Consider the following 47,733-nt stretch of genomic DNA (forward strand, 5'->3'; position numbering starts at 1 on the left):
GCACCCACCTGGCGGGCCAGCTCCTGGTAGACCATGGCAATCTGACTTTCCGGCTCGGCAATCGCCGTCGGCTTGCCGCTGTCGGCCTGTTCGCGGATCAACATCGACAATGGCAACGACGCCAGCAGGTCAACGCCATACTGGCTGGCCAGTTTCTCACCGCCGCCTTCGCCGAACAGATGCTCGGCATGGCCGCAATTCGAACAGATGTGCACGGCCATGTTCTCGACCACGCCCAGCACCGGGATGTTGACCTTGCGGAACATCTCCACACCCTTCTTGGCATCCAGCAACGCCAGGTCCTGCGGCGTGGTGACGATCACCGAGCCCGCCACCGGCACTTTCTGCGCCAAGGTCAGCTGAATGTCGCCGGTACCCGGCGGCATGTCGATGACCAGGTAATCCAGGTCATTCCAGGCGGTCTGGGTGACCAGTTGCAGCAGCGCACCGGAAACCATCGGGCCGCGCCAGACCATCGGTGTGTTGTCGTCGGTGAGGAAGGCCATGGACATGACCTCCACGCCATGGGCCTTGATCGGCACAAACCACTTCTGCTCGCGAATCTGCGGGCGGGTGCCTTCGGCAATACCGAACATCACCCCTTGGCTAGGGCCGTAGATATCGGCATCGAGAATACCCACCCGTGCGCCTTCGCGGGCCAGCGCCAGCGCCAGGTTGGCCGCAGTGGTCGACTTGCCCACACCGCCCTTGCCCGAGGCCACGGCGATGATGTTCTTGACGTTGGCCATGGCCGGCACCTGGGCCTGGGCCTTGTGAGCGGCGACCACGCAGTCGATCGATACCTGGGCGCTGCTGACGCCCTCAAGGTTGCCGATGGCCGTCTGCAATACCTGGGCCCAACCATTCTTGAACAAAGCGGCGGCATAGCCCAGCTGCAATTGCACGCTGACCTGCCCGCCCTGGATGTCGATGGCGCGCACGCAACCGGCGCTGACCGGATCCTGGTTCAGGTAGGGGTCGGTGTACTGGCGAAGCACGCCTTCGACGGCGGCACGGGTGACGGCACTCATGGAGACTCCCATTGGCAAACTGAATGTGAAACAGGCGCCTATCCTAACCCGTCAATCGTCAGTAGATGCGCATGCGGGGTGAAATATCTTCGCCAGCCCTTTATAGTGGCCGATCACCCTTAATTTTTACCCCGTAGCCAGATAAGTAGCCGAGCCACCATGTCCGAGCCACGTCAGATTCTCGTCACCAGCGCCCTGCCCTATGCCAATGGATCCATCCATCTAGGCCATATGCTCGAGTACATCCAGACAGACATGTGGGTCCGCTTCCAGAAAATGCGTGGCAACCAGTGCATCTATGTCTGCGCCGACGACGCCCACGGCTCGGCCATCATGCTGCGCGCCGAGAAGGAAGGCATCACCCCGGAGCAACTGATCGCCAACGTCCAGGCCGAGCACAGTAGCGACTTCGCCGATTTCCTGGTGGATTTCGACAACTTCCACTCTACCCACAGCGAAGAGAACCGCGAGCTGTCGGGCCTGATCTACACGCGCCTGCGTGAAGCCGGGCACATCGCCACCCGTTCGGTAACCCAGTACTTCGACCCGGAAAAGGGCATGTTCCTGGCCGACCGTTTCATCAAGGGCACCTGCCCCAAGTGCGCGGCGGAAGACCAGTACGGCGACAACTGCGAAAAATGCGGTGCCACCTACGCGCCTACCGAGCTGAAGAACCCCAAATCGGCGATCTCCGGGGCCACCCCGGTGCTGCGTGACTCCCAGCACTTCTTCTTCAAACTGCCAGACTTCCAGGCCATGCTGCAGCAGTGGACCCGCAGCGGCACCCTGCAGGACGCGGTAGCCAACAAACTGGCCGAATGGCTGGACTCCGGCTTGCAAGAGTGGGACATCTCCCGCGATGCGCCGTACTTCGGCTTCGAAATCCCCGGTGAACCGGGTAAATACTTCTACGTGTGGCTGGACGCGCCAATCGGCTACATGGCCAGCTTCAAGAACCTTTGTGCACGCCGCCCGGAACTCGACTTCGATGCGTTCTGGAACGAAGGCTCCAAGGCCGAGCTGTACCACTTCATCGGCAAGGACATCGTCAACTTCCACGCCCTGTTCTGGCCAGCCATGCTCGAAGGTGCCGGTTTCCGCAAGCCGACTGCCGTCAATGTGCATGGCTACCTGACCGTCAACGGCGCGAAGATGTCGAAATCGCGCGGCACCTTCATCAAGGCCCGTACCTACCTCGATCACCTGCAGCCGGAATACCTGCGTTACTACTACGCAGCCAAGCTGGGGCGTGGCGTCGACGATCTGGACCTGAACCTGGAAGACTTCGTGCAGAAGGTCAACTCCGACCTGGTGGGCAAGGTCGTGAACATTGCCAGCCGCTGCGCCGGCTTCATCCACAAAGGCAACGAAGGCGTGATGGTAAGCGGTGATGCCGCGCCTGAGCTGACCGAAGCCTTCCTGGCTGCCGCTCCGTCCATCGCCGAAGCCTATGAAGGCCGTGACTTTGGCCGCGCCATGCGTGAAATCATGGCACTGGCCGACCGCGCCAACGCCTGGATCGCCGACAAGGCACCGTGGTCGCTGGCCAAGCAGGAAGGCAAACAGGATGAAGTGCAGGCCATTTGTGCCCAGGGCATCAACCTGTTCCGCCAGCTGGTGATCTTCCTCAAGCCGGTACTGCCGGTGCTGGCAGCAGACGCCGAGGCGTTCCTCAACGTTGCCCCGCTGGCCTGGAGCGACCACCTGTCGCGCCTGGAAAACCATAAACTGAACCCGTTCAAGGCCTTGATGAGCCGCATCGAACCGGCCAAGGTCGAAGCCATGGTCGCCGCCAGCAAGGAAGACCTGCTGGCTGCCGAAGCCAAGGCCCCGGCCGGCAACGGCGAGCTGACCAAGGACCCGCTGTCGGCAGAAATCGAGTTCGACACCTTCGCTGCCGTCGACCTGCGCGTGGCGCTGATCGTCAAAGCCGAAGCCGTGCCGGGCGCCGACAAACTGCTGCAACTCACCCTGGACATCGGTGACGAGCGCCGCAACGTGTTCTCCGGCATCAAGTCGGCCTACCCCGACCCGTCCAAACTGGAAGGCCGCCTGACCATGATGGTCGCCAACCTCAAGCCCCGGAAAATGCGTTTTGGCGTATCCGAGGGCATGGTCATGGCTGCCGGCCCTGGCGGTGAAGAAATCTACCTGCTGAGCCCGGACAGCGGCGCCAAGCCAGGCCAGCGCATCAAGTGACACCCCCTGCCCCGGCCCTCGTGCCGGGGCAGTTTCTTCTGCGCCTTGATTACCGGACAATCACCCGCATTCCCGGCTATCGTCATCTCATGAGCGATTACCTTCTGGTCCTGATCGGCGCCGCGCTGGTCAATCACCTGTGCCTGTTGCAGCAGCCAATCCCCCGGCTGAACCTGCATGTGCATGGCCTGGCCTGCGCTCTTTGCATTGCCTTGGGCACGATCGGCGCACACTTGCTGATGCGGGGGGTACTTGCCCCGCTGCACATCCCCGACCTTGCCCTGTTCCTGTTATTGCACTGGCTGGCACTGCTCGCCTGGGGCTTGCCGTGGCTGCTGGGCAAGTGGCGCCCGGCCTGGCCCGTAGTCGGGTTGCCAGCGCTGCTGTCGAGCAATGCCGCAGTGCTGGGGCTCGCCCTGCAGCAGGCAGGCGATGACAGCGCCTGGCCCTCGACGCTGCTGCAAGGTTTACTGGCGGGCGGCGGCTTCTGGCTGGCACTGGTGTTGTTCGCCGACTTGCGCCAGCGCAGTGCCCATGCCGATATCCCCGGCGCACTGCGCGGCCTGCCGCTCGAGTTGATCGGCGCCGGGGTGATGGCCATGGCATTTTCTGGCTTTAACGGTATGTTCGGACAATGATCAGCCAGCCCGATCCGCGACTGCGCACGAGTATGGGCCTGGTCCTGCTGGCCTGTTTGCCTGGCCTGCTGGCGTTGTTGTGGTTGCATGGCTGGGGCATGCTGCTGAACCTGTTGCTAAGTGCCACCGCCGCATTGCTGTGCGAAGCTGTGCTGCTGGCGTTGCGCGGCCAACCGCTGAGCACGGCGCTAGGCGACGGCAGCGCACTGGTAACCGCCGTGCTGCTGGCGGCCGCCCTGCCCACCCTGGCCCCGTGGTGGTTGCCGGTGGTCGCGGCAAGCGTTGCCATCGGTTTCGGCAAACAGGCCTTTGGCGGCGTCGGACGCAATCCGTTCAACCCGGCCATGGTCGGTTATGCCTTCGTGCTGCTGAGCTTCCCCTTGCAGATGAACCATTGGCCGGGGCAACCCCCAGGCCTGTTCGACAGTTTGCAGCAGGTATTCACCGCAGGCGAACAGATCGACGCCTGGGCCCGGCCGACGTTGCTCGACGGCCTGCGCCACAACCGCAGCCTGACCATCGAGGAGCTGTTCGCCAGCCATCCAGGCTTCGGCAACATCGGCGGGCGCGGCAGCGAATGGGTCAACCTGGCATTCCTGCTCGGCGGCCTGTTCCTGTTGCAGCGCAAGGTGATCAGCTGGCATGCACCACTGGGCCTGCTGACAGGGCTGTTCGTGTTCAGCCTGCTGGGCTGGAACGGCTCTGGGTCGGACTCCAACGGCTCACCCTTGCTGCACCTGTTCTCCGGCTCGACCATGCTGGCAGCCTTTTTCATTGCCACCGAGCCGGTGTCGGGGCCCAGGAACGAACGGGCCAGGCTGTACTTCGGCCTGGGTGCCGGGCTACTCATCTACCTGATTCGCACCTGGGGCAGCTACCCGGATGGCACCGCGTTCGCCGTCCTGCTGATGAACCTCATGGCACCAACGCTTGAACGCCTTGCGGCAAAGCCCCAACAGGCCGCCCGATGAAACGCCTGACGCATGATGTGAGCCTGCTGGTGCTGATTGGGGTATTGGCAGTGTCCGCCACGCTGGCATGGCGGCACTTGACCGGCCCAGCCATCACCGGTGCCGAGAAGCAACTGCAAAGCCGTCAACGGCTGGCCGTGCTGCCCGAGGGCAGTTATGACAACCAACCGTTGGACAGCTCGCTCGCGAAGCCCGAGGCGCAGCGGCCCAACAGCCGCATCCTGGCGGCTTACCGTGCCACGATGGCAGGCAAACCAAGCGCGATCGTCCTGGTCACTCAAACCCAAGGTTATGCCGGACCCATCGTACTGAGCGTAGCCATCGCCACAGATGGCCGCCTGATCGGCAGCCAGGTCATGGAGCAACAGGAAAGCCCCGGCCTGGGCGCACGCCTGGGCGACCCGCAGTTGCACTGGCTGGGGCAGTTCGACAACCGCCATCAGGGCGACCATTGGGCGCTGAAGCGGGACCAGGGTGACTTTGACCAACTGGCCGGCGCGACCGTGACTTCACGGGCGGTGATCACCGCGCTGCAAGAGGCGCTGAGCTATTTCGATGAGCAGCGCAGCGCACTGCTGGAGGGTGCGGCACATGAATAGGTTTTGCCTGCTGGCCGTAAGCCTGACACCCCTGCTGGGTGCGACCCGAACGCTGCATGAGGGCATCGCCATTGGCCTGTGCGCAGTCGTGATGGGCAGCCTGCATCAGCTTTTGCTGACACCGCTGCGCCAGCGCCTGGCCAGCTGGGCCTATGTGCCAGCCAGCCTGCTGATGCTGGCAGCCTTGGCCAGTTGCCTGCAAATGGCCTTGCGCGCAGGGTCGCTGCCTTTGGCACTTGCCCTGGGCCATTATCCTGCCCTGCTGTGCCTGCAGTGCCTGGCCTGCGATCATCTGCTGCCCGATCAAGGCCGCTGGCGCATGCTCGCCGGGTATTTCTGTGCGGTATTTGCCCTCTGCCTGGTGCTCGGCGCCAGCCGCCAATGGCTGGCCAACGTTGCCAACCTGCACGTGGCCAGCCTGGCCCCGGGCGCCCTGCTACTGCTCGGACTGCTGCTGGCCTTGTACAATCGCTTGCGTCCGGGCCCTGCCCACCCACGTCGTCAAGGAAAGCTTTGATTTCATGAATGCCGCCAAACGCCTGGAGATTTTTCGCAGGCTGCACGAAGACAACCCAGACCCGAAGACAGAACTGGCCTACACCACCCCGTTCGAGCTGCTGGTCGCCGTGACACTGTCCGCGCAATCCACCGACGTCGGCGTCAACAAGGCCACTGCCCGCCTGTTCCCCGTCGCCAATACGCCCGAGGCCATCTATGCCTTGGGCGTTGAAGGCCTTAGCGAGTACATCAAGACCATCGGGCTATACAACAGCAAGGCCAAGAATGTCATAGAGGCCTGCCGGCTGCTGATCGAACGCCACGGCAGCCAGGTGCCACAAACCCGCGAAGCCTTGGAGGCGTTGCCCGGTGTGGGCCGCAAGACCGCCAACGTGGTGCTCAACACAGCGTTCCGCCAACCGACCATGGCGGTGGACACCCACATCTTCCGGGTGAGTAACCGCACGGGTATTGCGCCTGGCAAAACGGTGCTGGAAGTGGAAAAGAAACTGGTCAAGTTCGTGCCAAAAGATTACCTGCTCGATGCCCACCACTGGCTGATCCTGCACGGGCGCTACGTATGCCAGGCGCGCAAGCCAAGGTGCGGCAGTTGCAGGATCGAAGATTTGTGCGAGTACAAGCACAAAACCTCCGACGATTGAGGCAATAGCTGGAAACCCCTCACCACGATTGAAAAAATCTTTTTTACCGGCGTCTGCTTTCTGGTTATAAGGACGGCCAATGGCCCCTTGGCTTGGAGCGACTCATGAGTACCGATAAAGACGACCTGTCGATCGAAGATGATTTTGTTGCCGCAGACGACGACGCGGAGCCTCAGGTGGAAACAGCAAAGACCAACCTGAGCAAACGCCGCACCATCGATAACATGCTGGAAGAACGGCGCCTGCAAAAGCAGTTGGCCGATTTCGACTACGACCTGTAAAGCCAGACCTGTAGCCTTGGCAAAGCCTCCTGACTGGAGGCTTCAAGGCTTGGCAGTCAGTTCAGTCCTTGCCGCTGCGCCAACTCGATCAGGTCGACCAGCGACCGTGCATTGAGCTTGAGCAGCAGCCGCGACTTGTAGGTACTGACCGTCTTGTTGCTGAGGTACATGCTGTCGGCAATCTCCTTGTTCGAACGCCCTCGCGCCAGTTGTTGCAGCACCGTCATTTCACGCGCGGAGAGGCGATTGACCATGTCCACCTCGCTTCCCGCCCCCCTGCCACGTGACGCATGCAAGGCCTGGTTGGGGAAGTAGCTGTAACCCGACAACACTGCCTTGATGGCGCTTAACAACTCGGTAAGTTCCTGCTGCTTGCACACGTATCCCGCAGCGCCCGCCTGCATGCAACGCATCGAGAAGTTGCCCGGGGCCTGCGATGTCAGCACCAGGACCTTGCTAGCCGGGCTGAACGTCGTCATGCGGGCGATCACCTCCAGGCCATCCAGTTTCGGGATCCCGATATCCAGCACCACGATATCCGGCAGGTGTTGCCGAGTAAGCTGCAGCGCAGCCACCCCATTATCGGTCTCCGCCACGACGTCATACCCATGCCGCTCCATCAGCATGCGTACGGCCAGGCGTATGACCGGATGATCATCCACGATAAGCACTTTATTCATGCGATATCCATTCATTCATTGTTTTGCTTTGGCACGCCACGATAACCGACAGGACGCTTGCTGGCGCGGCGATTTACTGACGAAACTCATGGACAGACAAAACTTACAACACTTACAGAAATTTCCTACACTTCAAGACCAAGGTTGTAACAAACGCGTTCCTTAGTACCAAAACAACGGTATCACCCGCCTGCAAAAACGCACCAGTTGAAAACTGAACATCTGCTGGCGAAACGTCCAACTCAAACGCGCTGAAAAAACAAAGCCGAGTGGCTTTATGTCGATTATTCCTCACCGGGAAAACAATCCAGTCTTTAGTTGAGTATCGCAGTAAGGTAATGATGGGCAAAACCGCTGGAGATGGCCGACATGACCCAAGCACAACCTGTTGCCCCGCTGACGATCATTGCCATCTTTGCGGGGATTATCGAAGCCTCCGCCCTTGCCACACTGCCTTTTCTCAGCGAGTCCAGCCAAAAGCTTTACACCTGGTTCCTGGTAGGCTTTCCGTTCTTTCTGACGGCACTGTTTTTTCTCACGCTCAACTTCAATTACAAGTCGTTCTACAGCCCGCCACCAAATAAGATGGCACTCGACAAAACCCCAGCTCTGAGCAGTGTCATCAGTGATGCCCCTGAGGCGGCGCAAGGCGGGCCTGTCACGTTCATGTTTTCCGGCCCCGACGCCTATCGCATGATGGAACAACAACTCCTGCATGCACTTGCCCAACCGCCCGTGCCGCCCCGAATATGGCGCTTTTGCAACCTGGACAAACGTCAATGTGCGCAGCTGTCGATCAGTGCGCTCGAGGGCGATGTTGTGAGCCAACACAGTTCAATGCCCTGACTTTTCTGCACGCAAAAAAAACCCCGGCTTAAGCCGGGGTTTTCATTGCACGAGCGCGCAATCAGAGCATCGAACGGCCCTTGTTGGCGGCAATGCGCATGCGCAGTGCGTTCAACTTGATGAAGCCTGCGGCATCGGCCTGGTTGTAGGCGCCGCCATCTTCCTCGAAGGTCGCGATGTTGGCATCGAACAGCGAATCGTCCGACTTGCGGCCAACCACGGTAACGTTGCCCTTGTACAGCTTCAGGCGCACGACGCCGTTCACGTTGACCTGGGAAGCGTCGATCATCTGCTGCAGCATCAGACGCTCAGGGCTCCACCAGTAGCCGGTGTAGATCAGGCTGGCGTACTTCGGCATCAGCTCATCTTTCAGGTGAGCGACTTCGCGGTCCAGGGTGATCGACTCGATGGCACGGTGCGCCTTGAGCATGATGGTGCCGCCAGGGGTCTCGTAGCAGCCACGCGACTTCATGCCGACGTAACGGTTTTCCACGATGTCGAGGCGGCCGATGCCGTTGGCACCACCGATACGGTTCAGGTCGGCCAGGACGGTGGCCGGGGTTTTCTCGACGCCGTCAATGGCAACGATGTCGCCGTTGCGGTAGGTCAGCTCGATGTAGGTCGCCTGGTCCGGGGCGCTCTCAGGCGAGACGCTCCATTTCCACATGTCTTCTTCGTGCTCGGTCCAGGTATCTTCCAGGACACCGCCTTCGTAGGAGATGTGCAGCAGGTTGGCGTCCATCGAGTACGGCGACTTCTTCTTGCCGTGGCGCTCGATCGGGATGCCGTGCTTTTCGGCGTAGTCCATCAGCTTCTCGCGGGACAGCAGGTCCCACTCACGCCACGGGGCGATGACCTTGACGCCAGGCTTGAGGGCATAGGCACCCAGCTCGAAACGAACCTGATCGTTACCTTTGCCGGTGGCGCCGTGGGAAATGGCGTCAGCACCGGTTTCGTTGGCGATTTCGATCAGGCGCTTGGCGATCAGCGGACGGGCGATGGAAGTACCCAGCAGGTACTCGCCTTCGTAGACGGTGTTGGCGCGGAACATCGGGAACACGAAATCACGCACGAACTCTTCGCGCAGGTCGTCGATGTAGATCTCTTTAACGCCCATTGCCTGAGCCTTGGCACGGGCCGGCTCGACCTCTTCGCCCTGACCCAGGTCAGCGGTGAAGGTCACCACTTCGCAGTTGTAGGTATCCTGCAGCCACTTGAGAATCACCGAAGTATCAAGGCCGCCGGAATACGCCAGTACGACCTTTTTTACGTCCGCCATGCCATCACTCCACGGGGTTGTACGGAAAGGGATCGATTCTAACGGCCTTGCAGATAAAATTACAGTGGGGCGACAGCTTCTGACGACAAAGCGACAGGAACTGTCGGAAGGGCGACGGCGCCACTGAGCATGACGCCGAACCTGTGGGAGCGGGCTTGTCGGGGCGCCGAACCGCCGCGAACACCGGCGCAGCCGGTGCCATCTACTGCTTCGCGGGCTTGCCCGCTCCCACAGGGACTGCGCAGGCTCCCAACGTTTGAGGAGGCCGTAAGAAAAGAATGCGGTTTACTTAGCCGCTGGCGCAGGAGCCGTTGGCTCAGGGGCTTTTTCGGCGGGTTTCTCCACCGGCTTCTCAACCACCGCAACCCGGTCCAGTTCGATATTCACTCGCCGGTTGCGCGCCCGGTTGGCAGGGCTGTTGTTTTTCGCCACCGGGTACTGCTCACCATGGAAGCGCACGATGATCTGCTCTTCCTTCAAGCCATGGGCCTTGAAGTAATCAGCCACCGACAATGCCCGACGGCGCGACAGGTCGCGGTTGGTCAGGCGGTTGCCGCTATTGTCCGAATGGCCGTCGAGCTCGATGTGGTTAACCGTCGGGTCGGCTTTCAAGTAGTCAAGGATCAGGTCCAGACGCGCCTTGGCGGCTTCATCCAGTTCAATGCCGCCCCCCGGGAAGCCCACCTGAGTCTGACGCACCTGGTCGTAGTTCATCGCAAGCAGCTTGCCCGCGCAGGCCTGATAGTCGCTGTAAGCCTTGGCAAAGCTGACCGGCAACACCCGCACCTCCATCGGCCTGCCCGCCTCACCGGCATAGTTGCGCACCACCGTGCTGCGCCCGTCGAGCAGGCCATTGATCAGGCGGCTGGCCTGGCCTTGGGAGGAGCTGAACAGCACACCGGTACGGGCCATGCGCACACTGCCCAGGTTGATGTCGCCACGCCCGGGTTGCCATGGGGCCGCGGCCGCCAGCAGGCTGGCGGTGCCTGCACCCAGTACGTTGATGTCCGAGCGCAACTGGAACACCGGCTGCTCACCTGCACGGCGCACGAACTCACCACTGCCGAAACCTTCGATCGGCTGGATCAGGCGGCACTCGAACTGGTCACCCTCGACCTTCCAGGCGATGTTCTCCATGCGCGTCTGGAAAGTCAGTGCACCGGCCGGTAGGCAGGCGAACAGGGTCAACAGGGCTAGGTAACGCTGGCGCACGGGCGGCTCCACAAATTCTGACGGCTTACCTGCAAGCTATCGGACGCTGGCCGGAAAACTTGATAGCCGTGCTCGACCCAGGGTTTTCCGGTAGCATTGGGGCTTGAGTTCGACCCGCCTGGAATCCCCAATGTCCGATCGCCTGACCCTCCTGCGCCCCGACGACTGGCACATCCATCTGCGCGATGGTGCCGTCCTGCCCCACACCGTTGGCGACGTGGCGCGCACCTTCGCCCGTGCCATCATCATGCCAAACCTGGTTCCCCCGGTGCGCAATGCCGCCGAGGCTGGCGCCTACCGTGAGCGCATCCTTGCCGCGCGCCCGGCCGGTAGCCGCTTCGAGCCGCTGATGGTGCTGTACCTCACCGACCGTACCAGCCCCGAGGACGTCCGCGCGGCCAAGGCCAGCGGCATCGTGTACGCTGCCAAACTGTACCCGGCCGGCGCCACCACCAACTCCGACTCGGGCGTAACCAGCATCGACAACATCTTTCCGGCCATCGAGGCACTGGCGGAAGTTGGCATGCCCCTGCTGGTGCATGGCGAAGTGACCCGTAGCGAAATCGACGTGTTCGACCGCGAGAAGCGCTTCATCGACGAGCATATGCGCCGTCTGGTCGAGCGCTTCCCTACGTTGAAAGTGGTGTTCGAACACATCACCACCGGCGATGCCGCGCAGTTCGTCACCGAGGCCCCGGCCAACGTTGGCGCGACCATCACCGCCCAGCACCTGCTGTACAACCGCAACCACATGCTGGTTGGCGGCATTCGCCCGCACTTCTACTGCCTGCCGATCCTCAAGCGCAACACCCACCAGGTGGCGCTGCTGGATGCGGCCACCAGCGGCAACCCGAAGTTCTTCCTCGGCACAGATTCGGCACCTCACGCCCGCCACGCCAAGGAAGCCGCCTGCGGTTGCGCCGGTTGCTACACCGCCTATGCGGCCATCGAAATGTACGCCGAAGCGTTCGAACAACGGAACGCACTGGACAAGCTGGAAGGCTTTGCCAGCCTGCACGGTCCGGCTTTCTATGGCCTGCCTGCAAACACCGACACCATTACCCTGGTCCGCGAAGAGTGGACCGCCCCGGACAGCCTGCCGTTTGGCGAGCAGACGGTAATCCCGCTGCGCGCGGGTGAAAAACTGCGTTGGCGCCTGCTGGAGGACAACGCGTGAGCGAAGACCTCTACGAAGACGACCTGGACTCCCAGGGCAGCAGCGGTTCGCGCCACCCGATGGCCGAGCGCTTCCGTGGCTACCTGCCGGTCGTGGTGGATGTGGAAACCGGTGGTTTCAACAGCGCCACCGATGCCCTGCTGGAAATTGCCGCCGTCACCATCGGCATGGACGAGAAAGGCTTCCTGTTCCCCGAGCACACCTACTTCCACCGGGTGGAGCCGTTCGAGGGTGCCAATATCGAAGCCGCGGCGTTGGAGTTCACTGGTATCAAGCTGGACCACCCGCTGCGCATGGCCGTCAGCGAGGAAAGCGCGCTGACCGACATCTTCCGTGGCGTGCGCAAGGCGCTCAAGGCCAATGGCTGCAAGCGGGCGATCCTGGTCGGCCATAACAGCAGCTTCGACCTGGGCTTCCTCAATGCAGCGGTAGCGCGCAACGACCTGAAGCGTAACCCGTTCCACCCGTTCTCCAGCTTTGACACCGCTACCTTGGCGGGCCTGGCGTATGGGCAGACCGTGCTGGCGCGCGCCTGCCAAAGTGCGGACATCGACTTCGACGGGCGTGAAGCGCACTCGGCGCGATACGACACCGAGAAGACGGCAGAGCTGTTCTGCGGCATCGTCAACCGCTGGAAAGAAATGGGCGGCTGGCGCGACTTCAACGACTAAGCAGCTGCAAGCCACAAGCTTCAAGCAGCAAGAAAGGGCAGACAGCACGCGCTCGTTTTTTCTTGAAGCTTGCAGCTTAAAACTTGAAGCAAAAAAAACCGGCCACCAGGGCCGGTTTTTTCATGCACGCAGCAATTACAGCTTGCCGGCGTTCTCGCTCAGGTAGGCAGCAACGCCTTCTGGCGAAGCGTTCATGCCTTTGTCGCCTTTTTTCCAGTTGGCAGGGCAGACTTCGCCGTGCTCCTCGTGGAACTGCAGGGCGTCAACCAGGCGCAGCAGCTCGTCCATGTTACGGCCCAGTGGCAGGTCGTTGACGATCTGCGAACGGACAACTCCGTTGGTGTCGATCAGGAAGGCGCCACGGAAAGCCACGCCGCCTTCGGACTCGACGTCGTAGGCTTTGCAGATTTCGTGAGTCATGTCGGCAGCCAGGGTGTACTTCACCTGGCCGATGCCGCCGTTGTTGACCGGGGTGTTACGCCAGGCGTTGTGGGTGAAGTGCGAGTCGATCGACACGCCGATCACTTCTACGTTACGGGCCTGGAAGTCCGGGATGCGGTTGTCCAGGGCGATCAGCTCGGACGGGCAGACAAAGGTGAAGTCCAGCGGGTAGAAGAACACCAGGCCGTACTTGCCCTTGATGGCCGAAGCCAGGTTGAAGCTGTCGACGATCTCGCCATTGCCCAGCACGGCCGGAACGGTGAAATCGGGGGCTTTCTTACCAACGAGTACGCTCATTGTAATCTCCTGATGAGGGTGAAAAACCGTTTGCCGGGCCAGACGGGCTTGCCCGACATCCAACAAAGGCCGACCATCATACACGGCTTCTGATGACAGGCCGAATCCATCAGGCAGCCAACCGCCGGTCGCTCAAGCACGGCCCTTCCAGAAAGTCCTTTGACAAGCATTCTCATTAACATTAAGCTCCAACCCATCGACTCAACCCGCGATGGTCAGCCCTTATGTATGTGTGTCTTTGTGTCGGCGTTACCGACGGACAGATCCGCGATGCGATCTATGAAGGATGCTGCAGTTACAAGGAAGTGCGAGCCGCGACCAATGTCGCAAGCCAGTGTGGCAAATGCGCCTGCCTGGCCAAGCAGGTGGTCCGTGAGACCCTGGCAGAGCTTCAGGTGAGCCAGGCAGCCCTGCCCTACCCCGTAGAATTTACCGCAGCCTGAAACCCCAGAATTCAAAGAACCGGACCCTGTGTCCGGTTTTTTTATGCCTGCAATTCAATAAGTTAGCGCCGCAACGCGGTTCACAAACATTCTTATTCCTATTAATTTTCACTTATTATTCAATAACTTAGGTTTGACACTCCTAAGTATCGGGCTCAAACTTCACTGTATTGGCACACTTCTTCAGGGCAGGAACCCGCAATGAAAGGCGACGTAAGCGTCATCCAGCATCTCAACAAGATCCTCGGAAACGAGCTGGTCGCGATCAACCAGTACTTCCTGCACGCACGCATGTACGAAGATTGGGGCCTGAACAAACTCGGCAAGCTCGAGTACAAGGAATCCATCCACGCGATGAAAGACGCTGACAAACTGATCAAGCGTATTCTCTTCCTCGAAGGTATCCCGAACGTTCAGGACCTGGGCAAGCTGATGATCGGCGAGCACACCAAGGAAATGCTCGAGTGTGATCTGAAGCTCGAGAAGAAAGCCTTGGTAGACCTGAAGGCGGCCATTGCGCATTGCGAAACGGCTGGCGACTTCGGCTCGCGTGACATGCTTGAAGATATTCTCGAGTCCGAGGAAGAGCACATCGACTGGCTGGAAACCCAACTGGGTCTGATCGACAAGATCACTATCGAGAATTACCTGCAGTCGCAAATGGGCGAAGAGTAATTCTTCACCGCATAAAAAAACCCGCGATCCGCGGGTTTTTTTATGCTTGCCGGAAAATCAGGCTTCGGACGCCTTGGCCTTGGCAGCCGCTTCCTTGATCAGGGTCTGCAACTCACCCTTCTCGAACATTTCCAGCATGATGTCGCTGCCGCCAACCAGCTCACCGGCTACCCACAGCTGTGGGAAGGTCGGCCAGTTGGCGTACTTTGGCAGGTTGGCGCGGATTTCCGGGTTCTGCAGGATGTCGACGTAGGCGAACTTCTCGCCACAACCCATCACAGCCTGCGATGCCTTGGCCGAGAACCCGCACTGCGGGGCATTCGGCGAGCCTTTCATGTAAAGCAGAATGGTGTTGTTGGCAATCTGCTCTTTGATCGTATCGATGATATCCATCTAGCACCTCAGCTGAACTTTCCGACGCGGTCGTCGGCACGGTGACGCATTGTAACGGAAAGCCGAGCGGCGTGCTCGGCCTTACCATTGCTCATGCGGCCTCTACCTGCACGGGCACGCCATTGAGTGCAGCGTTGCCGGAAACCGCGTCCCGAAAGCGCTCGTCGGTAAGGTCATTGGCACTCACGCCGGGTTGTGCCTGGGCGATCTGCATGTGTACGCCCTGGCGGCCATGGCCGAAGCCATGGGGCAGGCTGACCACACCCGGCATCATGTCTTCGCAGGCCTGCACCTCGATTTCCAGATCACCCGTACGCGAACGGATACGCACCCGCTGGCCGTCCTGCAGGTGCCGCGCTTGCAGGTCTTGCGGGTGCATCAACAACTGATGGCGTGGCTTGCCTTTCACCAGGCGATGGAAGTTGTGCATCCATGAATTGTTGCTGCGCACATGGCGGCGGCCGATCAGCAGCAGTTCACCCGCTACAGGGGGCGCCAGTTGTACGAGGCGACTCAGGTCGTCCAGCAATACCTGAGGTGCAGCTTCAACAGCCTTGCTGACCGTCGCCAGGCGTGCCGCGAGGTTCCTGCGTAAAGGCCCTAGATCAAGGCCGTGCGGGTGCTCATCCAGTGTTGCCAGGGATAACCGCCACGGTGTTGCGTCGCCATAGCGCCCTTTGCGCAAGGCCAGGTCGATCATCTGCGCAGGCGCCACGGTTGGTTTCAATTCAAGCTCGGCGCGCCTGGCGAATGCCCGCGCCAGGCCGACGAAGATTTCCCAGTCGTGCAGCGCCCCTTCCGGCTTGGCCAGGATCGCCCGATTGAAGCGGGTGACGTTGCGCACGGCCAGCAGGTTGAAGGTGCTGTCGTAGTGGTCGTTTTCCAGCGCGCTGGTGGAAGGCAGGATCAGGTCGGCATGCCGGGTGGTTTCGTTGATGTAGAGGTCGAGGCTGAGCATGAACTCAAGCCCCTCCAGCGCTGCATCCAGCTGGCGGCCGTTAGGGGTGGATAGCACGGGGTTGCCGGCCACTGTCACCAGCGCGCGAACCTGCCCTTCGCCTGGTGTCAACATCTCTTCGGCCAGGGCCGCCACGGGCAACTCGCCACCGTACTCGGGCAAGCCCGATACCCGGCTTTGCCAGGCGTTGAAATGGCCACCCGAGGTGGTCGCCACCAGATCGACGGCAGGCTCCGTACACAACGCGCCACCTTCACGATCGAGGTTGCCGGTCACCAGGTTGATCAGTTGCACCAGCCAATGGCAGAGTGTACCGAAGGCTTGGGTAGAGACACCCATGCGCCCATAACACACGGCCTTGCCTGCAGCGGCGAAATCCCGTGCCAGCTGGCGGATGTCCGACGCGGCAATACCACAATGCACGCTCATGGCCTCGGCACTGAGCGGCGCGAGTGCTTCGCGCACTTGTTGCAGGCCGTTGACCGGCAAGTGCGAGCCCTGCGCCAGGCCCTCTTCGAACAGGGTGTTGAGCAAGCCGCACAAAAAGGCCGCATCGCCACCCGGGCGAATGAACAGATGGGTATCGGCCATGGCCGCCGTCTCGCTGCGCCGCGGGTCCACCACTACCAGACGCCCTCCCCGCGCGCGCAAGGCCTTCAGGCGCTTCTCTACATCGGGCACGGTCATGATGCTGCCGTTCGAGGCCAACGGATTGCCGCCGAGAATCAGCATGAAGCGGGTCTGGTCGATATCCGGGATCGGCAGCAGCAGACCATGGCCATACATCAGGTGGCTGACCAGATGATGTGGCAACTGGTCCACCGACGTGGCCGAGAAACGGTTGCGCGTCTTGAGCAAGCCAAGGAAGTAGTTGCTGTGGGTCATCAGGCCATAGTTGTGCACGCTCGGGTTACCCTGGTACACCGCCACGGCATTGCGCCCGTGCGCCTGCTGGATCACCCACAGCTTGTCGGCGGCCAGGGCAAAGGCCTCGTCCCAGCCAATGGCCTCCCAGCGCTGCCCCACCCGCTTGTGCGGCTGGCGCAGGCGGTCGGGGTCGGTCTGGATGTCTTGCAGAGCCACAGCCTTGGGGCAGACATGGCCACGGCTGAAAGGGTCTTCGGGGTCGCCTTTGATTGAGCTGATCAGCGCCCGCCCATCGTCTTCGTGGCTGACTTCGATGTTCAACCCGCAGATCGCTTCGCACAGGTGACAGGCACGGTGGTGCAGGGTCTTAGTCATGGCCGCCTCTGCCTTGTTGTTGTCGAACAGTGACTATGCGCCCGGCCCCTCCCCCGGGCCAGCGCCCTTCGCCGTGTGAATCCACCGACATCAGGCGCACGATTCGCGACAGCCATTTGCCAAATTGCCAGCAAGCCGTGTACAACCCTGTGTAGTAAATAAAAAACAGCACCGGCCCGCGGGTAAAGACACCCTTTGCAACATCCTTTCGAACAGACCGCTGTTTCCCCCCTTGGCTTGAGGCGACATTTACTTATAGTATTGCGCCTTTCCCTATTTCGTCCGCCCCGTGCGGCTTACGCCGCAGGTCACTCCCGTTGTCAAAAAAAACCATACGGTCGACCTGCATACCGTTGCAGATAAGGTAGTCAATCATGAGCGCTAGGCACTTTCTCTCCCTGCTGGACTTCACCACCGACGAATTGCTCGGGGTGATCCGCCGCGGCATCGAGCTGAAGGACCTGCGCAAGCGAGGCGTGCTGTTCGAGCCCCTGAAGAACCGCGTATTGGGCATGATCTTCGAGAAGTCCTCGACCCGCACCCGGGTGTCGTTCGAAGCCGGCATGATCCAGCTCGGCGGCCAGGCCATCTTCCTGTCGCCGCGCGATACCCAGCTGGGCCGTGGCGAGCCGATCGGCGACAGCGCCATCGTGCTGTCGAGCATGGTCGACGTGGTGATGATCCGTACCCACGCACACAGTACCCTGACCGAATTCGCCGCCAAATCGCGCGTACCGGTCATCAACGGCCTGTCCGACGAGTCGCACCCGTGCCAGCTGCTGGCCGACATGCAGACCTTCCTGGAACACCGCGGCTCGATCCAGGGCAAGACCGTGACCTGGATCGGCGATGGCTTCAACATGTGCAACTCTTATATCGAGGCTGCCCGGCAGTTCGATTTCAAGCTGCGTATCGCCTGCCCCGAAGGCTATGAGCCGGATGAACGCTTCATGGCGCTGGGCGGTGACCGCGTGCAGATCATCCGTGACGCCAAGGAAGCCGTACGTGGCGCACACCTTGTGGTCACCGATGTCTGGACTTCCATGGGCCAGGAGGAGGAAACTGCGCGGCGCCTGGCGCATTTCGCGCCTTACCAGGTCACCCGCGAACTGCTCGACCTGGCGGCACCCGATGTCCTCTTCATGCACTGCCTGCCCGCCCACCGTGGCGAGGAAATCAGCCAGGACCTGCTCGACGACCCTCGCTCGGTCGCCTGGGACGAGGCTGAAAACCGCCTGCATGCACAGAAGGCGCTTCTCGAATTCCTTGTAGAACCGGCTTACCACCACGCATGAGTCAACCCCTACTGCTCAACCTGCGCAACCTCGCCTGCGGCTATGGCGACCAGCGCATCGTCCAGAACCTCAACCTGCACCTGAACGCAGGCGATATCGGTTGCCTGCTGGGTTCATCCGGTTGTGGCAAAACCACCACCCTGCGCGCCATTGCCGGCTTCGAGCCGGTGCATGACGGTGAAATCCAGCTGGCCGGCGACGTCATTTCCCGCGCCGGCTTCACCCTGGCCCCGGAAAAGCGCCGCATCGGCATGGTGTTCCAGGACTACGCGCTGTTCCCGCACCTGACCGTGGCGCAGAACATTGCCTTTGGCATCGCCAAGCACCCACGCCAGGCCGCCGTCATCGAAGAGATGCTGGAACTGGTCAAGCTGGGCGGCCTGGGCGGGCGTTACCCGCATGAGCTGTCTGGCGGCCAGCAGCAACGGGTCGCCCTGGCCCGCGCGCTGGCGCCAGAACCGCAGTTGCTGCTGCTCGACGAGCCATTCTCCAACCTTGACGTGGAGTTGCGCCGGCGCCTGAGCCATGAGGTTCGCGATATTCTCAAGAGCCGTGGCACCAGCGCCATCCTGGTGACCCATGACCAGGAAGAAGCCTTTGCCGTCAGCGATCACGTCGGTGTGTTCAAGGAAGGCCGCCTGGAGCAGTGGGACACGCCCTACAACCTTTATCACGAACCGCAGACGCCGTTCGTGGCCAGCTTCATTGGCCAGGGGTACTTCATCCGTGGGCAGATGAGCAGCCACGAGGCCGTCAATACCGAGCTGGGTGAACTGCGCGGCAACCGTGCGTACATCATGGCGCCGGGCAGTTCGGTGGACGTGCTGCTGCGGCCGGACGATATCGTGTATGCGCCGGACAGCCCGCTGAGGGCGGTTATCGTCGGCAAGAGCTTCCTGGGGGCATCGACCTTGTATCGCCTGCAATTGCCGACCGGCAGCCAGCTGGAAGCGATTTTCCCCAGCCATGTCGACCATCAGGTGGGTGGAGATGTGGGGATTGCGGTGAAGGCCGATCACCTGGTGTTGTTCCCGGTGCCGGGCAGTGTGGCGGCGCAATTGCCGCGCCAGGAGAACGGGGTCCGTCGGTACAGTTCGGCGACCTGACTTTAGATACTTGGGGCCGCTTTGCGGCCCCGGAAGTCTCAGCCTCGACCGATCCCGGCAAACTTGCCCTGGGTATGCTCGGCCAACACCGCTGCAGCCAACTCCACTTCCAGCCCACGCCGTCCAGCACTGACATGGATGGTTGCAAAGTTCTGCGCTGAATCATCAATGAACGTCCGCAGACGTTTCTTCTGCCCCAACGGGCTGATCCCGCCGACCAGATAACCTGTGGCACGCTGCGCCGCCGCGGGGTCGGCCATTTCGCACTTCTTTACCCCGGCAGCATGGGCGAGGGCCTTCAGGTCCAAAGTGCCCACCACAGGGACCACCGCCACCAACAATTCACCCTTCTCGCTGCTCGCCAACAAGGTCTTGAACACTTGTTGCGGGTCAAGCCCGAGCTTTTCCGCTGCCTCCAGGCCATACGACGCCGACTTCGGGTCATGCTCATAACTGTGCACGCGGTGCTCGGCACGGTGCTTCTTCAACAGGTCTAGGGCGGGGGTCATGCAGGGGCTCCGGTCTTGGACGGCTCGGCGGCTACTTTAGGACAATTCCCACATCCCAGCCAGCGCACCGCAATTGGGCGCCTCTAGCACGGGGATCCGCAGCTGATTCTAGCGGCCATATCGTGACTGGTCGTTCACTTTCGACCTTTGACATCAGCGTTTCTTGTCTATATTTTTTCGCTTTTGAATAAATGGTGCACTTATAAGGTGCATTTCCTACATCTGCCCGGGGTCAATGGGGATAGACACCGGGCTTTGCTGTCGAGCGCCACGCGCCTCACAACAAAAAAAACGAGGTCATACATGACGACTGCTCTACGCCAACCCACGCTGTCCAGCCAATGCCTGGCCGAGTTCCTCGGCACCGCCCTGTTGATCTTTTTCGGTACCGGCTGCGTTGCCGCCCTCAAGGTCGCCGGCGCCAGCTTCGGCCTATGGGAAATCAGTATCATCTGGGGCGTCGGCGTGAGCATGGCGATCTACCTCACCGCCGGCATTTCCGGCGCGCACCTGAACCCGGCCGTGAGCATCGCCCTCACCCTGTTTGCCGGTTTCGACAAGCGCAAGCTGCCCTTCTACATGCTGGCCCAGGTGTGCGGCGCGTTCTGTGGCGCAGCGCTGGTGTATACCCTGTACAGCAACCTGTTCTTCGATTTCGAACAGGCCCACGCCATGTTGCGCGGTAGCGAAGCCAGCCTGGAGCTGGCCTCGGTGTTCTCCACCTACCCACACCCGTCGCTGTCCACCGGCCAGGCATTTCTGGTGGAAGTGGTGATCACCGCCATCCTGATGGCTGTGATCATGGCCCTGACCGACGACAACAACGGCCTGCCACGCGGCGCCATGGCACCGCTGCTGATCGGCCTGCTGATTGCCGTGATCGGCAGTGCCATGGGCCCCTTGACCGGCTTTGCGATGAACCCGGCCCGCGACTTCGGGCCAAAACTCATGACCTTCCTGGCCGGCTGGGGCGAAATCGCCTTCACTGGCGGGCGGGATATTCCTTATTTCCTGGTTCCGGTGTTCGCACCGATCCTTGGCGCCTGCGTGGGTGGCGCGACCTATCGCAGCCTTATCGCCCGCAACTTGCCAACGGCACCTGCCGCGAACCCTGAGACAAATGACATCCGCCAGGGCGATACTCAAGCCAGTTGATGCCGGCATCACGCCCAGCCCTGACCCCCTATTTTTGCAAGGCCTACGACCATGACAGACACCCAGGATAAGAACTACATCATCGCCCTGGACCAGGGCACCACCAGTTCGCGGGCGATCATTTTCGACCGCGACGCCAATGTGGTGGGTACCTCCCAGCGTGAATTCGCCCAGCATTACCCGCAGGCGGGCTGGGTCGAGCACGACCCGATGGAGATCTTCGCCACGCAAAGCGCGACCATGGTCGAAGCCTTGGCCCAGGCCGGTATCAGCCATGCTCAGGTCGCCGCACTGGGCATCACCAACCAGCGCGAAACCACCGTGGTATGGGACAAGGAAACCGGTCGCCCGGTGTACAACGCCATCGTCTGGCAGTGCCGCCGCAGTACCGAAATCTGTGCCCAGCTCAAGCGTGACGGGCATGAAGACTACATTCGCGAAACAACCGGCCTGGTCACCGATCCCTACTTCTCCGGCACCAAGCTGAAATGGATCCTCGACAACGTCGAAGGCGCGCGTGAACGTGCCGAGCGTGGCGAGCTGCTGTTCGGCACCATCGATACCTGGCTGATCTGGAAGTTCTCCGGCGGCAAGGTACACGTCACCGACTACACCAATGCCTCGCGCACGCTGATGTTCAACATCCACAGCCTGCAGTGGGATGAAAAGCTGCTGGAGATCCTGGGCATCCCGCACCAGATGCTGCCAGAGGTGCGCCCGTCCTCGGAAGTGTACGGCCACACCAAGAGCGGCATCGCCATCGCCGGTATCGCTGGCGACCAGCAGTCGGCACTGTTTGGCCAGATGTGCGTGGAGCCAGGCCAGGCCAAGAACACCTATGGCACCGGCTGCTTCCTGCTGATGAACACCGGCGACAAGGCGGTAACGTCGTCCCATGGCCTGCTCACCACCATCGCCTGCGGCCCGCGTGGCGAGGTGGCCTATGCACTGGAGGGTGCGGTGTTCAACGGTGGTTCCACCGTGCAATGGCTGCGTGACGAACTGAAAATCGTCAACGATGCTTTGGATACCGAGTACTTCGCCAGCAAGGTCAAGGACAGCAACGGCGTCTACCTGGTGCCCGCCTTCACAGGCCTGGGTGCCCCGTACTGGGACCCGTATGCCCGTGGCGCGCTGTTCGGCCTGACCCGTGGCGTGAAGGTGGACCACATCATCCGCGCCGCACTGGAGTCGATCGCCTACCAGACCCGCGACGTGCTGGATGCCATGCAGCAGGACTGCGGCCAGCGCCTGTCCGAGCTGCGTGTGGACGGTGGCGCGGTGGCCAACAACTTCCTCATGCAGTTCCAGGCCGATATCCTTGGCACCTGCGTAGAGCGGCCGAAGATGCGCGAAACCACAGCGCTGGGCGCCGCCTATCTGGCTGGCCTGGCCTGTGGCTTCTGGAGTGGCCTGGACGAGCTGCGAGATAAAGCCATCATCGAGCGCGAATTCAGCCCACAGCTGGATGAAGCGCAGAAAGAGAAGCTGTATGCCGGCTGGAAAAAAGCGGTCGAGCGCACCCGTGACTGGGAAGATCACGAGGCGTAATGCCTATCGGGGCCGCCACGCGGCCCCAATCGTCTACTGGCCGTCATCCGCGTCCTACGGCATCATTGCAGAATTTGTCCGGCAGCCCCAAAGGACCGCCCCATGAATCTGCCCCCCCGCCAACAACAAATCCTCGAACTGGTGCGTGAGCGCGGTTACGTCAGTATCGAAGAAATGGCGCAGCTGTTCGTCGTGACACCGCAAACCATCCGCCGCGATATCAACCAGCTGGCCGAACTCAATTTGCTACGTCGCTACCACGGTGGCGCGGCCTACGACTCGAGCGTGGAAAACACCGCTTACGCCATGCGTGCCGACCAGATGCGCGACGAAAAGCAACGCATCGCCGAAGCCGTAGCCCGGCAGATTCCCGACCATGCGTCGGTGTTCATCAACATTGGCACCACCACCGAATCCATCGCCCGGGCACTGCTCAATCACAACCACCTGAAGGTCATCACCAATAACCTGCATGTGGCTGCAATCCTCGCCGCGAAGGATGACTTCGAAGTGCTGGTGGCCGGTGGCACGGTACGTCGCGATGGCGGGGTGGTCGGCCAGGCCAGTGTCGATTTCATCAACCAGTTCAAGGTCGACTTCGCCCTGGTCGGCATCAGCGGCATCGATGAAGACGGCAGCCTGCTCGACTTCGACTATCAGGAAGTTCGGGTGTCTCAGGCCATCATCGCCAATGCCAGGCAAGTGATCCTTGCCGCCGACTCCAGCAAGTTCGGGCGCAACGCTATGGTGCGTCTGGGCTCGATCAGCCTGGTCGATTGCCTGGTAACCGACCAGGCGCCGACGACCACCCTCACCCAGTTGCTCAACCAGTACAAGATCCGCCTCGAGGTGGTGTGAACCGCATGCGGGCTGCCAAGCAACCCGCCATTTTCGTAAATGTTCACTTTATTGTCATGATCAGTTTTTTCTATAAAGACTGACTGGCGACCGGCTTTCTGTTGCGCTAATATTTTCGGAAACGAACATCAATGTTCATATTCGATGTGAACAGCCCCAGGAGGCCTTGCCCGTGTCCCAGCCCGTTTCGTCCCAGCCCCCACTCGCCGACTGCTATGACCTCGCCGTGATTGGCGGTGGCATCAATGGCGTGGGCATCGCTGCCGACGCCGCTGGTCGTGGCCTGAAGGTATTCCTTTGCGAAAAGGACGACCTGGCCCAGCACACCTCGTCGGCCAGCAGCAAGCTGATCCACGGTGGCCTGCGCTACCTGGAGCATTACGAGTTCCGCCTGGTTCGCGAAGCATTGGCCGAGCGTGAAGTGCTGCTGGCCAAGGCCCCGCACATCGTCAAGCCCATGCGTTTCGTGCTGCCGCACCGCCCGCACCTGCGCCCGGCCTGGATGATCCGCGCCGGCCTGTTCCTGTATGACCACCTGGGCAAGCGCAAGCGCCTGGGCGCCTCGCGCAGCCTGCACTTTGGCCCGGGTTACCCGCTTAAGCCTGCGATCACCCGCGGTTTCGAATACGCCGACTGCGCCGTTGACGACGCCCGCCTGGTAGTGCTCAACGCCATGGCCGCTCGCGAGACCGGTGCGCACATCCACACTCAAACCCGTTGCCTGCGCGCCGAGCGTGTAGACGGCCTGTGGCAGGTTGAACTGCAGCATGCCGACGGCAGCCAACAGAGCATTCGCGCCCGTGCGCTGGTCAACGCAGCCGGCCCTTGGGTCGCCACTTTCATCAAGGATGATCTCAAGCTCGACGCGCCGTATGGCATTCGCCTGATCCAGGGCAGCCACCTGATCGTGCCGCGCCTGTACGAAGGCGAACATGCCTACATCCTGCAGAACGAAGACCAGCGCATCGTCTTCTGCATTCCGTACCTGGAGCGTTTCACCCTGATCGGTACCACCGACCGCGAATACAGCGGCGACCCAGCCAACGTAGCGATCACCGAAGGCGAAACCGATTACTTGCTCAAGGTGGTCAACGAACATTTCAATCATCAGCTCAGCCGTAGCGATATCCTGCACACCTATTCCGGCGTGCGCCCGCTGTGCAACGACGAATCAGACAACCCTTCTGCGGTCACCCGCGATTACACCCTGGCATTGTCTGCCGAGGAAGGCCAGGCGCCACTGCTGTCGGTGTTCGGCGGCAAGTTGACCACCTACCGCAAGCTGGCCGAGTCGGCGATGGGCGAACTCCAACCGTTCTTCACCCAGATGCGTGGCAGCTGGACCGCCAGCGCGCCATTGCCCGGCGGCGAAAACATGACCAGTGCGCAGGCATTGGTCGATAACGTACTGGCCAGCCATGGCTGGTTGCCGGTTGATATCGCCAAGCGCTGGGCCGTGACGTATGGCAGCCGGGTATGGCGCCTACTGGAAGGTGTGAACGGCCCCGAGGACCTCGGCCAATCGATCGGCGGTGGCCTGTTCGGCCGCGAAGTGGACTACCTCTGCCGTGAAGAGTGGGCCACCAGCGCCGACGATATCCTCTGGCGCCGCACCAAGCTCGGCCTGTTCACCAGCCCCGCCGAACAGCAGGTGCTGCGCGACTACCTGCAGAAAGCCCAAGCCGATCGCGCCCAAAACCGCGCTGCCTGAAAGAGGCCCCGGCAGGCAAAGCCGGGGCTTCCCTTTACGCGTTCAAGCGTTCGTACACTTCTCTGGCGAGGGTTGTGAATACCCTGCGTTCGGCCAGCTCGTATTCGTGCATCAGGCCGTTGCTGCGCTTCACATAGGTCCATTCGTCGATATGCCCGGCCTCCAGGTCCGCCTCGTTCTGCTCATGTAGCAACTGCACCGGCTGCAACTGAGCCTCGAGCCGCTCGGGGTAGCGCTCGCGGACATGGGCCTCCCAGAACGGGCGCTGGGAAAGCGCGGCAATCTCGCTGGCGGGATTTTGCGCAGCCAGCACGTCACTTCTGGCTCGGAGCAAGTCGCTGGTGGTGACGTTGGCATAGCTCTCGTAATGCATTTCGTCGGCTTCGATGGGCAGGTCAAGCATGGTCCTGAGCTTGAGCCGGTAGTACAGCCGCACTTCGACTTCATCCACCAGTGCCTCGCCGCTGCGGTGCATGCGCTCGATGTGTCGCGTGGCTATCCGGTCCACCTCGTCGAGCCGGAACAGTGACTGCGCCAGGCGCAGCAGCTTGCCCTCGACGTGGGCCGGGGGAACGTTTGCCGTCGCCCGTTCCACCAGCACGGCCAGCTCCAACTGTTCTAACACCAGCAGCAGCCGGTCTTCGCAGGTCCGTTGCCCAGAGGCCTCCTGGAACACCCGCAGCCGCAGCTGCTCGTGCTGCTCGCAGGCATCCAGGATATGCCAGATACGCTTCCTGAAGTGCCCAGGGTGCGACTGGAAGTCCTCTGAGGAGGCAAAGTCCGACAGAAAACGCATCAGCCCCGCCGCTTCGGTTTCCTGACGCAACGTATTCCAACTCTGTTTTCGGCGGGTGTAGAGGTCGTCCAACGTGGTGCCCAGCCATTGATCACGCACCGCGTCGTCCAGCGGGTGATGACGATAGGCAATACTGCCACGCGCGCCGGCTTGCGCCATTTCAGCGGCATCATCAAGGCGCTGCTCACCGGCACTGTCGAGCGGATTGTCATGCAAGGCCAGTTGGTCCACGCGCGCTCGCAAGACCTCAAGGTCCTGGCGTACCGTCTGTATCTGGTTGTCGCGCAGGTCGACCAGCGCGCGCCAGGTGACCCTCTCAGGGATCGTCGCCAACCCCGTGGAGCGTAGCCGCACATCACGCAAGTTACGCAACTCCATCAGCTCAGGCGCACGGCCCAATGGGTTGTGGCAAAGGTCCAGCACCTGCAGCCGCGTCAACGCGCGCAGCCGCTGTTCGCCAACGCTGTTCAACACAATGCTGTTGCGCGAAAGGTGCAACTGCCTGAGCTGCTCCAGGCGTTCTACGCCAGCAGGCACCTGCACGAGGCGGTTATCGCTGAGGTTCAGCTCGACCAGGTTGGGAAAACGCTCGAGAAACGCTTCATCAAGCGCAGCAAGCTCCATGCTTCTCAACACCAGGCGCCTGATGTGGGAAAAACTCACACCCGCCGGCAGCTGCGGCAGGCTGCCTACTCGCTCACCATCGAGTATCAGTACGTACTCACCGCCATCGTTGCTGATCTTGCGCCGCCAACTGCGCCGAATGTGGGTGGCCACCCGGCGCCGTTGCAGGACTTCCAGCGGAGTACCGCCTGCTCGCTGCCAGGCGTTCAAGTTTTGTCGCAATGCCGCCAGCTGTTCCTGCAGGCCACGGTAATGCGCCCACAGCCCCTCACGGCGGGTGATGACCTCCAGCACATAGGCCTGCAGCTGTTCGTCACTGAGGGTTGGGAAGATCTGATGAATACCCCGCCTCATTGCACGCCGGCTGCTATCGCCTCGCCCGCTCAGCGGATAGCCGATTCGGCCATCGGCAATACGCCTGGGTGGGCGGATACCCAGGCCGACCGGTGCCAGGCCGAGCAACCTGGCAACCTGGTCGCGATCACTGGCAGCCGCTTGGATAAGGTTGTCACGCAACCTGGTCGTGGTAAACGGCGCACCACTGCCCAGGAGGGTTTTCTGCTGCGGGTCCAGGCATGACGCCAGCACATCGAGCAAAGGCAGAATTTCTGCCTCACTGCCAGCGAGGGCATAACCTTCAGCCTGGCGTACGATGCGCTTGACCCGGGGCGCCTGCTCGCTGCCTTGCGCAACCAGCACACGCCCCTGCGCACTTTGCGCGCGCAACTCGATTCGCACCTCTGGCGACCAGGGCGCCCGCAGGTCGATCAGGCCCAACGCCAACCGTGCGCTGTCCTCGCTCGCCCACTGCGGCAGCAGCAGGCCAGTACAGGCCTTGTCCAGGCGGCTGTCACGCAACCACCAGCGCGCCCGCTCCGCCAGCGCCAGCGGTACGCGCCGCGAGCGCTTGAGCTGGTCAATCTGGGTGCCGCTGGCCTCACTGAAAATCTCCCTGGCGCCCCGCACGGACAACCCCGGAAAGTCTCGAATCAGCAACTGTTCATCGCTGGTCAACGCTGGCTGACGCTCGTTGAAACGCGCCTCCAGCGCTTCACCACGTAGCGGCGCCAGTTCAGTTGCCAGCTGATAACGCTCCATCACATCGAGCATCCGCGCCGGCACAGGAGCGTTTTCCAGGTGCAGGCCGCGCAAGTGCGACTCATCAAAACCAGTGATCTGCGCCAAGTGCGTGGCAGTGGCATCGGATAGCCCGGCCAGGCGACTGCTCAGACGCCGCATCAGATAGCCCACACCTTGCCACTCCTGGGGGCTTTCCAGGGCGTGGCGCCAACCATCGCTGGGGGTGCGCTCGATCCTGGGTGCGTAAGCCTCGCTGCGGATGGGGTGACGAATGAACGAGGAGCCGCTGCCAGGCTCTCTCTCGACACGATAGAGCCCGCCGCCCTCGGGAAGCTGCCAAAAGTCGCTGCCCAGTAGTGGCTGCTGCACGGCATCCATCGCATAGCCTGGGAGCTCTGACGAGCAGAGCTTCAATTGTCCGGCACTGTCGACCACTGGCCGCAGCTCGTCGACGAATGGCACTCGCTGCAGCGCCCGCATGCCGGCCGCCCCCCCCCCGCTGATCAATAAGCCAGCGGCCACATTTTCTGCCACGCCAAACAGGTGCTCCAGCGCCCCCTTGCGATCACCCAGGCGCCAGTCCTCGTAACCCTCGTATACCTCGGTAGCGATCTGCGCCGCGAACACCACGGTCATGACTTCGCCTAGCAGCGGCACGAACATCCCGGCAACGCCCAACACATCGAAGGCCAGTGACTCATAGCCCTGCAGGCGTGCTTGCCGGTCCGCCTGGTCTTCATCCCCGGTTGGCCTTGCAAGCATGCGGGCATCATCAAACAGCTTGCTGAGCTGCAAACCACGCAGATGGGCGAACAGGCCACCATCAATGGCCAGGTTGCGCCCATCAAGGTTCGCCGCACCGCCCACAGGTCGAGAGTGCAGGCGCTCATTCAGGGCCTGGAAGAACGACAGCCGATCACGCTCCAGAATAAACCGGGCAAAAAATGCCCTCGGCCCAGCTTCGTTCAACCACTGTGCCACCCAGTCGTAAAACGCCTGCCAGGAGGCGTGCATGCGCACCGGTTGTTGCGCCATCCCAGGCACGTAGGCAATCACCTCAGCTGGGTTGTCGCCATGTTGCACTTCGAACGTGAACACGCCGTGGATACACTTACCCAGCAGATACAACTGGCGAGCGACCACAGCATCGGCCACAGGCGGGACAATAGGGACCGATGCCATCAACGGGAGCAACTGCAGGTAGTGACGCTCGCTCAGTTCACCTTTCAATGTCGCCAGACGTACCGCTACCTCCAACTGTGCCCGCAGGCTTTCTTCGATAAGCCCGCGTACGACGGGCGAGCCTTTGCCCTGCGCATCACCTGTGCCGAGCTGCCGTTGCAGCAACGTCTGGTATTGCCCGCCCACATCCAAGGCCCGGCAACGCCCCGCAAAGGCCTCGATACCGAGCCCCAGCACGGTGCCATGGGCATCCGTGAGCACCCCTTTGCGACCGGCCAATGGCCTGGTCTCGGATACGTGATAATTGTGCAGCGCCGCCGCCAGCAGGCTTTGCCTCGTCACACGCGTCCCCTTGGGCCGGTAGAGTTTCTCTGCGACCGAGGGGTAATACACCTGTTCGGTGATCGTCACAGTGCTGTTGCGCACATCAGTATCGGCCACCCTTGCTTCGCGCAGGGCGGCCAGTAGCAGACGCTCGGCGAAAACATCTAGCCTGGGGATCGCGGCCAGTAGCTCGCCCAACTGCTGGTTGACCTGCTCCTGCCTGGCCAGGGCGCGCTGCAGGGCACGGACCTGGTCTGGCCGAGCGACGCGTAACCAGCCCGGTAAACGTTCGGCGATCAGCCAGTCGATGGAGTCGTCTGGGGTATGGCGGGTGGGCATGTCTGAATCTCCTGATGACAGCACATCAGGACATCACGACCATGACACCAACACGCGGCACCTATGTACCACGAGACGACGGGCGAACTCCGCAACTCGTTCGGATTTACGAATGAACATTTGTCACTCATTCGGAAAGCCGTACGCAAAACCATCTGACAATAATGTCAGAAAAGCTTAATCCCCAGGTTTTTCGCGGCGTTATGATCAAACACAGAGCTTGGCACGACTCATGCTCTACACTTGGTAGCCGAATGCACTCGCTTCTTGCTGTATTCGTTGAACGAAAGAGTCCGCCAACGGCTCCATAAAAAAAACAAACACGTCGAGGAAAATTTGATGCGTATCGTTCGTCAATTGCTGGGCGCCGCCATCGCGGCCGCTGTAATCGCTTCGCCGGCCATGGCCGAAGAACTGACTGGCACCCTGAAGAAGATCAAGGATTCGGGCACCATCACCCTGGGCCACCGCGACTCCTCCATCCCGTTTTCCTATCTGGCCGGCAAACCCGAGCCCGTGGGCTACTCGCATGACATCCAGCTGGCTGTCGTCGACGCCCTGAAGAAGCAACTGGGTACTGACATCAAGGTCAAATACAACCTGGTCACCTCGCAAACCCGCATCCCGCTGGTGCAGAACGGCACCGTCGACCTGGAGTGCGGCTCCACCACCAACAACGTCGAACGCCAGCAGCAAGTCGGCTTCTCGGTCGGCATCTTCGAAGTCGGTACCCGCCTGTTGACCAAGGTCAAGGACGGTGCGCCTGCATACAAAGATTTCCCGGACCTGGCCGGCAAGAACGTGGTAACCACCGCGGGCACCACGTCCGAACGCATCCTCAAGGCGATGAACGCCGACAAGCAGATGAAGATGAACGTGATTTCCGCCAAGGACCACGGTGAAGCCTTTAACATGCTCGAAAGCGGCCGCGCCGTGGCATTCATGATGGACGACGCCCTGCTCGCCGGCGAAATGGCCAAAGCCCGCAAACCGTCGGACTGGGTCATCACCGGCACCCCGCAGTCGTACGAAATCTACGGCTGCATGGTGCGTAAGGATGACGCAGCCTTCAAGAAAGCGGTCGATGACGCCATTGTCGGTTACTTCAAGTCAGGCGAAGTCAACAAGAGCTACGACAAGTGGTTCCAGCAGCCGATCCCGCCAAAGGGCCTGAACCTGCAGTTCCCGATGAGCGACGAGCTGAAGAAACTGATCGCCGAGCCGACCGACAAGGCGGCGGACGAGAAGAAGTCCTGATCCTCAGCGTTTAATGGCCTGGTGCGCATCCGCGCACGATTGAACCCACAGGCCACGCATTAGTGTCTACCCTTTCATCCGAGGGCGCCCAGCGCCCCCGGATGCTCGAAGGTGCCCGTGAAACAACCGTCTGAGGGGAAATCCCGATGAATTACAACTGGGACTGGGGCGTGTTCTTCAAGTCCACCGGCGTGGGCAGCGAAACTTATCTGGACTGGTACGTCACCGGTCTGGGCTGGACCATCGCCATCGCCATTTCCGCCTGGATCATCGCCTTGCTGCTGGGCTCGGTCCTCGGTGTGATGCGTACCGTGCCGAACCGCCTGGTGTCCAGCATCGCGACCGCTTATGTGGAGCTGTTCCGCAACGTGCCGCTGCTGGTGCAGCTGTTCATCTGGTACTTCCTGGTACCGGACCTGCTGCCCGAAGGCCTGCAGGAATGGTTCAAGCAAGACCTCAACCCCACGACCTCGGCACTGATCAGCGTGGTCATCTGCCTGGGCCTGTTCACCGCCGCCCGCGTGTGTGAACAGGTACGTACCGGTATCCAGGCGCTGCCCCGCGGCCAGGAAGCCGCTGCCCGTGCCATGGGCTTCAGCCTGCCGCAGATCTACACCAACGTGCTGCTGCCGCAAGCCTACCGGATCATCATTCCACCGCTCACCTCAGAATTCCTGAACGTGTTCAAGAACTCCTCTGTGGCTTCGCTGATCGGCCTGATGGAGCTGCTGGCACAAACCAAGCAAACCGCCGAGTTCTCGGCCAACCTGTTCGAGGCCTTTACCCTGGCCACGCTGATCTACTTCACCCTGAACATGGGCCTGATGCTGCTGATGCGCATGGTCGAGAAGAAAGTCTCGGTGCCTGGCCTGATTTCCGTAGGGGGCAAATAAATGGACATGGATTTCAGCGAAATCATCCCGGCCCTGCCGGCCCTGTGGGACGGCATGGTCATGACCCTGCAGTTGATGGTCATGGGCGTAGTCGGCGGCATCGTGCTGGGCACCATTCTGGCGCTGATGCGCCTGTCGTCGAACAAACTGCTGTCGAACGTGGCCGGTGCCTACGTCAACTACTTCCGCTCCATCCCGCTGCTGCTGGTGATCACCTGGTTCTACCTGGCGGTGCCGTTCGTGCTGCGCTGGATCACCGGCGAGGACACCCCCGTGGGTGCCTTCACCTCGTGTGTGGTGGCCTTCATGATGTTCGAGGCGGCCTACTTCTGCGAAATCGTCCGCGCCGGCGTGCAGTCGATTTCCAAGGGCCAGATGGGCGCCGCCCAGGCCCTGGGCATGACCTACGGCCAGACCATGCGCCTGATCATCCTGCCCCAGGCCTTCCGCAAGATGACCCCGCTGCTGCTGCAGCAGAGCATCATCCTGTTCCAAGACACCTCGCTGGTATACACCGTGGGCCTGGTGGACTTCCTCAACTCGGCACGCTCCAACGGCGACATCATCGGGCGCTCCCATGAGTTCCTGATCTTCGCCGGTGTCGTGTACTTCCTCATCAGCTTCTCCGCTTCGTGGCTGGTCAAGCGCCTGCAAAAAAGGATCACCGTATGATTTCCATCAAGAACGTCAACAAGTGGTACGGGGACTTCCAGGTACTGACCGACTGCAGCACCGAGGTCAAGAAGGGTGAAGTGGTCGTGGTGTGTGGCCCGTCGGGTTCGGGCAAGTCCACCCTGATCAAGTGCGTGAACGCCCTGGAACCCTTCCAGAAAGGTGACATCGTGGTCGATGGCACCTCGATTGCCGACCCGAAGACCAACCTGCCCAAGCTGCGCTCCCGGGTTGGCATGGTGTTCCAGCACTTCGAGCTGTTCCCGCACCTGTCCATCACCGAGAACCTGACCATTGCCCAGCGCAAGGTGCTCGGCCGCAGCGAAGCCGAAGCGACCAAGAAGGGCCTGGCCCTGCTCGACCGCGTCGGCCTCGGTGCCCACGCCAAGAAGCACCCCGGCCAGCTGTCCGGTGGCCAGCAGCAGCGTGTGGCCATAGCCCGCGCCCTGTCGATGGACCCGATCGTCATGCTGTTCGACGAACCGACCTCGGCGCTGGACCCGGAAATGGTCAACGAAGTACTGGACGTCATGGTCGAACTGGCCCACGAAGGCATGACCATGATGTGCGTGACCCACGAAATGGGCTTCGCCCGCAAAGTGGCCAACCGCGTCATCTTCATGGACAAGGGCAACATCATCGAGGACTGCCAGAAGGAAGACTTCTTCGGCAACCCGTCGGCCCGCCACGAGCGTACCCAGCACTTCCTCAGCAAGATCCTGCAACACTGATTTTGCTTCACTGAACCGGTCGGCGCCGCTGCCCTTTCGGGCAGTTGGCGCTGGTCGTGACAAGGCCACTGTGATGAAATGCGACCCTTCGCTTCTTCTCCCTGCCAAGCCTGCCGTGAATTCCCGCCTGCTCCGTCAATTGCTGCTGCCGCCCTTGATCATCCTGCTGATGGTCGGCCTGGGAATGGCTGGCTACCTGATCAGCGAAAGCAACGGCATTCGCACCCTCAGCGAAAACGGTGAGCGCCAGCTGGAGCTGCACGCGCGCGCGGTCGAAAGCGAAATCAGCAAGTACACCTACCTGCCGAGCCTGCTGGAGCTGGAAGACAGCGTCTCGCACCTGCTCACCGACCCGGACGGCGGCTCACGGCAAACGGTAAACGAATACCTTGAGGGCCTGAATCGGCGCAGCCGCAGCCGGGCCATCTTCGTTCTCGATACCAATGGCCGGGTACAGGCCACCAGCAACTGGCGCGACGCCGACTCGTTCCTGGGTGAAGACCTGTCGTTCCGCGCCTACTTCCAGACAGCCGTGCGCGGTGAGCCTGGGCGTTTCTATGGCATCGGCAGCACCACTGGCGAGGCTGGCTACTACCTGGCTCATGGCCTGGAGGAGCACGGCAAGATCATTGGCGTGGCCGTGATCAAGGTGCGCCTGGACACGCTTGAGGAGCGCTGGCAACGTGCCCGTCTGGAGGCGTTCGTCAGTGACGAGAACGGCATCATCATCCTTTCCAGCGACCCGGCCAGACGCCTGAAGTCGGTGCGCCCGCTGACCCCGCAAATCAAGGAGCGCCTGGCGCGCAGCCTGCAATACTACTGGTGGCCGCTGAACGAGTTGCAGCCACTGGCCCGGGAAACCCTGGCCGATGGCGTGGAAAAACTGACCTTCCCGGCCAACAGCGAAACCGCAAAAGGCAAACCTCACGAGGTTGCCTACCTGGCACAGACCCGTCGCCTGGTGGATACACCCTGGCATTTCACCCTGCTGACCCCGCTGCAGGACCTGCGTCGCGAGTCCATGGTGCAGGGCATTCTGGTGGGCGTGGCGTTCGCCTTGCTGGCGATCCTCGGCATCGCCTGGAACGAACGACGCAAGGTCATCACCACCCGCCTGGCAGCCCGTGAAGCCCTTGAGGAAGCGAATAGCCAGCTGGAGCGGCGGATTGCCGAGCGCACCGCCGACCTGCGCGCCAGCAACGAACGCCTGAAGGGGCAAATTCGCGAGCGCCGGCATGCCGAGCAAACCTTGCGCCACGCCCAGGATGAGTTGGTGCAGGCCGGTAAGCTGGCGGCCATCGGGCAAATGTCCACCAGTATCGCCCATGAGCTGAACCAGCCGCTGGCCGCGTTGCGCACCTTGTCTGGCAACACGGTGCGTTTCCTCGAACGTGGGGCACTGGAAACCGCCAGCACCAACCTGCGCACCATGAACGACCTGATCGACCGCATGGGCCGTATTACTGCGAGCCTGCGCTCCTTCGCCCGGCGCGGCGATGACAGCGGCCAGGCCTCGCTGGCCAAGGCAGTGGAAGCCACCTTGCAAGTATTGGCCAACCGCATCAGCGCCTGCCATTTGCAGCTGCACCACCAGTTCGACGACCAGCAACTGGCTATCGACCAGACGCGTCTCGAACAGATTCTGGTCAACCTGATCGGCAACGCGCTTGATGCCATGGCCGCGCAACCACTGCCCGAGCTATGGCTGGAAGGCGAACTGCAGGGCGACAAGTACCGCTTGCAGGTGCGCGACAATGGCCACGGCATCGATGCCGAGGCGCGCAAGCACCTGTTCGAACCTTTCTTTACCACCAAACCGGGCGAACATGGCCTGGGCCTGGGCCTGACCTTGTCGGCGAGCCTTGCCGCCGCCGCCAAGGGCAGCCTCAACGTCGAGCACCCCGCCACTGGCGGCACGGCCTTCGTCCTGGCCCTACCCCTGGTTTCTCCCCCTAGCGAATCGGCAGAGCACCCATGAACCAAGCGCCTCTTACCGTCCTGATCGTCGAAGACGACCCGCATGTGCTGCTCGGCTGCCAGCAGGCGCTGGCGCTGGAAGATATCGCCTGCGAAGGCGTGGGCAGCGCCGAGCAGGCGCTGGAACGCATCGGCGACGATTTCGCCGGGATTGTCGTCAGTGACATCCGCCTGCCGGGCATGGACGGCCTGGAACTGCTCAACCGCCTGAAGGCCCGTGATCGCAGCCTGCCGGTGGTGTTGATCACCGGCCATGGCGATATCGACATGGCCGTCGGCGCCATGCGTAACGGCGCCTACGACTTCATGGAAAAACCGTTTTCCCCCGAGCGCCTGGTCGATGTGGTGCGCCGCGCACTGGAGCAACGCGGGCTATCGCGAGAAGTGGTGGCCCTACGCCGCCAACTGGCCGAGCAGAGCAGCCTTGAGGGCCGCATCATTGGCCGTTCCCCCGCAATGGAGCACTTGCGCGAACTGATCGCCAACGTCGCCGATACCTCAGCCAACGTGCTGATCGAAGGCGAAACCGGCACTGGGAAAGAGCTGGTCGCACGCTGCCTGCACGATTTCAGCCGCCGCCAGAGCCAACCGTTCGTGGCGCTGAACTGTGGCGGCTTGCCGGAAAACCTGTTCGAAAGCGAGATTTTTGGCCATGAGGCCAACGCCTTCACCGGCGCCGGCAAACGCCGCATCGGCAAGATCGAGCACGCCAACGGCGGCACGCTGTTCCTCGACGAAGTGGAGAGCATGCCGATCAACCTGCAAATCAAGCTGCTGCGCGTGCTGCAGGAACGTACCCTGGAACGATTGGGCTCTAACCAGAGCATCCCGGTGGATTGCCGGGTAATTGCCGCGACCAAGGCCGACCTCGACAGCCTGGGCCAGAGCGGCCAGTTCCGCAGCGACCTGTATTACCGGCTGAACGTGGTCACCCTGGAGCTGCCGCCACTGCGCGAACGCCGCGAAGACATCCTGCAACTGTTCGAACACTTCCTGCAGCAGTCGGCCCTGCGCTTTGACCGAGAACCCCCGACGCTGGACAGCCAGACTTTGTCGCGCCTGATGGCCCACGATTGGCCAGGCAATGTGCGCGAGTTGCGCAACGTGGCCGAACGCTATGCGCTTGGCCTGCCGGCGTTCAAGAAAGGCCCCAGCAGCGGCGCCAGCCAGGGTTTGGGCTTTGCCGAGGCGGTGGAGGCGTTTGAACGCAACCTGCTCAGCGATGCCCTGCAACGCACCGGGGGCAACCTGAGCCAGGCCAGCCAGGAGCTGGGCATGGCCAAGACCACGTTGTTCGACAAAGTGAAGAAATACGGCCTCGGATGACCTCAACCCAAACGGGAATAACAACGTGGACCTGGTATTCAAAGCGGCCCTGGGCGCTGGCGTGGTACTGCTGCTAGCGGTGCTGTCAAAGACGCGTAACTACTACATCGCCGGGCTGGTGCCGCTGTTCCCCACCTTTGCCCTGATTGCCCATTACATTGTTGGCAAGGGGCGCAGCATTACCGACCTGAAGACCACCATCCTGTTCGGCATGTGGTCGATCATTCCGTATTTCGTGTACCTGGCAACCTTGTATGTACTGGTTGACCGCCTGCGCCTGGAGGCATCGCTGGCACTGGCCACGGTGGCCTGGCTGATGGCCGCGACCGTGCTGGTGACCTTGTGGGTGCGGATGCACTGAAACAGGCCGGCTGACGCATAGCAGTTCAAAGCCCGGCAATATGCGTCACGTCCTGCCGATGCGCTTGCAGATAAGGCAACACAGCCCCCAGCAGCGGTGCCTTGAACGGCTCCTGGAAGCGATGCGCCAGCCCTGGTATCAAGCGCAGCTGGCTGCCTTGTATATGCGCCGCCAGGTGCACGCCATGCATCACCGGCAGCAACGGGTCAGCCGTGCCGTGCACCACCAGGGTCGGCACCCTCAACTGGTTCAATAGCTCGACGCGGCTTGGCTCGGCCAGAATCGCCATGATCTGGCGCTTGGCCCCGTCCGGGTTGAACGCCCGGTCGTAGGCCACCGCTGCCTGGTGCAGCAACACGGCACGGTCGTCCCGCACCTCAGGGCTGCCCAACGCCGCCAACAAGTCTGCCTGCTGCTCGATGGCCACCTCGCGGCTGGGCGCGCTGCGCCGGGCCAGTAACTGCACCAGCGCCGGATCCGGCGCTGGCAGCCCCGCCGCGCCTGAGCTGGACATGACCAACGTCAGGCTGCGCACGCGCTCGGGAGCCATGGCCGCCAGGTGCTGGGCGATCATGCCGCCCATGCTCACGCCCAGCACATGAAACTGGCGCACCCCCAAGGCGTCCATCAGGCGTAAGCCATCGTCTGCCATGTCGGTCAGCGTATAAGGCGCCGCCACTGGCAGGCCCAGCTTGTAACGCAGCAGCTCCACCGTCAGGTTGGCCGACGGCGGCATCTGGTTCCAGCGTGACAGCCCCACATCGCGGTTGTCGTAGCGAATAACCCTGAAACCTTGGCGGCACAATGCCTCGACCACATCGTCCGGCCAGTGGATCAGTTGCCCGCCCAGGCCCATGACCAGTAGCAAGGCCGGATCACGCGGCGCGCCCACGCTCTGGTACACCAGGCTGACCGCGCCCAGCTCGGCGCGCTGCACCGGTACACGGGCGTCACAACGCTGTCCGGCGAAGCTGGCAGGTACGCTGAAAAGGAAGATAAGAAAAAGCCAATAAGCCCGCATGAAAGAAACACCAGAATGCAGATACCCAGTAGAGCGCGAGTCTGATGAATTCTGTTCGGGCGCGCTGCCACAGTTCGGTGACAGTTTCATGACTCCCGCCAGACGGTGCGGCTGAACGCCCAGTCGACAGGCACGGCAACATGAGAGAAACTCAACTCATTCCCTGTTTCTTCAATCCTACACCCCGGAGTCAGCTGTGTTGGAGATCCGTCACCTGAAAACCCTTCATGCCCTGCGCGAAGCCGACAGCCTGGTGGAAGCCGCCGAGCGCCTGCACCTGACCCAGTCGGCGCTGTCGCATCAGTTCAAGGAGCTGGAAGAACGCCTGGGCCTGCCGCTGTTCGTGCGCAAAACCAAGCCGATCCGCTTCACCAGTGCCGGGCTGCGCCTGCTGCAACTGGCTGATGCCACCCTGCCCCTGCTGCGCGGCGCCGAGCGCGACATTGCGCGCCTGGCCGGTGGCACCGCCGGACGCCTGCACATGGCCATCGAATGCCACAGCTGCTTCCAGTGGCTGATGCCGACCATCGACCAGTTCCGCGATGCCTGGCCGGAAGTGGAGCTGGACCTGGCCTCCGGCTTTGCCTTCGCCCCGCTGCCGGCCCTGGCACGCGGCGACCTCGACCTGGTAGTGACTTCCGACCCGGTGGACCTGGCAGGTATCACGTATGTACCGCTGTTCACGTACGAAGCGATGCTGGCCGTGGCCAACCAGCACGCGCTGGCCAGCAAATCCTACATCGTGCCGCAAGACTTGCTCGACCAGACGCTGATCACCTACCCGGTGGAGCGCGACCGCCTGGACATTTTCACCCGCTTCCTGGAACCGGCCGACATCGAGCCGGCTGCGGTGCGCACCTCGGAACTGACGGTGATGATGATGCAACTGGTGGCCAGCGGCCGTGGGGTCTGCGGCATGCCGCACTGGGCGCTGCACGAGTACAGCTCACGCGGCTATGTGAAGGGCAAGCGCCTGGGTGAAAAAGGCCTGTTCGCCACCCTTTATGCTGCCGTGCGCACCGACATGCTCGATGCGCCGTACATGCGCGACTTCCTGTTGACCGCCAAAGATACCTCGTTCGCCACGCTTGATGGCGTCAGCGCGGTGCGCTGACTGCCTGGCGGTACAGCGGCAGTATCAGGTCCCGGGTCAAAGGCGCCAGCGTTAGGGCTGGTGCTTGATCGGCGGCCAGCCACACCACCTCGTCGATCTCCGCAGCCGGCGTTACCGGCGCGGCGCTGTCGACACGGAACAGTTCGGCTTGCACCTCGAAACCTGGTTCGTTCGCGGCCGGTGCACTGAACCGGCCCAGGTGCACGGCTTGGTCCGCGTTGATGCTCAGCCCCAGCTCTTCATACAGCTCACGCACCAGCGCCTGCACCGGTGATTCGCCGGCATCGATCTTGCCACCTGGCTGCATGAAGGCCTCGGTGCCGCGCTTGCGCACCACCAAGGTACGGCCCTGGGGGTCGATCAGCAGGGCAGCGGCGATGCGGATGATGTTGGGCATGGGAGGGCTCGCTGGAAACAATGGCCGGGGAGGATCCCATGAGGATCATTGGCCTGACAAGGCCAGCGCCACAAGAAGACCGCTGCTCCCACAGGGCATGTGTTCCGGCTGTGGTCATGCCCTCGACTCGAGAATGATTTTCGCTACCCCTATTTTAATTTGCAGCGCCCCGCAACTTGGCTATGGTCGGGGTTTGCCCCAGGCCCTGAGCCTGACCGCGCCATCGTAAGGACCCCGTATGAGCCTGTCACTTCTCAGTCGCTATGCCTTCTTCGCCGCCTGTGTGCTGTTCACCCTGGCGAGCCTGCCCTTCACCCACCACGAATGGCTGTGGCCGTTCACCCTGACCACTGGCATCCTCAGCCTGATCGGCGTATTCGACCTGCTGCAGCAACGCCATGCGGTGCGCCGCAACTACCCGATCCTGGGCAACATCCGCTACCTGGTCGAAGCCATTCGCCCGGAAATTCGCCAGTACCTGCTGGAATCGGACAGCGACGCCTTGCCGTTCTCCCGCGCCCAGCGTTCGCTGGTGTATGCCCGGGCGAAGAACGAGGCCTCGGACAAGCCGTTCGGCACCCTGATTGACGTGTACGAGTCCGGCTTCGAGTTCATCGGCCACTCCATGCGCCCGGCGCCACTGGCCGACCCGTCCAGCTTCCGCGTCATTGTCGGCGGGCCGCAGTGCAGCCAGCCGTACTCGGCATCGATTTTCAACATTTCAGCAATGAGCTTTGGCTCGCTCAGTGCCAACGCCATCCGCGCCCTCAACCAGGGTGCCAAGCTGGGTAATTTCCACCATGACACCGGCGAGGGCAGCATCAGCCCTTACCACCGCGAGCACGGTGGCGACCTAGTCTGGGAACTGGGCAGTGGCTACTTCGGTTGCCGCACGCCAGACGGGCGCTTCGACCCCGAACGCTTCGCCGCCCAGGCGCGCAGCCCGCAGGTGCGCATGATCGAGATCAAGATGAGCCAGGGCGCCAAACCCGGCCATGGCGGCATCCTGCCCAAACACAAGGTCACCCAGGAAATCGCCGAGACCCGTGGCGTGCTGATGGGTGAGGACTGCATCTCGCCGTCGCGCCACAGCGCTTTCTCTACGCCAATCGAGATGATGCAGTTCATCGCACAGCTGCGTGAATTGTCCGGGGGCAAGCCCGTCGGTTTCAAATTCTGCCTGGGCCACCCCTGGGAGTTCATGGGCATCGCCAAAGCCATGCTGGAAACCGGCATCCTGCCCGACTTCATTGTTGTCGATGGCAAGGAAGGCGGCACCGGCGCGGCGCCGGTGGAATTCACCGACCATATCGGTGTGCCGCTGCGCGAAGGGCTGCTGTTCGTGCACAACACCCTGGTGGGCCTGAACCTGCGCGACAAGATCAAGCTCGGGGCCAGCGGCAAGATTGTCAGCGCCTTCGACATCGCCAGCGTACTGGCGATTGGCGCTGACTGGGCAAACTCGGCGCGCGGCTTCATGTTTGCCATCGGTTGCATTCAGTCGCAGAGCTGCCACACCAACAAGTGCCCGACTGGGGTGGCGACACAAGACCCACTACGCCAGCGTGCGCTGGTGGTGCCGGACAAGGCCCAACGGGTGCTGAACTTCCATCACAACACCTTGCGTGCCCTGGCTGAAATGCTTGCCGCGGCAGGGTTGGAGCACCCTGCGCAACTGGAGGCCAAGCACCTGGTGCGGCGCATCTCGGCCACCGAGATCAAGCTGTTCTCGCAGATGCATGTGTTCTTGAAGCCGGGGGAGTTGCTGACGGGCGAGGTGAACGGGCAGTTCTATTCACGCATGTGGCAACTGGCGCGGGCGGACAGTTTTGAACCGCACAGTGAAGTAGCTGCCTGAGGAAAGCCCCGGGGCTGCTGTGCAGCCCCGGCTATTTCAGGTCAGGACGCGGTATTTGCTACACCTTGAACTTCTTTCGGCGCCAGACGGAACGCGTAATACAGCACCGTCAACAGCACCAGGAACGCCGGGCCGATGTACAGGGCCACGCGGGTATCCTCGAAGTACGCCATCAAGCCAACCACCAGCACCAGGAACGCCAGCGCCAGGTAGGAGCTCAGCGGCCACAGCCACATGCGGTACTTCAGTGCCTTGCGCTCGGCAGTGGTAAGGCCTGCGCGGAACTTGAGCTGTGCGAGCAGAATCATCACCCAGGTCCAGATCGCACCGAAGGTTGCGATCGAGGTGACCCATACAAAGACCTTCTCCGGCACCAGGTAGTTGGCCAGTACACCCAGCAACAGCGCGCCGATCGACAGCAGCAGCGCATTGCGCGGTACGCCATTCTTCGAAGTACGGGCGAAGGCCGCTGGCGCCTGGCCGTTCTGCGCCAAGCTGTAGAGCATGCGCCCGGTGCTGAAGATGCCGCCATTGCACGACGACAGTGCCGCTGTGATGACCACGAAGTTGATGATGCCGGCCGCAGTCTTGATACCAAGGCGCTCGAAGGTCATCACGAACGGGCTGCCCTGGCTGCCGATCTCGTTCCACGGGTAGATCGACAGGATCACGAACAACGCACCCACGTAGAACAGCAGGATCCGCCAGAACACCGAGCCGATGGCCTGCGGGATGGTCTTTTGCGGGTTACGTGCTTCGCCGGCGGTCAGGCCGATCATTTCCACGCCCAGGTAAGCGAACATCACCATCTGCAGCGACATCAGCACGCCGGTCACGCCATTGGGCATGAAGCCACCGTTGCTCCACAGGTTGGAAATGCCCATAGCCACACCGTCATTGCCAAAACCAAAGGCAATGATGCCGATACCGCCCAGGACCATCGCGATGATGGTGACGATCTTGATCAGGGCGAACCAGAACTCGAATTCACCGAAGGCCTTCACCGCTACCAGGTTGACCGCGCCCATGCTGCTCAGCGCCGCCAGGGCCCAGATCCAGCGGGGTACGTCGGGGAACCAGATGCCCATGTAGATGGCCACTGCGGTAATTTCGGCAACGCAGGTCACCAGCCACAGGAACCAGTAGTTCCAACCGGTGAGGAAGCCCGCCAGCGGGCCCAGGTAGTCCTGGGCATAACGGCTGAAGGAGCCGGCGACAGGGTTGTGCACGGCCATTTCGCCAAGGGCGCGCATGATCACAAGGATGGCCAGGCCACCGATGATGTAGGACAGCATGATCGCAGGGCCGGCCATTTCGATGGCCTTGGCCGAACCCAGGAAAAGACCGACGCCGATACAGGCGCCCAGCGCCATCAGACGGATGTGCCGTTCGCCCAGTTCACGCTTGAGCGGGCCGCCTTCAGTGGCAGGGCCGTGGGCAGGGTGGTTGCCGACTGGCATAGCAATACAACCTCATTTTGTTATTGGATTTGACCTTCGTGCAGCACCCGCCATGCTGATAGGCGTGGCGTTGGCTTGCCAGGCTGGCCTTGTGGGCCGGCCCGTATGCCGGAATAGAGCGCCCGGCAGGTCGAAGGGGGCGAGCAGTATAGGAAGAGCGTTGTAGGGGTTTTCACTGTATATGTGCAGAAATTTGGCGAGAACCCCGGGATCGCGTCGCACTCATCACGATCGCGCGGGCACCATAGCAACATCCCGGTACGAAGAAACCCACACCAAAGCCGCATAGCCCTACCTCGTCTTTCTTCCCTTCCTACAAATTTTTCACCCCACCCGCTCAACGTCTAAGCTTCAGACAAGCAAGACGAAAATACCTGGCCGGATAGAAGACTATGGGCGCACTGTGGCAATCGGAACCAACCAGAACGGAAGCACCCGAGATACCTCCGGCCGAGACGCCACAACCCAAGTCACCCCGTCAGCGTCGGCTATGGTGGCGGCTGATCATCCTTATCCTGCTGGTGGCGCTGGTTGCCATCGGCTTTGCGGCGTATGACGAATTCCGCACGTCCGAGCTGCAATCGCGAGAGTTCAGCAAACTGGCCGGCACGCTGACCTATTCGCTGCAGCCAGGCCCCAGCGATGCCATCGTGTACCCGGGTGAAGGGCCGTTCGACAAACGCCTGGGCTACAGCGCGTTGGGCGAGTTCCTGCCACGGCTGCTCAAGCGCGACTACCTGATCAGCGAGCAGGTGAAGTTCTCGCCAGCGTTGATGAACTACGTCGATCACGGGCTGTTCGTGCCCTACATCGAGAAAATCCAGGCCGGCCTGTCGATCACTGACTGCCGTGGCGACACGCTGTACCAGTACAACTACCCGCAGCACCTGTACCCTGATTTTGCGGCGATCCCGCCGGTGATGGTCAACAGCCTGCTGTTCATCGAAAACCGCGACCTGCTCGACACCCAGGACCCGCGCAACAACCCGGCCGTGGACTGGCCACGCTTTGCCAAGGCAGCCTACAGCCAGGTGGCCAAGCACCTGGCGTTGCCCGGCCAGTCCGCTGGCGGGAGTACCTTGGCCACGCAGCTGGAAAAGTACCGCCACTCACCAGACGGCCTGACGGTCTCGGGGGCCGAGAAAATCCGCCAGATGATTTCCGCCAGCGTGCGCGCCTACCAAGGCGGCCCTGACACGACTGCGGCTCGTCAGCGTATCGTGCGTGACTACCTCAACAGCGTGCCTCTCTCGGCTGTACCGGGGCATGGCGAAGTGCATGGCATGGCCGAAGGCCTGCGGGTGTGGTACGGCGCCGACTTCGACCAGGTCAACCAGGCCCTGACTTCCACGGCCAGCGACCCCGAGAGCATGGCCGCACGCGGCCTGGCCCTGCGCCAGGTGCTGTCACTGATGATTGCCCAGCGCCGCCCCTCGCATTACCTGTCCAAGGGCCGGGGCGAGCTGGCAGAACTCACCGATTCGCACATCCGCGTGCTGGCCGCCAATAAGGTGATCGAACAGCCCTTGGCCGATGCCGCACTGGCCAGCAAGGCGGTGTACCGCGACTGGGTCGCGCAGCCGACCATCGTGCCGATTGTGACCAACAAGGGCATCAGCCTGGCACGCAACCGCCTGGCCGCCATGCTCAACCGCCCTTTGTACGACCTCGACCGCCTCGACCTGTCGGCCACCAGCACCTTGCAGGCAGATTTGCAGTTGCAAGTGAGCCAGTACCTGAAGAACCTTGCCGACCCCGAATTCGCGGCGCAGATCGGCCTGATCGGCGAGCGACTGCTGACCAGCAAGACCACCGACCAGGTGAGCTACAGCTTTACCCTGTTCGAGCGCACCGGCGACGGCTCACGGGTGCGGGTGCAGACCGACAGCACCAACCAGCCTTTCGATATCAACGAAGGCAGCAAGCTGGAGCTGGGCTCGACTGCCAAGCTGCGGGTGCTGACCACCTACCTGGAAATCATCTCCGAGCTGCACGACAAGTACGCGGGCAAACCCGCCGCCGAGTTGAAAAAGGTCGAAGTCGCCGAACTCGACCGCATTACCCAGTGGTCGCTGGAGTGGCTTGCACAAAACAGCAAGAACCAGAGCCTGGATGCCATGCTTGATGCGGCGCTGGAGCGCAAGTATTCCGCCAACACCGGTGAAGCCTTCTTCACCGGTGGCGGCATGCACGTGTTCAACAACTTCCGCAAGGAAGACAACAACCGCAACCCGACGCTCAAGGATGCCCTGCGCGAATCGATCAACCTGCCGTTCATCCGCCTGATGCGCGACCTGGTGCGCTACGTGACCTACCAGCAGCCGTACAACCGCGTGCCGCTGCTAAAGGACGACGCCGACCCGCGCCGCCAGGAATACCTGGCCCGCTTCGCGGACAAGGAAGGTACCAATTACCTGATGCGCTTCTGGAAGAAATACCAACGCAAGACCTCGCAGCAGCGCCTGGACACCTTCCTCGACAGCATGCGCGTAACGCCGCAGCGGCTGGCGGCAGTGCACCGCTACCTGTTCCCCGAAGCCGGCCAGGAAACCTTCAATGCCTTCGTCCGTGCCCACCTCAAGGGCGACAAGATTGCCTTGGGCAAGCTGACCGACGGTCGCCTGTCGGAAATGTACGACGCCTATGGCCCAGGCAAGTACGACCTGCCTGATCAAGGCTACATCGCCAAAGTCCACCCGCTCGACCTGTGGCTGCTCGGCTACTTGCTGAAGAACCCCAGCTCGACCCTGACCGAGATGGTCAACGCCAGCCGCTTCGAGCGCCAGGAGGTGTACGGCTGGTTGTTCAAGAGCCGCCACCAAGGCGCCCGCGACAGCCGCATCCGCACCATGGTCGAGATCGAAGCCTTCCTCGACATCCACCAACGCTGGAAACGCGTGGGCTATCCATTCGACCACCTGGTGCCTTCGCTGGCCACTGCCATCGGCAGCTCGGGCGACCGCCCTGCTGCCCTTTCCGAACTGGTCGGCATCATCCAGAACGACGGCGTTCGCCTGCCAACCTTGCGTATCGATACCCTGCACTTTGCGGCCAATACACCTTACGAAACCAAGCTGATCACCGACCCTGACCGGGGTGTGCGGATTCTGCCGGTTGAAGTCGCGCGTGCCCTGAAAGGCGCCATGTCGCAAGTGGTAGACGCAGGTACCGCACGGCGTATTTCCGGCAGTTTCAAGCTGCAGGACGGCACGCCACTGGTGATGGGTGGCAAGACCGGTACCGGTGACAACCGCATCGAAAGCTTCGGCGCCGGCGGCCGGTTGATTGGCTCGCGCTCGCTGAACCGTACCGCCACTTTCGTGTTCTTCCTGGGCGACAACCACTTCGGCACCCTCACCGCCTTCGTCCCGGGGCGCTCGGCAGAGGCGTTCAAATTCACCTCGGCGCTGCCGGTGCAGGTGCTTAAGGGCATGGCCCCGATCCTCATGCCGTACCTGCAGCCGGGCAATCCGAATGAATGCAAACCGCCGCAGGTTGCCGTGCACACACCCGCAGCTGGGAACGTATCGAATGAATAGATGATAATCATTGGCATTAAAGGGCTTGTCTTTAGATATATCTTGAGTAATATCTTACGATATATCGCAAACGACGGAGCTCTGTCCCCATGCGCGAACACACCCCCCATGATCCCTTCGAACGGCGCCCTGGCCGTGGCGAGCGCGGCCCACGCGTTTTCGCCCCCGGAGACCTCAAGCTATTGATGCTCGACCTGCTGGCCCAACAGCCCGGCCACGGTTACGACCTGATCCGCCAGATCGAAAACCTGTTCGACGGCAGCTACAGCCCAAGCCCCGGGGTGATCTACCCCACGCTGAACTTCCTTGAAGAAGCCGAGCTGATCAGCGGCCAGATACAGGGCAGCAAACGCCTCTACGCCATTACCGATGCCGGCCGCCATGCGCTGGCCGAGCAAGCTGTCGCGCTGGATGGCGTGCGTATGCGCATCGAAGTCAGCAAACGCGCCCTGCGCGGCCATGACCGCCCGCCAGAAATTCACGAAGCGGTCGGCAACCTGCGCCACGCACTGCACATGCACAGCGGCCGCTGGACACCGGAAGAAATCGAACGGGTTCGCGACCTGCTCAACCATACCGCCAAGGCCATTGCCTCCGGGCCGGCCGAACCTGTCAGGGAGCCCCCCCATGAGTGACACCATCCACCGCGTCAATCACGAGATCCGCCAACGCCGCCTGCAGGTACTGCGGGTCACCGACCTCACCCCGCGCATGCGCCGCATCACCCTGGGTGGTACCGAGCTGCAAGGCTTCACCAGCGTGGGCAGCGACGACCATATCAAGCTGCTATTCGCCGAAACGCCAGAACAACAGCAGGCTATCGAGGCCCGTAATCTGGGGCGTGACGGTGGTGCACGGCCCACCATGCGCGAGTACACACCACGGCGTATCGACTTGGTGGCCAATGAGCTGGATATCGACTTTGTGCTGCACGGTGACGGCCCTGCCTCCACCTGGGCTGCGCAGGCCGCGCCGGGGCAAACCCTGCATATCGCCGGGCCACGGGCCTCAATGGTGGTGCCGGACATTTTCGACAGCTATTTGCTGATTGGTGACGAAACGGCCATTCCGGCAATTGGCCGTCGGCTGGAAGCGTTGCCAGCGGGCCGCCAGGTGGTGGCGGTGATTCAGATCGAAGATGAGCAGGAGCGCCAGCCACTGCCGAGCAAGGCTCAGGTTGAAGTGATCTGGGTGCGCCGCCAGCAGGAAGATTTGCTGGCACTGGTGAAGAACCTGACCTTGCCGCAAGGCCGCTTGTATGGCTGGGTGGCGCTGGAAAAAGCCCTGACCCGCCAGGCCAAGGCGCTGCTGCTGGAAAAAGGGGTGCCGGAAGATGCGCTGAAGGCTGCGGCCTACTGGCGTGCTGACGGGACTGCGGACGACGAATAAACTGTCGTTTCCAGG

General features: G+C 61.8%; 42 protein-coding genes (1 of these 42 running past the window's edge). 30 read left to right on the forward strand and 12 right to left on the reverse strand.

Annotated features, from left to right (window positions below; translation table 11 throughout):
* A protein-coding gene (gene apbC, locus ACF8MI_RS11980) for an iron-sulfur cluster carrier protein ApbC (RefSeq protein WP_060497870.1) crosses the window boundary here: on the reverse strand, nucleotides 1-1,031 show its 5' portion. It extends 64 nt beyond the left edge of the window; 1,031 of the gene's 1,095 nt are visible here — the first part of the coding sequence; the start codon lies at nucleotides 1,029-1,031; its stop codon lies off the left edge, out of view.
* A 159-nt stretch (nucleotides 1,032-1,190) separates the two neighbouring features.
* On the opposite strand from apbC, the gene metG reads away from it, so the two are divergent.
* The 7 genes from metG (at nucleotide 1,191) to ACF8MI_RS12015 (ending at nucleotide 6,879) form a co-directional block, all read left to right on the forward strand.
* On the forward strand, nucleotides 1,191-3,230 hold the full coding sequence (gene metG / locus ACF8MI_RS11985; protein WP_060497871.1) for a methionine--tRNA ligase: 2,040 nt from the start codon (nucleotides 1,191-1,193) through the stop codon (nucleotides 3,228-3,230).
* Nucleotides 3,231-3,319: 89 nt separating this feature from the next.
* On the forward strand, nucleotides 3,320-3,868 hold the full coding sequence (locus ACF8MI_RS11990; protein WP_060497872.1) for an Rnf-Nqr domain containing protein: 549 nt from the start codon (nucleotides 3,320-3,322) through the stop codon (nucleotides 3,866-3,868).
* Complete coding sequence (locus ACF8MI_RS11995) at nucleotides 3,865-4,839, forward strand: RnfABCDGE type electron transport complex subunit D (RefSeq protein WP_104833320.1); 975 nt, start codon at nucleotides 3,865-3,867, stop codon at nucleotides 4,837-4,839. Before ACF8MI_RS11990 ends, ACF8MI_RS11995 begins: the two co-directional genes overlap by 4 nt.
* The gene (locus tag ACF8MI_RS12000; protein WP_104833321.1) at nucleotides 4,836-5,438 is read left to right on the forward strand and encodes an RnfABCDGE type electron transport complex subunit G; all 603 of its coding nucleotides are present in this window, start codon (nucleotides 4,836-4,838) and stop codon (nucleotides 5,436-5,438) included. The genes ACF8MI_RS11995 and ACF8MI_RS12000 overlap by 4 nt, the downstream gene beginning before the upstream one ends.
* A complete protein-coding gene (locus ACF8MI_RS12005) occupies nucleotides 5,431-5,955 on the forward strand; it encodes an Rnf-Nqr domain containing protein (protein ID WP_104833322.1) in 525 nt (174 codons plus the stop codon). Before ACF8MI_RS12000 ends, ACF8MI_RS12005 begins: the two co-directional genes overlap by 8 nt.
* A 4-nt stretch (nucleotides 5,956-5,959) precedes the next feature.
* Nucleotides 5,960-6,598, forward strand: coding sequence for an endonuclease III (gene nth / locus ACF8MI_RS12010; RefSeq protein ID WP_009684568.1), 639 nt, complete (start codon nucleotides 5,960-5,962; stop codon nucleotides 6,596-6,598).
* Nucleotides 6,599-6,702: 104 nt separating this feature from the next.
* On the forward strand, nucleotides 6,703-6,879 hold the full coding sequence (locus ACF8MI_RS12015; protein ID WP_012273877.1) for a PA3496 family putative envelope integrity protein: 177 nt from the start codon (nucleotides 6,703-6,705) through the stop codon (nucleotides 6,877-6,879).
* Between the two features lie 56 nt (nucleotides 6,880-6,935).
* Here ACF8MI_RS12015 and ACF8MI_RS12020 read toward each other — a convergent pair whose 3' ends face one another.
* Nucleotides 6,936-7,559, reverse strand: coding sequence for a response regulator transcription factor (locus ACF8MI_RS12020; RefSeq protein WP_019096559.1), 624 nt, complete (start codon nucleotides 7,557-7,559; stop codon nucleotides 6,936-6,938).
* A 369-nt stretch (nucleotides 7,560-7,928) separates the two neighbouring features.
* Between ACF8MI_RS12020 and ACF8MI_RS12025 the strand changes: the two genes are divergently transcribed.
* Nucleotides 7,929-8,405: a hypothetical protein gene (locus ACF8MI_RS12025; RefSeq protein WP_060497876.1), complete on the forward strand. Its 477-nt coding sequence runs from the start codon at nucleotides 7,929-7,931 to the stop codon at nucleotides 8,403-8,405.
* Nucleotides 8,406-8,466: 61 nt separating this feature from the next.
* On the opposite strand, the gene ACF8MI_RS12030 is transcribed toward ACF8MI_RS12025, so the two are convergent.
* Together ACF8MI_RS12030 and ACF8MI_RS12035 are read right to left on the reverse strand one after the other, a co-directional pair.
* On the reverse strand, nucleotides 8,467-9,684 hold the full coding sequence (locus tag ACF8MI_RS12030; RefSeq protein ID WP_060497886.1) for an argininosuccinate synthase: 1,218 nt from the start codon (nucleotides 9,682-9,684) through the stop codon (nucleotides 8,467-8,469).
* Between the two features lie 285 nt (nucleotides 9,685-9,969).
* Nucleotides 9,970-10,896 carry an OmpA family protein gene (locus ACF8MI_RS12035; RefSeq protein WP_200929140.1) on the reverse strand — a complete coding sequence of 309 codons (927 nt, stop codon included), beginning with the start codon at nucleotides 10,894-10,896 and terminating at the stop codon, nucleotides 9,970-9,972.
* 130 nt (nucleotides 10,897-11,026) lie between these two features.
* Here ACF8MI_RS12035 and pyrC point away from each other — a divergent pair, with 130 nt between their 5' ends.
* A complete protein-coding gene (gene pyrC, locus ACF8MI_RS12040; RefSeq protein WP_016713746.1) occupies nucleotides 11,027-12,073 on the forward strand; it encodes a dihydroorotase in 1,047 nt (348 codons plus the stop codon).
* Between the two features lie 59 nt (nucleotides 12,074-12,132).
* The gene (gene rnt, locus ACF8MI_RS12045) at nucleotides 12,133-12,744 is read left to right on the forward strand and encodes a ribonuclease T (RefSeq protein ID WP_225917480.1); all 612 of its coding nucleotides are present in this window, start codon (nucleotides 12,133-12,135) and stop codon (nucleotides 12,742-12,744) included.
* A 135-nt stretch (nucleotides 12,745-12,879) separates the two neighbouring features.
* Here the strand turns inward: rnt and ACF8MI_RS12050 are convergent, their stop codons facing one another.
* A complete protein-coding gene (locus ACF8MI_RS12050) occupies nucleotides 12,880-13,482 on the reverse strand; it encodes a peroxiredoxin (RefSeq protein ID WP_003254945.1) in 603 nt (200 codons plus the stop codon).
* Between the two features lie 224 nt (nucleotides 13,483-13,706).
* Between ACF8MI_RS12050 and ACF8MI_RS12055 the strand changes: the two genes are divergently transcribed.
* Entirely contained in the window at nucleotides 13,707-13,925 is a 219-nt protein-coding gene (locus ACF8MI_RS12055) for a bacterioferritin-associated ferredoxin (protein WP_060497888.1), read from the forward strand.
* A 201-nt stretch (nucleotides 13,926-14,126) separates the two neighbouring features.
* Complete coding sequence (bfr, locus tag ACF8MI_RS12060; RefSeq protein WP_060497889.1) at nucleotides 14,127-14,600, forward strand: bacterioferritin; 474 nt, start codon at nucleotides 14,127-14,129, stop codon at nucleotides 14,598-14,600.
* 57 nt (nucleotides 14,601-14,657) lie between these two features.
* Here bfr and grxD read toward each other — a convergent pair whose 3' ends face one another.
* Entirely contained in the window at nucleotides 14,658-14,993 is a 336-nt protein-coding gene (gene grxD / locus ACF8MI_RS12065; RefSeq protein WP_016713741.1) for a Grx4 family monothiol glutaredoxin, read from the reverse strand.
* Nucleotides 14,994-15,084: 91 nt separating this feature from the next.
* Nucleotides 15,085-17,193, reverse strand: a complete 2,109-nt coding sequence (locus tag ACF8MI_RS12070) for a molybdopterin oxidoreductase family protein (protein ID WP_156867755.1) — start codon at nucleotides 17,191-17,193, stop codon at nucleotides 15,085-15,087.
* A 374-nt stretch (nucleotides 17,194-17,567) separates the two neighbouring features.
* On the opposite strand from ACF8MI_RS12070, the gene argF reads away from it, so the two are divergent.
* Complete coding sequence (argF, locus tag ACF8MI_RS12075) at nucleotides 17,568-18,488, forward strand: ornithine carbamoyltransferase (RefSeq protein ID WP_060497891.1); 921 nt, start codon at nucleotides 17,568-17,570, stop codon at nucleotides 18,486-18,488.
* Nucleotides 18,485-19,594 (forward strand): ABC transporter ATP-binding protein, encoded by a 1,110-nt coding sequence (locus tag ACF8MI_RS12080; RefSeq protein ID WP_060497892.1) that lies wholly within the window; start codon nucleotides 18,485-18,487, stop codon nucleotides 19,592-19,594. Before argF ends, ACF8MI_RS12080 begins: the two co-directional genes overlap by 4 nt.
* 38 nt (nucleotides 19,595-19,632) lie before the next feature.
* Here the strand turns inward: ACF8MI_RS12080 and ybaK are convergent, their stop codons facing one another.
* Nucleotides 19,633-20,103, reverse strand: a complete 471-nt coding sequence (gene ybaK, locus ACF8MI_RS12085; RefSeq protein WP_016488787.1) for a Cys-tRNA(Pro) deacylase — start codon at nucleotides 20,101-20,103, stop codon at nucleotides 19,633-19,635.
* A gap of 303 nt (nucleotides 20,104-20,406) precedes the next feature.
* On the opposite strand from ybaK, the gene ACF8MI_RS12090 reads away from it, so the two are divergent.
* From ACF8MI_RS12090 to glpD, 4 genes are all read left to right on the forward strand, one after another.
* A complete protein-coding gene (locus tag ACF8MI_RS12090) occupies nucleotides 20,407-21,258 on the forward strand; it encodes an MIP/aquaporin family protein (protein WP_200929139.1) in 852 nt (283 codons plus the stop codon).
* A 51-nt stretch (nucleotides 21,259-21,309) separates the two neighbouring features.
* Nucleotides 21,310-22,809, forward strand: a complete 1,500-nt coding sequence (gene glpK, locus ACF8MI_RS12095; protein WP_060497894.1) for a glycerol kinase GlpK — start codon at nucleotides 21,310-21,312, stop codon at nucleotides 22,807-22,809.
* Between the two features lie 102 nt (nucleotides 22,810-22,911).
* Nucleotides 22,912-23,667, forward strand: coding sequence for a DNA-binding transcriptional repressor GlpR (glpR, locus tag ACF8MI_RS12100; RefSeq protein WP_016713733.1), 756 nt, complete (start codon nucleotides 22,912-22,914; stop codon nucleotides 23,665-23,667).
* Nucleotides 23,668-23,839: 172 nt separating this feature from the next.
* Complete coding sequence (glpD, locus tag ACF8MI_RS12105; RefSeq protein WP_060497895.1) at nucleotides 23,840-25,378, forward strand: glycerol-3-phosphate dehydrogenase; 1,539 nt, start codon at nucleotides 23,840-23,842, stop codon at nucleotides 25,376-25,378.
* 34 nt (nucleotides 25,379-25,412) lie between these two features.
* Here the strand turns inward: glpD and ACF8MI_RS12110 are convergent, their stop codons facing one another.
* Nucleotides 25,413-29,723 carry an NEL-type E3 ubiquitin ligase domain-containing protein gene (locus ACF8MI_RS12110; protein WP_392517550.1) on the reverse strand — a complete coding sequence of 1,437 codons (4,311 nt, stop codon included), beginning with the start codon at nucleotides 29,721-29,723 and terminating at the stop codon, nucleotides 25,413-25,415.
* Between the two features lie 339 nt (nucleotides 29,724-30,062).
* On the opposite strand from ACF8MI_RS12110, the gene ACF8MI_RS12115 reads away from it, so the two are divergent.
* The 7 genes from ACF8MI_RS12115 (at nucleotide 30,063) to ACF8MI_RS12145 (ending at nucleotide 36,940) form a co-directional block, all read left to right on the forward strand.
* The gene (locus tag ACF8MI_RS12115) at nucleotides 30,063-30,980 is read left to right on the forward strand and encodes a glutamate/aspartate ABC transporter substrate-binding protein (RefSeq protein WP_060497897.1); all 918 of its coding nucleotides are present in this window, start codon (nucleotides 30,063-30,065) and stop codon (nucleotides 30,978-30,980) included.
* Nucleotides 30,981-31,126: 146 nt separating this feature from the next.
* Nucleotides 31,127-31,873, forward strand: coding sequence for an amino acid ABC transporter permease (locus tag ACF8MI_RS12120; RefSeq protein ID WP_060497898.1), 747 nt, complete (start codon nucleotides 31,127-31,129; stop codon nucleotides 31,871-31,873).
* A complete protein-coding gene (locus tag ACF8MI_RS12125; RefSeq protein ID WP_060497899.1) occupies nucleotides 31,874-32,545 on the forward strand; it encodes an amino acid ABC transporter permease in 672 nt (223 codons plus the stop codon).
* Nucleotides 32,542-33,276, forward strand: a complete 735-nt coding sequence (locus ACF8MI_RS12130) for an amino acid ABC transporter ATP-binding protein (RefSeq protein ID WP_003258023.1) — start codon at nucleotides 32,542-32,544, stop codon at nucleotides 33,274-33,276. Before ACF8MI_RS12125 ends, ACF8MI_RS12130 begins: the two co-directional genes overlap by 4 nt.
* 73 nt (nucleotides 33,277-33,349) lie before the next feature.
* On the forward strand, nucleotides 33,350-35,254 hold the full coding sequence (locus tag ACF8MI_RS12135) for an ATP-binding protein (protein WP_200929136.1): 1,905 nt from the start codon (nucleotides 33,350-33,352) through the stop codon (nucleotides 35,252-35,254).
* Nucleotides 35,251-36,579, forward strand: coding sequence for a sigma-54 dependent transcriptional regulator (locus ACF8MI_RS12140; RefSeq protein ID WP_060497901.1), 1,329 nt, complete (start codon nucleotides 35,251-35,253; stop codon nucleotides 36,577-36,579). Before ACF8MI_RS12135 ends, ACF8MI_RS12140 begins: the two co-directional genes overlap by 4 nt.
* Nucleotides 36,580-36,604: 25 nt before the next feature.
* Nucleotides 36,605-36,940 (forward strand): GlpM family protein, encoded by a 336-nt coding sequence (locus tag ACF8MI_RS12145; RefSeq protein WP_104833329.1) that lies wholly within the window; start codon nucleotides 36,605-36,607, stop codon nucleotides 36,938-36,940.
* Between the two features lie 25 nt (nucleotides 36,941-36,965).
* Here the strand turns inward: ACF8MI_RS12145 and ACF8MI_RS12150 are convergent, their stop codons facing one another.
* Nucleotides 36,966-37,961 carry an alpha/beta fold hydrolase gene (locus ACF8MI_RS12150; RefSeq protein ID WP_156867759.1) on the reverse strand — a complete coding sequence of 332 codons (996 nt, stop codon included), beginning with the start codon at nucleotides 37,959-37,961 and terminating at the stop codon, nucleotides 36,966-36,968.
* A gap of 196 nt (nucleotides 37,962-38,157) precedes the next feature.
* Between ACF8MI_RS12150 and metR the strand changes: the two genes are divergently transcribed.
* Nucleotides 38,158-39,075 (forward strand): transcriptional regulator MetR, encoded by a 918-nt coding sequence (metR, locus tag ACF8MI_RS12155; protein WP_060497904.1) that lies wholly within the window; start codon nucleotides 38,158-38,160, stop codon nucleotides 39,073-39,075.
* On the opposite strand, the gene ACF8MI_RS12160 is transcribed toward metR, so the two are convergent.
* Nucleotides 39,059-39,472 (reverse strand): NUDIX domain-containing protein, encoded by a 414-nt coding sequence (locus ACF8MI_RS12160; RefSeq protein WP_060497905.1) that lies wholly within the window; start codon nucleotides 39,470-39,472, stop codon nucleotides 39,059-39,061. The two genes, metR and ACF8MI_RS12160, sit on opposite strands and share 17 nt — an antisense overlap.
* 238 nt (nucleotides 39,473-39,710) lie before the next feature.
* On the opposite strand from ACF8MI_RS12160, the gene ACF8MI_RS12165 reads away from it, so the two are divergent.
* Complete coding sequence (locus tag ACF8MI_RS12165; RefSeq protein ID WP_016713720.1) at nucleotides 39,711-41,330, forward strand: FMN-binding glutamate synthase family protein; 1,620 nt, start codon at nucleotides 39,711-39,713, stop codon at nucleotides 41,328-41,330.
* A gap of 41 nt (nucleotides 41,331-41,371) precedes the next feature.
* Here ACF8MI_RS12165 and ACF8MI_RS12170 read toward each other — a convergent pair whose 3' ends face one another.
* Entirely contained in the window at nucleotides 41,372-42,790 is a 1,419-nt protein-coding gene (locus tag ACF8MI_RS12170; RefSeq protein WP_060497906.1) for an amino acid permease, read from the reverse strand.
* Between the two features lie 392 nt (nucleotides 42,791-43,182).
* Between ACF8MI_RS12170 and ACF8MI_RS12175 the strand changes: the two genes are divergently transcribed.
* The 3 genes from ACF8MI_RS12175 (at nucleotide 43,183) to ACF8MI_RS12185 (ending at nucleotide 47,718) form a co-directional block, all read left to right on the forward strand.
* Nucleotides 43,183-46,329, forward strand: coding sequence for a transglycosylase domain-containing protein (locus tag ACF8MI_RS12175; RefSeq protein ID WP_200929135.1), 3,147 nt, complete (start codon nucleotides 43,183-43,185; stop codon nucleotides 46,327-46,329).
* A gap of 89 nt (nucleotides 46,330-46,418) precedes the next feature.
* Complete coding sequence (locus ACF8MI_RS12180) at nucleotides 46,419-46,964, forward strand: PadR family transcriptional regulator (protein WP_060497908.1); 546 nt, start codon at nucleotides 46,419-46,421, stop codon at nucleotides 46,962-46,964.
* Complete coding sequence (locus ACF8MI_RS12185) at nucleotides 46,957-47,718, forward strand: siderophore-interacting protein (RefSeq protein WP_104833331.1); 762 nt, start codon at nucleotides 46,957-46,959, stop codon at nucleotides 47,716-47,718. The genes ACF8MI_RS12180 and ACF8MI_RS12185 overlap by 8 nt, the downstream gene beginning before the upstream one ends.
* Nucleotides 47,719-47,733: the final 15 nt, after the last annotated feature.

This window comes from Pseudomonas sp. yb_9, assembly GCF_043103635.1.
Lineage (GTDB): Bacteria > Pseudomonadota > Gammaproteobacteria > Pseudomonadales > Pseudomonadaceae > Aquipseudomonas > Aquipseudomonas monteilii.

Bases quoted from the DNA above. Each gene is read 5' to 3' on its own strand.
- metG (WP_060497871.1), top strand. From the start codon at position 1,191: ATGTCCGAGCCACGTCAGATTCTCGTCACCAGCGCCCTGCCCTATGCC.
- ACF8MI_RS11990 (WP_060497872.1), top strand. From the start codon at position 3,320: ATGAGCGATTACCTTCTGGTCCTGATCGGCGCCGCGCTGGTCAATCAC.
- ACF8MI_RS11995 (WP_104833320.1), top strand. From the start codon at position 3,865: ATGATCAGCCAGCCCGATCCGCGACTGCGCACGAGTATGGGCCTGGTC.
- ACF8MI_RS12000 (WP_104833321.1), top strand. From the start codon at position 4,836: ATGAAACGCCTGACGCATGATGTGAGCCTGCTGGTGCTGATTGGGGTA.
- ACF8MI_RS12005 (WP_104833322.1), top strand. From the start codon at position 5,431: ATGAATAGGTTTTGCCTGCTGGCCGTAAGCCTGACACCCCTGCTGGGT.
- nth (WP_009684568.1), top strand. From the start codon at position 5,960: ATGAATGCCGCCAAACGCCTGGAGATTTTTCGCAGGCTGCACGAAGAC.
- ACF8MI_RS12015 (WP_012273877.1), top strand. From the start codon at position 6,703: ATGAGTACCGATAAAGACGACCTGTCGATCGAAGATGATTTTGTTGCC.
- ACF8MI_RS12020 (WP_019096559.1), bottom strand. From the start codon at position 7,559: ATGAATAAAGTGCTTATCGTGGATGATCATCCGGTCATACGCCTGGCC.
- ACF8MI_RS12025 (WP_060497876.1), top strand. From the start codon at position 7,929: ATGACCCAAGCACAACCTGTTGCCCCGCTGACGATCATTGCCATCTTT.
- ACF8MI_RS12030 (WP_060497886.1), bottom strand. From the start codon at position 9,684: ATGGCGGACGTAAAAAAGGTCGTACTGGCGTATTCCGGCGGCCTTGAT.
- pyrC (WP_016713746.1), top strand. From the start codon at position 11,027: ATGTCCGATCGCCTGACCCTCCTGCGCCCCGACGACTGGCACATCCAT.
- rnt (WP_225917480.1), top strand. From the start codon at position 12,133: ATGGCCGAGCGCTTCCGTGGCTACCTGCCGGTCGTGGTGGATGTGGAA.
- ACF8MI_RS12050 (WP_003254945.1), bottom strand. From the start codon at position 13,482: ATGAGCGTACTCGTTGGTAAGAAAGCCCCCGATTTCACCGTTCCGGCC.
- ACF8MI_RS12055 (WP_060497888.1), top strand. From the start codon at position 13,707: ATGTATGTGTGTCTTTGTGTCGGCGTTACCGACGGACAGATCCGCGAT.
- bfr (WP_060497889.1), top strand. From the start codon at position 14,127: ATGAAAGGCGACGTAAGCGTCATCCAGCATCTCAACAAGATCCTCGGA.
- grxD (WP_016713741.1), bottom strand. From the start codon at position 14,993: ATGGATATCATCGATACGATCAAAGAGCAGATTGCCAACAACACCATT.
- ACF8MI_RS12070 (WP_156867755.1), bottom strand. From the start codon at position 17,193: ATGACTAAGACCCTGCACCACCGTGCCTGTCACCTGTGCGAAGCGATC.
- argF (WP_060497891.1), top strand. From the start codon at position 17,568: ATGAGCGCTAGGCACTTTCTCTCCCTGCTGGACTTCACCACCGACGAA.
- ACF8MI_RS12080 (WP_060497892.1), top strand. From the start codon at position 18,485: ATGAGTCAACCCCTACTGCTCAACCTGCGCAACCTCGCCTGCGGCTAT.
- ybaK (WP_016488787.1), bottom strand. From the start codon at position 20,103: ATGACCCCCGCCCTAGACCTGTTGAAGAAGCACCGTGCCGAGCACCGC.
- ACF8MI_RS12090 (WP_200929139.1), top strand. From the start codon at position 20,407: ATGACGACTGCTCTACGCCAACCCACGCTGTCCAGCCAATGCCTGGCC.
- glpK (WP_060497894.1), top strand. From the start codon at position 21,310: ATGACAGACACCCAGGATAAGAACTACATCATCGCCCTGGACCAGGGC.
- glpR (WP_016713733.1), top strand. From the start codon at position 22,912: ATGAATCTGCCCCCCCGCCAACAACAAATCCTCGAACTGGTGCGTGAG.
- ACF8MI_RS12110 (WP_392517550.1), bottom strand. From the start codon at position 29,723: ATGCCCACCCGCCATACCCCAGACGACTCCATCGACTGGCTGATCGCC.
- ACF8MI_RS12115 (WP_060497897.1), top strand. From the start codon at position 30,063: ATGCGTATCGTTCGTCAATTGCTGGGCGCCGCCATCGCGGCCGCTGTA.
- ACF8MI_RS12120 (WP_060497898.1), top strand. From the start codon at position 31,127: ATGAATTACAACTGGGACTGGGGCGTGTTCTTCAAGTCCACCGGCGTG.
- ACF8MI_RS12125 (WP_060497899.1), top strand. From the start codon at position 31,874: ATGGACATGGATTTCAGCGAAATCATCCCGGCCCTGCCGGCCCTGTGG.
- ACF8MI_RS12130 (WP_003258023.1), top strand. From the start codon at position 32,542: ATGATTTCCATCAAGAACGTCAACAAGTGGTACGGGGACTTCCAGGTA.
- ACF8MI_RS12135 (WP_200929136.1), top strand. From the start codon at position 33,350: ATGAAATGCGACCCTTCGCTTCTTCTCCCTGCCAAGCCTGCCGTGAAT.
- ACF8MI_RS12140 (WP_060497901.1), top strand. From the start codon at position 35,251: ATGAACCAAGCGCCTCTTACCGTCCTGATCGTCGAAGACGACCCGCAT.
- ACF8MI_RS12150 (WP_156867759.1), bottom strand. From the start codon at position 37,961: ATGCGGGCTTATTGGCTTTTTCTTATCTTCCTTTTCAGCGTACCTGCC.
- ACF8MI_RS12160 (WP_060497905.1), bottom strand. From the start codon at position 39,472: ATGCCCAACATCATCCGCATCGCCGCTGCCCTGCTGATCGACCCCCAG.
- ACF8MI_RS12165 (WP_016713720.1), top strand. From the start codon at position 39,711: ATGAGCCTGTCACTTCTCAGTCGCTATGCCTTCTTCGCCGCCTGTGTG.
- ACF8MI_RS12170 (WP_060497906.1), bottom strand. From the start codon at position 42,790: ATGCCAGTCGGCAACCACCCTGCCCACGGCCCTGCCACTGAAGGCGGC.
- ACF8MI_RS12175 (WP_200929135.1), top strand. From the start codon at position 43,183: ATGGGCGCACTGTGGCAATCGGAACCAACCAGAACGGAAGCACCCGAG.
- ACF8MI_RS12180 (WP_060497908.1), top strand. From the start codon at position 46,419: ATGCGCGAACACACCCCCCATGATCCCTTCGAACGGCGCCCTGGCCGT.
- ACF8MI_RS12185 (WP_104833331.1), top strand. From the start codon at position 46,957: ATGAGTGACACCATCCACCGCGTCAATCACGAGATCCGCCAACGCCGC.